Origin of the sequence: Pseudomonas sp. LTJR-52 (assembly GCF_003691465.1) — a bacterium.
GTDB classification, from domain to species: Bacteria; Pseudomonadota; Gammaproteobacteria; order Pseudomonadales; family Pseudomonadaceae; genus Chryseomonas; species Chryseomonas luteola.
In genome coordinates this window covers 1,088,144-1,145,814 of record NZ_CP033105.1, presented here as the reverse complement: position 1 = coordinate 1,145,814, position 57,671 = coordinate 1,088,144, and the positions used below count along the sequence as shown (strand labels likewise).

Sequence of the window (57,671 nt, the reverse complement as noted above, 5' to 3'; positions counted from 1 at the left end):
TAACGAATGTCGTGGCTGCTGGCAAAGAAGCCAACGGCCTGATGGTAGGTCAACTCATCCGGGTGTTTTGGCACGCCATAGCGGGCAAAATAGCCTGGGCTTGCACAGACCACCTCGGGCATGAGCGCTAGCCTTTTTGCAACCAGGGTTGAGTCCCTAGGGTGCCCTGCTCGTACCACACAATCGATTCCTTCACGCACCAGATCCACCAACCGATCACCGCTGCTGATGGACAACTCAATGTCTGGATAACGCTGCCGGAATTCGGCGATTCGAGGAAGGATGATTCGTGTGGCATGACTGCCGTGCAGATCGACGCGAAGCATGCCGCGCGGATTGGCCGCAATGGCACTCAGGGAAGATTCAGCCTCTTCCAGATCCGCCAGAATACGAGAGCATCGCTCGTAATAGGCCTGACCATCGAGCGTTGTGCGGACCTGTCGGGTTGTACGTTCCAGCAGGCGCGTTCCCAACCGCTTCTCCAACTCCTTAACCGCATGGGTTGCCGTAGCCCGAGGGATACCTAGGGCATTGGCCGCCTGCGTGAAGCTGCCCAGCTCGACGATACGGGTAAACAGCCGCAGCGACTCGAATTTATCCATGGCTTCAGCCCATTGTTGGTGCCTGTTGAACGGTCTTACCAAGTTCTGTGCATTTATCCAATGCTAATAAATTGCAAAAAATGACAGCCATGAAAGGGCTGGCGTTCCGGCCCTGCCTTTAGGAGTCGGACATGCCGCATTCATCCCGTACAGCCATTATTACCGGCGCTTCCCGTGGTATCGGACACGCCATTGCCAAACGTCTCGCCCAGGCAGGCTTTTCCGTTGCCATTCAATACGCCCACAGCCGAGGCCCTGCGGAGGCTTTGGTGGCTGAAATAGAGTCACTGGGAGGTAATGCCCTTGCGGTCAGAGGCGACGTTGCCACTCTGGAAGATGTGCAGACCCTGTTCAAGGCGGCCAAGGAAGCCTACGGACGGATCGATATAGTCGTGAACAGCGCCGGTATCATGGCCAATACTCCTGTTTCGGCAGGTGATCTGGAGGCGTTTGACCGAATGATGGCCGTCAACCTGCGCGGCACGTTTCTGGTGTTGAGCCAGGCGGCGCAACAGGTAGAGCGTGGCGGCCGGATCATTGCGCTATCCAGCAGCGTGATCGCCAAATCGCTGCCCACATACGGCCCTTATATCGCCACAAAGGCTGGCGTTGAAGGTTTGGTCAGAGTATTGGCTAATGAATTGCGCGGTCAGAACATCACCGTCAATGCCATTGCGCCCGGCCCGGTGGCAACCGAACTCTTTCTCAATGACAAAAGTGAGGAACAGATCCGGCAGATCGAACAGGCTACACCGCTTGAACGCCTCGGTACGCCTGAAGACATCGCCGAGGTGGTAGCGTTTCTGGCAAGCCCTGCAGGCAGCTGGATCAACGCGCAAGTCATCCGCGCCAATGGCGGGTTCGCCTGACCCTGTTCTGTCCCAGAAAGTACATCCTGCGTCTTTCATGGGGGTATACGAAAATCCGATCTATAAAGACGTATGTAAAGCAGGCCTGCTGTTATTTCCAGGCGGGCCTGCTTGCCGAGGCGTCAGACATCGGCGTCCGGGAGCACCTTCCCTGGGTTGAGAATTCCCTGGGGGTCCAGCGCCATTTTAAGGGTGCGCATGGTGTTCACTGCGGCGCCATGCTCAAGCGCCATGAATTTGATCTTGCCCGACCCTACACCATGCTCGCCCGTGGCGGTCCCGTCCAGGGCGATGGCGCGGCGCACCAGCCGCTCATTGAGCGCTTCGGCCTCCGCCAACTCGGATTCGCTAGAAGGGTCAACCACCAGCCCCAGGTGGAAATTACCGTCCCCCACATGCCCGACCATGGCAATGAAGAACGAGGCGGCCTGCACGTCTTTTTCGGTTTCGGTGATACAAGGGGTCAACTGCGAGATAGGGACGCATACGTCGGTACTCCATACCCGCCCGTTCGGACGCATGGCCTGCATGGCGTAGTGCACGTTGTGACGGGCCTTCCAAAGCGTATTACGTGCGTCGGCATCGGCCGCAGCGACAAAGCTCAGCGCCCCGTTACCCTCGGTGATCGATTGGGTCAGCTCTACTTGTTCAGCAACGCCTGCCGGTGAGCCGTGAAATTCGAAGAACAAGGTGGGCCGCTCATCCAGCGTCATCTTTGAATAGCGGTTCACAGCCATGATAGTCCGCGCATCCAGCAGCTCGACCCGGGCGACAGGAATACCGTACTGGATGATCGTCACTACCGAGGTTACAGCGCTCTCTACATCGGGAAAGGTACACACCGCAGCGGACGTGGTTTCCGGAATGCCGTAGAGCCTCAAGGTCACTTCGGTGATGATCCCCAGCGTACCTTCCGAGCCTACAAACAGCCGCGTCAGGTCATAACCCGCCGAGGACTTGCGGGCACGGTTGGCCGTCTTGATGATCTGGCCATCGGCCAACACCACGGTCAGCGACAGGACATTTTCCCGCATGGTCCCGTAGCGTACGGCATTGGTCCCGGAGGCACGTGTTGCCGCCATGCCGCCCAGGGTGCTTTCTCCGCCCGGATCGATGGGAAAGAACAGTCCCGTGGCCCGCAGTTCGGTATTGAGCTGCTGGCGCGTCACTCCGGCTTCAACCGTGGCATCCAGATCGCCCGGGCGAACCGCCAGGATGCGCTGCATGCGACTAAGGTCTATACAGATGCCACCCTTGAGCGCACAGACATGCCCTTCCAGCGAGGTGCCGCCCCCAAAGGGAACGATGGGAACGCCGTAGTGGGCGCAGATCTTAACGATGCGGGAGACTTCTTCGGTGCTATGTGCATAGCAGACGGCATCAGGCATCCGGGTCGCATGGTAGGACTCGCCATGACCATGCTGTTCACGCTCCGCGAGACTGGTTACGATCCGCTCACCGAGAAACGCCTGAATCTCCTCAATGACAGCAGATAATGGAGAGAGAAAGGGTTGTTGCGCATTCATGGGCCTTTCACCTTGTTCTTGTTGTATATAGCGAGTGCTCTAAGCTTAGCCCTTTCCTGCTGGCTTATTATTCAATCCATTGAACGTTTTCCGATGATATATAGATAGCCTAGAAACAATGTCTTGAACGGAGTCGTCATGCCTGACCTTTCACACCTGCTCGCCTTTGCGGCCATCACCCTGGGCATGGCGCTGACGCCCGGACCAAACATGGTCTATCTGATTTCCCGCTCCATCTGCCAGGGCCGAACGGCTGGCATGATTTCCCTTGGCGGCGTGGCCCTGGGCTTTGCGTTCTACATGGTTTGTGCAGCCCTTGGAATCACTGCTTTGCTGATGGCGGTGCCCTTCGCCTACGATGCGCTGCGGATAGGCGGTGCGCTGTATCTGCTATATCTGGCCTGGCAGGCCGTGAAACCCGGCGGACGGTCTCCGTTTCAGGTCAGGGACCTACCCAAGGACAGTCCGCGCAAACTCTTCGCTATGGGCTTTGTGACCAACCTGCTCAATCCTAAAATTGCCGTGATCTACCTGTCCCTGTTGCCGCAGTTCATTTCGCCTGAGCAGGGCAGCGTGTTGACCCAGTCCCTGCTCCTGGGCGCGACGCAGATTCTGATCAGCGTAACCGTGAACGGATTGATCGCCTTTACGGCAGGCTCTATTGCAGCGTTTCTGGCAGGCCGCCCCTTATGGCTGACTGTTCAGCGGTGGCTGATGGGAACCGTACTGGCAGGGTTGGCCGTGCGAATGGTTAGTGAAAGCCGGCCAGCATAAATCCAAAACTGATCGAGGCGTGTTCTAACGGCAGGCTTCGGTCAGGCTAGGCACGCTCCATGGTTCTCCGCGGAAAGGTCGCGATAAAGGTTGTGCCTTCCCCAGCCGATGAGCGAACACGAATATCACCTTCATGGGCTCTTATAATTTCACGCACGATGAACAAGCCGAGCCCTACGCTGCGTGCCTTACTGTTACCACTGCCACCGCGGGTCATGGGCTCAAACAATCTAGGCAATACATCGTCTGGAATAGGTACGCCATGGTTATGAACCGAGACCCAGAAGGTATCGCTTTCAATACCGGATACTACAGTCACCGTACGGTCTGGAGCGCCATAGGCCATGGCATTGGAGACCAAGTTCCCAATGACCTGAGCAATGCGATCAGCATCCCCCATGCACATGCCTTCTCCAAATGCTCCATGTTCCAGAGCTCGTCCGGGAAATGCGAGGGTCAGCTCGGTAACGTTAGCCGATACCAGTTTATGCAGTTGGATAGGTTCGAGGGACAATGTGATTCCCTCTCCCACCCGCGCCACAGTAAAGTCTAGCAGGTCGGCAATCAGCCGCTGCGCACGGTCCGTGGAATGCGTGAGATGCCCCAGCACCTGAGTTTGGGCAGGCGTGACTTCGCCTCGCTCTAACAGATGAATTCCCATCCTGATAGCTGATAGCGGGTTACGCAGGTCATGACTGACGATGCCTACCATCTGCTCGGCAAACAACGCGCGATCTTCCGCCTCTGCCCGCTGCTGGCTCAGCTCGGTAATGTCCTGAAGAATGCCTACAAACTGATGCAGGGAGCCATCCTCCTTGAATAACCCTCGCCCCGAAGAGCTCACTGTCCGCTGGACCCCATCCACACCATTAAGCCGATACACACAGCGATAGGCTTCACCATAGACGTTTAGCGCCTGTGAGAAGGCCAGCTGCTCCCGCTCACGGTCTTCAGGCTCGATGAATGAGGCATACTGCTCTTCGGTGATGGTCTGGGGCGTCTCGAACCCTAGCAGGCTGGCAACTCCCTCTTCATAACGGCGTTCAGTGGTTTCGGGATTAACATCCCAGACCAACAATTGACCGGACTCGAGCGCCAGCCGAAGTTTTGCCTGAGCCACTTCAAGAGCCTGCTGCGCCTCAAGCTGCTTGATCAATAATTCTTCGGCCCGCTGCCGCGCCAGGATATGCTCGCGCTCGTATTTATGCCGATCTTCAGCCACGAAAATGGCCAGCTCATGAAAAACACCAGTGCCATACTCACGGCGTACGGCATTGAGAATGATCGGGATCGTATGCCCTGCCTGATGAACCAGATCAAGCTTGACCTCAGCCACGGAGCCTTGAATCTGTAACAGCGGCGCCCAATGGGTCTGGTGAAAAATACGTCCGCCCATCGTCAGCAGATCCTGTATCCGCCGCAAACCGACCAGTTCGGACGCACAGTAGCCCATCCACCGGCAAAAGGTTTTGTTGACGCGGCGAATGATCCCGTCCCGACTGGTAACCAAAAGCCCACAGGCAGCTTCTTCAAAAAGCACCTCGGCATCCGGCAAGCCGATATCGTCAGACGCCACTGGCGTCACGGCAACGCGTGCCGAGGAAAGCATTCATAGCGTCGATACTCGCATCCGGCTCACTCAGGTGAGGGCAATGCCCTACGTTATCAATGATCTTCAGTACGCTGTTCGGTAGCGTTCGGTGCATATATTCACCTACCTGAATCGGTGCGATCAGATCATCGCTACACTGAAGGATCAGCGTGTCGGTCTTGAGTTTTACAAGGTCAGCCCGGTTATCCGAGGTAAACGTAACACGGGCAAACTGTTTGGCAATCTCTGGATCGGTACGGCAGAAACTATTAGTTAATTCGTCGCTCAGTTCCGGCTGGCCTGGGGCACCCATGATGACGGGGGCCATGGTGCTTGACCATCCCAGGTAGTTGCTTTCCAGGGTTTCCAACAATGACTCAATGTCACTGCGGGTAAATCCGCCGAAATAATCACCATCATTGATGTAACAGGGTGATGGGCCAATCATGATATGGGCAGCAAAACGGCCTGGCGCAGCAATATCGGCCAGCATACCAATCATTGAGCTGACTGAATGGCCAACAAAAATCACAGGCCCTTCGGCAAATTGGTCGATGAGTTCGATTACGTCTTCGGCATAGCCCTTCAAAGAGTTGTACTTTACCCGGTCATAGGCGGAGAGGTCTGATGAGCCACTTCCAACAAGGTCGTACAACACCGTCCGATATTGCTTGGCAAACACCGGAGCAAGAAAGCGCCACATGTTTTGATCACAGCCAAAACCATGGGAAAACACCATGGTAGCTGGTCCATTACCGGTGACGTGAACGTTGTTACGCATTTGAACATTCATGTCTACAGTTCCCAAAAGGTAGCGGCGGCGCGGGATTGTTTCACAAGCGCAACCCTACGTCAGCTAACCTTCCAGGAAGAACTTGCATGCAAGGGCGTGCTTATACAGCACTGAGGCTTTGCATTTAAGGCAGAAGATACCAGCGTCAGTATCTTTAGACAGACGGGAGAGTAGGAACGGTACATCCTGCTGCATCGAGGCAAGATGTACCGCAGGGCATCTAGGACAGGCTCATATCGATCACGATACGTCCTTCGATCTTGCCTTCGTGCATCCGGGAAAAGATGTCGTTGATGTTTTCGAGGGGTTCGGCTGCAACCGTCGCCTTGACCTTGCCCTCACCGGCAAACTCCAGGGCTTCCTGCAGATCCAGCCGCGTCCCGACGATGGAGCCGCGAACGGTCGTGCCGTTGAGGACCATGTCGAAGATCGATAATGGGAATTCTCCCGGCGGAAGCCCGTTCAGGGCAATGGTGCCACCACGACGGGTCATGCCGATAGCCTGCTCGAACGCCTTGGGCGAGACAGCCGTGACCAGGGCACCGTGGGCGCCGCCGATCTCCTTTTTCAGATAGCCCGCCGGGTCCAGCTCACGGCAGTTGACCGTAACCTCGGCCCCCAGCCGGCGCGCCAGTTCCAATTTCTTATCGTCCACATCGACTGCAGCCACGTTCATGCCCATGGCCTTGGCATACTGAACAGCCATGTGCCCAAGGCCACCAATTCCGGAGATCACTATCCACTGCCCGGGCTTGGTTTCGGTCATCTTGAGTCCCTTGTAAACGGTCACCCCGGCACACAACACCGGCGCAATCTCTACAAAGCCCACGTTATCTGGCAGCCGTCCCACGTAGCCTGCATCAGCCAGGGCATATTCGGCAAAGCCGCCATTGACCGAGTAGCCCGTGTTCTTCTGATCCTCGCACAGTGTTTCCCAGCCCCCGAGGCAGTGTTCGCAATGACCACAGGCGGAGTACAACCATGGAATACCGACCCGATCCCCCTCCTTCACATGGGTGACGCCAGCGCCCACCCCGACCACATACCCAACCCCTTCATGCCCCGGGATAAAGGGCGGATTGGGTTTGACCGGCCAATCGCCTTCGGCGGCATGCAGGTCGGTATGGCACACCCCGGAGGCTTCGATCTTCACCAGGACCTGTCCTGCGCCTGGGGTAGGGACATCCACCTCCTCGATTTCCAGCGGTTTACCAAACTCTCGAACGACGGCAGCTTTCATTGTTTTAGGCATGACGTGATCCCTCATGGATACATGACGTATGGAGTAGTGCTGGCAAATACAGGTCAATCGTTCCGGCGCTCCATACTGCAAGCCTGGAGCAAACAAGGCATAGAAATGATGACCTGGCTCAAGGAAGGCTCAGGTTGAGCCTTCACAGGAGTAGATACGCCGCAGTCCCAGAGGCCGATGAGGATTCACCGGCCCCCATGACGGGCCTAGAAGAAGCCCAGCGGATTCGTGTCGTAGCTGATCAGCAGGTTCTTGGTCTGCTGATAGTGATCCAGCATCATCTTGTGGGTCTCGCGACCGATGCCGGACTTCTTGTAGCCACCGAATGCCGCATGGGCAGGATAGAGGTGATAGCAGTTGGTCCACACACGCCCGGCCTTGATGCCGCGACCCATGCGATACGCGCGATTGATATCCCGCGTCCAGACCCCCGCGCCCAGGCCAAACTCGGTATCGTTGGCAATGGCAAGCGCTTCGGCCTCGTCCTTGAACGTGGTCACACCGATGACCGGCCCGAAGATCTCTTCCTGGAATACCCGCATCTTGTTGTGGCCCTTGAGCAGGGTCGGCTGGATGTAATACCCATTGGCCAAGTCGCCCTGCAGGGTTTCTACAGCGCCGCCAGTCAAAAATTCGGCCCCTTCGCCACGCGCGATTTCCAGGTACGAAACTATCTTTTCGAATTGCTGCTGAGAGGCCTGGGCGCCGACCATGGTGTCGGTGTCCAACGGATCACCGCGCTTGATCTGCGCAACCTTTTTCATGACTTCCGCCATGAACGGCTCATAGATAGATTCCTGCACCAGGGCGCGGGATGGGCAGGTACATACCTCTCCCTGGTTGAAGAAGCCAAGCACCAGCCCTTCGGCCGCCTTTTCAATAAAGCTTTGCTCCGCACCCATGATGTCGTCGAAATAGATGTTGGGTGACTTGCCCCCCAGCTCGACCGTACTTGGAATGATATTGGCCGCTGCGCACTTGAGGATGTGCGAGCCCACCGGCGTCGAGCCGGTAAAAGCAATCTTGGCGATGCGTGTGCTGGTCGCCAGGGCTTCCCCCGCCTCCTTGCCGTAGCCCTGCACGATATTGATCACACCGGGTGGCAGCAGGTCGCCAATCATCTCAACAAAGAGCGTAATGGAGAGCGGCGTCTGCTCGGCCGGTTTGAGCACCACACAGTTACCTGCAGCCAGCGCAGGTGCCAGCTTCCAGGCAGCCATCAGAAGCGGGAAGTTCCAGGGAATGATCTGCCCTACCACGCCGAGCGGCTCATGGAAGTGATACGCCGCCGTATGCTGGTCGATTTCGGCCGCCGTCCCCTCCTGAGCCCGGATACAACCTGCAAAGTAGCGGAAATGATCAGCCGCCAGCGGCACGTCGGCATTAAGGGTTTCACGCACGGCCTTGCCGTTGTCCCAGGTTTCGGCAATGGCCAGTTTTTCCAGATTCTGCTCGATGCGGTCGGCAATCTTGAGTAGGGTCAACGAGCGCGCCTGTACTGACGTCTTGCCCCAGGCATCTGCCGCCGCATGGGCAGCATCTAACGCTTTTTCGATATCTTCAGCAGAGGAACGGGGAAACTCGCCAATGACAGAGCCATTGACCGGCGAGGTATTGGTGAAATATTGGCCTTTGACCGGCGGTACGAATTCGCCGCCGATGTAATTGCCGTAACGGGATTGCAGGGTGATCAGAGCACCTTGGCTGCCAGGGGCTGCGTAACGCATGGTGGTTCTCCCGATGTTGTGTTTGTTATGAGGACCGGTAATACCTGAGAAATAGCAAGGCCTGGGCCAACTGTGGCAAATGTGCGCCGCAGGCGGCTTCGGCTGTCCGGCACGAACCGGCAGGTGTCACATCGTGTGTCAGCGCCAGGACAGCAGGCGTGACAGGCTGTACCACTTCTGACACAGTCGATGATCTGCATTGCATTTAACCTGCGCCTGATCAAGCATAGGCGCTATTACGCACTTCGCTGAATCGGAGGGTTCCTGTGAATCAAGGACCCGGAATTCACCTCGCGGAGCACAATAAGAATGACTGCCACACCCATGAGTCGTCACACGCGTCAGGTGCTTGCCGTTGGTCATGGTCTGGGCCAGGCCGACACCGATCCAGCCATTGCCCGTTCGTGGCGTCGCTGTCTCGAACAGCACCGCCTGGACCCTTCCACTGCCACCTCGCCCAGCGTACTCGAGCACCCTCGTATCCTTGAGCAGCGCGAGCGCTCGCAACGGGTGCTGGAAATCGCCCATGGCGAGATGAATCGCCTGCATCAGCAGCTCGCGGGTGCCGGTCATGCCGTCCTGCTTACCGATGCCAGTGGCCTTATTCTTGATTGCATTACCCACGAGGCCGAACGAGACACCTTTCAGCGAGCAGGCCTGTGGTTGGGAGCAGACTGGAGCGAATCCTGCGAGGGCACCAATGGCATCGGCACCTGCGCGGTCGAACGGCATGCACTGACGATTCATCAGGATGAGCACTTCCGCAATCGCCACACCATCCTGACATGCTCCGCCAGCCCGGTATTCGACCCTGCCGGAGACCTTTTGGCCGTACTGGATGTGTCCTCGGCGCGGCGCACCGTTTCCCGGCAGAGCCAGTTTCACACCATGGCGCTGGTCAACCTGTCGGCCAAGCTCATCGAAAGCTGCTATTTCCTGCGTCAATGCGAGGACAGCTATCTGCTGCGCTTCCATACCCAGCCGGACTACGTCGGGCTGCTGAGTGAAGGCTTGCTGGCGTTTGATGAGTCTGGCCGAATCAGCGCCATCAACGAAAGCGCGCTGAACCTGCTAGGCACGACGCGACCGGCCCTTCTGGGGCAACCCGTGGAGGCGCTCGTCGAGCTTCCCCTTGCTTCTTTACTTGATCGTGCACAACCGCATCCTACACATTGCTGGCCGCTGTACAGCACTGAGGGAACACGCTTCTATGGACAGCTGCGAGCGCCGCACAAGCTTGTTCATTCCCTGCCTGTCCGTACCCCGCCGCGTCCAGCACTGTGCCTCGAAGATCCTGCCCTTGCGCGGGAGTTCGAGCGCGCCCGCAAGGTCATGGAGCGCGATGTTCCGGTGCTGCTTACCGGTGAGACAGGAACTGGCAAGGAGGCCTTCGCCAAAGCCCTGCATCTGGCCGGTTCGCGCGCCAACAAGCCTTTTATTGCTCTTAACTGCGCGGCAATCCCGGAATCACTTATCGAAAGCGAACTGTTCGGCTACGCCGGTGGCACGTTTACCGGTGCGCGCAAGGAAGGCATGCGTGGCAAGCTACTCGAAGCCCACAGCGGCACCCTGTTTCTCGATGAAATCGGCGATATGCCCCTGATGTTGCAGACCCGCCTGCTGCGCGTACTGGAGGAACGGCAGGTCGTTCCGCTGGGCGGACAACCGCAGGCGATCGACGTCCGCATCATTAGCGCCACTCACCGCGATCTCAGGATACGGGTAGGCGATGGCAGCTTTCGGGAGGATTTGTACTACCGGCTCAATGGTCTAGTGGTGAGCCTGCCGCCGGTACGTGAGCGGCTCGACAAGGCCGCGCTGCTCAATCACTTGCTGCTTGAAGAGGCGCAGGGCCAGAGCCTGCACCTGGACGCCGAGGCTCGCCAGGCCCTGCTTGGGTACCAATGGCCAGGCAATGTTCGTCAGTTGCGCAATGTCCTGCGAACCCTGGTGGCCTTGTGCGAGGACGGGGTGATTCGCAGGGGTGATCTGCCGCAGGAGATTTCCAGCCCAGCGAGCCTGCCCGCCCTGACGCTGGATGCGCCTCTGGAAGATGCCGAAAAGACCGCCCTACTCCAGATACTGGAGCAGGAACATTGGCAGATGACACGCGCGGCCGAACGCCTTGGCATAAGCCGAAACACGCTTTACCGGAAACTGCACAAGCACGGCATTACACCCAGACGCTAGCGGTCCTGCCGGCGGGAGCTGCTCAAGGCCGGTTGTTTGGCGGAATGACCATTGGTCGTGTCGCGCCTTCGAGATTGAAAGATGCCTACGCTGATGCGAAACCCATCGCCAACTACTGGCACCTTTACGGTACTATCCGCGCTTTCTCGCCTCATCGGGCCAGCAGGCCTGACGATGGCCTGCCCAGGCATTGAACACGTCAAGTTGCCAAGACCATGAATGGATTTTCAAACCGCTACCGTTTTCATGCGGTGTTATTTTTTTTGTTCCTGCTTACTCTGGCCGTCGCGTCCAGGCTGGTCTATCTCCGAGTTCATGACAGTGAGTTCCTGATCGATCAGGGCGAACGGCGCAGTGTTCGTCATATCCCCATCCCCGTTACCCGCGGCCTGATTACCGACCGCAATGGCTCTCCCCTGGCCGTCTCAACCGAAGTGTCGACAATCTGGTGCAACCCTTCGGAAATGAAGGAGAGCATGGACCGGGTGCCTGCGCTGGCAGCGGCACTGCATCGTCCCGCAGACGAGCTCATGTCCTATATCAAGGCCCGCTCGGAAAAGCATTTTCTTTACCTGGCCCGCGGCCTGTCCCCCATCGAAGGCGAGGACATCATGGCGCTCGATATCAAGGGCGTGCACCAGCTCAAGGAGTACAAGCGCTATTACCCCACCTCCGACCTGACAGCCCAATTGATTGGTCTGGTGAACCTGGATGGTGAAGGTCAGGAAGGCGTGGAGCTGGGCTACAACGAGTGGCTCAGCGGGAAAGCAGGCGTTCGCGAGGTGCTGATCAACCCGCGCGGCTCCATCGTCAAGAACATCAAGGTCGACAAACAGCCCAAGCCCAGCCAGGACATTGCCCTGTCCATCGACTTGCGTCTGCAGTTCGAGGCCTATCGCGCCCTGCAGGAGGCAGTAACCAAGTTTGGTGCCCTGTCCGGCTCGGCCGTACTGGTCAACCCCAAGAATGGTCAGATCCTGGCCATGGCGAACTTTCCGTCTTATAACCCGAACAACCGGGCATCCATCAACCCGACTTTCATGCGTAACCGCGCGTTAACCGATGTGTTCGAACCCGGCTCGGTTATCAAGCCGTTCAGCATGTCAGCAGCGCTGGCCACGGGAAAATTCAACGAAAATACCCAAGTGAGTGTGGCGCCGGGCTGGTTTGTCATCGACGGCCACACGATTCGCGACGTAGCACGTCGGGACATCCTGACCATGACCGGCGTGCTGATCAACTCGTCGAACATCGGCATGAGCAAGGTTGCCTTGGAAGTCGGTCCCAAACCTATCCTTGAACAGCTGGCCCGGGTCGGCTTTGGCTCGCCCCTGTCTCTGGGTTTCCCGGGTGAAAACGCAGGTTATCTGCCCAACCATGTGAAATGGTCCAGAATCGCCACAGCCAGCATGTCCTATGGCTATAGTCTGGCCGTCAATACCGCCGAGCTGGCCCAGGCCTATACGGTCTTCGCCAATGACGGAAAGCTTGCCCCACTCTCGCTGCTGCGCGATAACCCACAACAACTGGTGCCTGCGATGGACCCACTGGTGGCGCATCGGATTCGCATGATGCTCAAGGAGGTAGTGGAAGATCCCAGCGGCGTCGTGCGCGCCCGGGTGCCGGGCTATCAGGTGGCAGGGAAAAGTGGTACTGCCCGTCGCTCCGGGGGCGGCGGCTACAAGGAACATGCCTATCGTTCGATGTTCGTAGGCATGGCGCCCGCCAGCGATCCCAAGCTAGTACTGGCCGTGATGATGGACTCCCCGACCAAGATCGGCTACTACGGCGGTCTGGTTTCGGCACCGGTGTTCAGCCAGATCATGTCAGGTGCGCTACGCGCGCTGGCCATTCCGCCCGACAACCTGCCGCCTACCAATACCGCCCAGAGCGAAACACCAGCCCCTCACTCCCATACGTGAGTGAGGGCTTGCCGGAGAGGATTTCGAGGAGATCCTTTTTCCGGCCCAACGAAAAAACCCGCCTAGGCGGGGGTTTTGTTGACCGCTCGATATCCTTATCGAGTGCCATCCTGGCGGGTCTTTCATCCTTGAGGCTCATGAGCGCGTCCTGCGCTGCATTCCATGGGTGAGAAGATTACGCCACCGCCGCCTTCTTCCCTAGCGTCAATCCAGTCACTTCTTGTAAGCCTTTGCCTACATAGATAGCTTTCTGAGCAGATATGCCATTACCGTAATCTCATGAAACAAAGCGTCCGCTATCCTGCAGAACACCCACAGTCTGGTTCTTTCTAAACCTTCGCCTGTCCCCATAAGGGCACCCCTACATACCAACGTCACATACCTGTGCTTAGCTCGGCCGACGCGACGTAATGACGCCTGTTGTCATCCGGACTTTGACTGTTGAGGTTATCATTTGAACACCAGGACACTTCCCCCAGGTGCACTGATACCGGCCGATATCGAAGCGGCCCTGTCCGAACTGATCGCGCTGCGTGAAGAGATGATCACGGCGGCCTGTGACGCACCCATCCTGGCGGAGCATGTGCACCAGAGCTATACCGAGAGCGCACATAACCTGCTTAACTATCTGGCGCTACGCCGTCATGACATCCGGCCGCTACAGGCACGCCTGGCACGGCTGGGACTGTCGTCGCTGGGGCGCTCGGAAGCCTACATCCTGGCTGCAATCACTACCCTTATCGAAATCCTGCAAAAGCTCTCCGGCAGCAAGAACGCGCCTCCTCCCTATGAGCCGCTGGGCATGGACCGGGGCGAGCAGCTGCTGCATGAGCACACCGAGGCTCTGTTTGGCGCAACGCCTGTCGGGCGTGGAGTCCGAATCATGGTGACCATGCCCAGCGAGGCCGCACAGGACTACTCGCTTGTGCATGATCTGCTGGCGGCCGGCATGGACAGCATGCGCATCAACTGTGCTCATGACGACGCCAAGACCTGGCAACAGATGATTGACCATGCACGTCGAGCGGAAAAGGCCCTTGGCAAGCCTTGCCGCGTCATGATGGACCTTGCGGGTCCCAAGCTGCGCACCGGGCAAATCAACGCCGGCCCGGCCGTGATACGCGTCAAGCCGACCCGCGATGATTTCGGTCGAGCAGTCAAGCCGGCTCGTCTTTGGCTGACTGCCAGAGAAAACCCTCAAGCGCCACCGACCCCGGCAGATGCCAGCCTGCCGGTGGCAGCGGACTGGTTATCGAATCTCCAGCCACATACACAGGTAATCCTTCACGATGCCCGCGGCTCGAAGCGGCAGATCGAGATCGTTGATATCACGCGCGAAGGGTGCTGGGGCGAACTCTACAAGACCGCCTACCTGACGCCGAACACAGCCCTCTCGATCAAGGACAGGAAAGGCCGGAAACGCGAGACACGCATTGCGCCCTTCCCGGCTCAAGAGCAGGCCATCAAGCTGGTGGAGGGCGATGTGCTGATTCTGACCAAGGATCAACATACCGGGCATCCGGCAACCTACGACAGTTTCGGAGAAGTCCTGACCCCAGCTTCCATCGGCTGCACGCTGCCGGAAATCTTCGAGGATGTACGGGCTGGCGAGCCAGTCTGGTTCGACGATGGCAAGATTGGTGGAATTATTGATTCGGTGCAGAGCGAGACGCTGCGTATCCGTATCACCCACGCGCCTGGGGGTGCCAAGCTCAAGAGCGACAAAGGCATCAACTTTCCGGACAGCCATCTGCGTCTCGATGCGCTTACGCCCCATGACATCGAAGCCCTGGCATTCGCAGCCGAGCATGCCGACGTGGTCGAGTTCTCTTTCGTTAACACGGCAGATGACGTCAGGACCCTGCTCCATCACATTGATCGACTGAACGCCCATGAGCTGGGCGTAGTGCTCAAGATCGAGACACGTCGAGGCTTCGAGAACCTGCCGGCGTTGCTCTTTGCAGGCATGAATCTTCCGCGTTTCGGCGTCATGATCGCGCGGGGCGATCTGGCGGTAGAAAGCGGCTTCGAACGACTGGCTGAGCTTCAGGAAGAAATACTTTGCCTGTGCGAAGCGGCCCATGTGCCCGTGATCTGGGCGACCCAGGTACTGGAAACCCTGGCCAAGAAAGGCGCGCCGTCGCGGGCCGAGATTACGGATGCCGCCATGGGCGTACGGGCCGAATGCGTGATGCTGAACAAGGGTCCGCACATTCTGAAGGCCGTCCATACTCTGCATGATCTGCTGGCACGCATGCAGGCGCATCACTCCAAGAAGCGGGATCTCCTGCGAAAACTTCAGGTAGCGCAGCAACCTACTCTGGCCGCCAGCTGCCCGGAGTGACACCTTACCGTGCCGATAGCGGGCACCATTTTGCAGCCAGGCGCTCTACAAGGGATGTTCCATAGCCCAAAACAGTGCCAGAGCCGCGTGCCTCTGGTACGTTCACCGCAGACATAACGGGTGTGATACGCCCTCGGCAGTGCCTGGCCCCGCCCTTGCAAAGCCGTTGGCCTCGCCATAAGCGAGCCCGTTATAGTCACGTGCGTGACCGCTAATCCCAATGGAGATCCCATGAGACATATCTTTGCCGGCGCCGTTTGTGTACTGGCGTTGAGCGCCTGCGGTAAATCGGAATTTGTCCAGCCCCAGACCCCTGCCAACACGCTGCAGTCCGGCATCAAGAAGGAGAACTTCGATCCCGGCGTCCGGCCTCAGGATGATTTTTTCAACGCCATCAACGGTCAATGGTTGAAAAACACACCTATCCCGGCCGACAAGACCAGCTATGGCGCCTTCCATGCTATTGCCGATACCACCGAGAAACAGCTGCACGCCATCATCGAGGCGCTGGCCGCCAAGCCCGACAAGGCTACTGGCAGCGACGAGCAGAAAATCGGCGACCTGTATGCCTCCTTCATGAATGAAGCCGCCATTGAGGCGCAGGAGCTCAAACCCTTGCAGGGTGCGTTCGATGCTATCGACTCCATTCATGATCGTCGCTCGCTGCTCATCACAATGGCCCGCCTCCAGCAGCTGGGTATCGATGTTCCGCTCGAACCCTATGTCACCCAAGATGCTAAGGACTCCAAGCGATACGTAGCCGAGATTGCCCAGTCCGGTCTCAGCCTGCCCGACCGGGATTACTACCTGATCGATGACACGTCATTCGCCGAGATCCGCTCCGGCTTCGTTTCGCACGTGCAGCGCATGTTGGACCTGGCTAACCTCCCTGACCCTGCCGGTAGTGCCCGCAAAGTGGCTGCACTGGAAAAGCAGATCGCCCTGGCCCAGTGGGACAAAGTCGACAACCGCGACCCCATTAAAACCTACAATGCCTATGAGCCCACCCAACTGCGTACGCTGACCCGTGCCATCGACTGGCCGTCGTACCTGAAGGAGACCGGCTTTGTCGATCAACACCCGATCATTGTTGAACAGCCCAGCTACATCACGGGGCTTGGCAAGCTGTTGACGTCTACACCGCTCTCCACCTGGAAAACCTATCTCAAGTGGCACGTCCTGCATGCCTATGCCCAGGCACTACCGCACGCCTATGCCCAGGAGGATTTCGCATTCTTCCAGCAGACCCTGAACGGCGCCAAGGAGCAGCGTCCCCGGTGGAAGCGTGGCGTAAGTGCGGTTGAAGGCAGCCTGGGTGAAGCCCTGGGCAAGGAATATGTCGCGCGTCATTTTCCGCCGGAAAACAAGGCCCGCATGGAGGCGCTGGTTCGCAACCTCATCGCCGCCTATGGGCAGGCTATGGATAAGCTGGACTGGATGAGCGAAGACACCCGCCAGGCAGCCAAGGCCAAGCTGGCGAAGTTCACCTACAAGATCGGATACCCTAACCAGTGGCGTGACTACTCATCCTTGCACATTGCCCCGGATGACCTGATCGGCAACCTGCAGCGGGCCCAGACATTTGAGTATCAGCGCAACCTTGCCAAACTCGGCAAGCCGGTCGATCCAGATGAGTGGGCCATGACGCCACAAACAGTCAACGCCTATTACAACCCGCTGCGTAACGAGATCGTCTTCCCGGCCGCCATCCTGCAACCGCCCTTCTTCAACATGCAGGCGGAAGATGCTGTCAATTACGGTGGTATCGGTGCAGTCATCGGCCACGAAATCAGTCATGGTTTCGATGATCAGGGCTCGCAGTTCGATGGCGACGGCAATCTGCGGGAATGGTGGACCAAGACGGACCGCGAGCGCTTCGCAAAGCGTGCGACAGCGCTGGCTGAACAGTACTCGGCCTATGAGCCGGTACCGGGCTATCACATCAATGGCCGCTTTACCCTGGGTGAAAATATTGCCGACCTGGGTGGCGTAACGATCTCCTACTCGGCGTATCACCTGTCATTGAACGGCAAACCTGCCCCTGTCATTGACGGCATGACGGCCGAACAGCGCTTCTTTACCGGATGGGCGCAGGTCTGGTGCACCAAGTACACACAACAGAACCTGCTCAATCGTCTGAAAACCGACCCGCACTCACCGGCGCAATACCGCACCAATGGGGTGCTGAGTAACGTGCCTGGCTTCTACGAGGCCTATGACGTCAAGCCAGACGACCAGATGTACCTGCCCCCGAACAAGCGCATCAAGATCTGGTAAGCCCCTTCCCTACCGGTGAGCCTGAGTCCTTTCAGGTTCACCCTTGGAGCCATTCAGGACATGCTGATGCTCAATACACTGATATTCGATCTCGACGGAACCCTGACTGATACCGATCCGGTTCATTACAAGGCCTGGAAGCAACTTCTAGCCCGCGAGGGACGCGACTTGAATGAAGAGGACTTTAGGCGTCACATTTCGGGTCGCGCCAACGACGCAGTTTGCAAAGACCTCTATCCAGACAAGACGCCCGATGAGCACACGGTGATTGCAAACGAAAAGGAAGCCTTGCTGCGTGAGTTAGCCAACACACTCAAGCCCACCGCTGGCCTTGAAACGTTGTTGAGCTACGCGGACCAACAGGGATGGAAACGCGCGATCGTGACCAATGCCCCGCGTGCCAATGTCCACCACATGCTCAAGGCGCTTGGACTGGAAAACCGCTTTCCCCTGGTCGTGCTGGGCGAAGAGCTGGAACGTTCGAAGCCGGATCCCCTTCCCTATACCAATGCGTTAAATATGCTGGAGATCCAGCCCCGGCAGGCGCTGGTTTTCGAGGACTCTATTCCCGGCCTGACGGCAGCCAAGGCAGCAGGAATCGTTACGGTCGGTATTACCTCAACACTGACAGCCGATGAACTGCTGGCAGCCGGTGCCGATCTGGCAATAGCAGACTTCAACGACCCAAGGCTCTGGGAAATGCTGAAACGAACCGCATGATCAGGCGACGGTATGCAACTCGGCCAAGGTGCTCATTTGCACTTGTGCCTCCTGACGCGTCGTGAACGGACCACTGATGCGCTCGCCATTGCGTACCAGATACCAGCAGACCATAAACCCGGCCTCCCGAAGCGCAGCAGGTACGGCACTGCCTACTACTGACATGATTTGAACAATGGGCATAAGGACCTCTATCTACTCTTAAGCCAGGCTTCACAGTACGCTGTGATTGATACCTTGAGAAATCGACAGGATTGATAGTGGTCATTAACGGTTCAAAGGTCCGACGAAATGATAGCCCTCTTTTGATTGAAGCCATTACCGCCCTTGACGATGCCCAGCGCCAGGCGCTGCTCAGCCTTGAATTACACCCTGAGCAGATAGCCTTTTCAGGCACGCCTGAGGCTGCACTGGTGAGTTTTGAAGGGCAGTCACCTCGGCATGTACAAGGGTTCGCCCTATTGGAAGCAGGCCTGCCGGCAGGTCTGCTTCTACTCAAGCGGCCTCCCCTGTCTCCCCAGTGGGTCAGCGCCGATGCCTGCTCGCTCCATGCCTTGCAAATCGCGGCTCGCGCACAGGGCCGAGGGCTGGGCAAAGCCTGCCTGCGGGCGCTTCCCGAGCTGGTCTGCAGGCAGTGGCCCGATATCCGGCATATTCAACTGGCAGTAGACGCCCACAATGAATCAGCGCTGGGGCTCTATTTAAAAGAAGGATGGATCGATGAGGGCAGGACGTATAAAGGACCCGTCGGTCTGGAACGTCGACTGACCCGGAGAATAGACTGCTAAACAGCGGTGAAACGGAAAAACCCCGCCGTAGCGGGGTTTCGTTGACCATGCCCGACATCCTGTCAAGCTGCCATCCTGGCGGTCATATCGGATCCTTGATCTACCATGAGCGCTTCCGTGCGCTGCTCCGATGTAAATAGATTACGCCTCTCTCTTCGTTTCCCCTAGAGCCAACCGCTGAGAGTCCTTGTAAGCTTTTTCCTACAAATACTGGCCAAACGCCTTTCGTCCGTTTGGCTTGCTACCCCAGCCGTGAATACGAACCGCCGCCTCAGTCGCCGGGTCTTTTCCTGTATCCCTCATAACTACAGGAAACCTAATCAGCATGACTCCCAACCGAGGCCTTACCTGGCTGGCCCGTGGTGGCTACGCTGCCCGAGGCGTGGTGTACCTCATTATCGGTGGCTTCGCTTTACTGGCAGCCATAGGCTCAGGACAACCCGTCGACAGTCATCAGAGCCTGCAAACCGTATTGGCGCAACCGTCCGGCAGTACCCTGCTCTGGATTGTGGTGATCGGGCTTGCAGCCTTTGCAGCCTGGCGTGCCGTACAGGCTCTACGAGATTCGGATCATCACGGCACGGATCTCAAAGGATTAACGATCCGTACAGGACTCCTCGCCAGTGGCGTGACATATGTCCTCCTGGCGCTCTTCGCCCTAGGCCTTCTGATCAGCGGTTTCAAAGCTCCTGGTGAGGGCGGAGGCTCTGGAGGTGGTGGTCAGGCACAGGACTTTCTTTCACACCTGCTCAGCTGGGACCACTCCAATATAGTGATACGGCTGATAGCCTTGATTCCGCTGGGTGTAGGCATTGCCCATATCATCAAGGGGTGGAAGGCCTCCTTCGAACGGTATTTCGAGGCGGATGAAGGTGTCATGCGCATGGTACGCCCCGTCTCCCGATTCGGACTGATTGCACGGGGGGTGGCCTTTATCGAGATTGCCGTACTGCTGGCTGTCAGCGGCTCACGCTACGATGCAATGCACCCACCGGGGATCAAGGAGGCTCTCAATGGGCTTCAGAACTTGCCTTTCGGCCATATCATTCTGCTGGTGGTTGCGCTGGGTTTAATCGCCTTTGCGGTCTACAGCTTTGCCGAAGCGGTATGGCGTCGTATCAATATGAACGTCCCGGTATGACGTAGCGCCCTGCAAGGCAGGATCGCAGGGCGCTTTTACCTAGCGGAACAAGGTATCGACGTAATCTGCGCCGATACCGACGCGCTCGAAATGCTCCCGGCAGAGCTTGATATAGTCGTGTACATCGAAATAGCCCGCGGCGTTGCCGTCCTGATCCAGCCAGATCAGAGGGCCCTTGACGATAAAGAAGACCCGCATCGGCTCATCATAATCATAAGCCACCAGCGTATGCCCCTCGCCAGGCGTTTCGTAAACGAAGTCGCCGGCTCTGGCCGTCCAGCCATGCTCCAGGTAGCCCCACTTTCCAGAGATGGTATAGGCAAAAACCTCATGGGGATGGTAATGACGGTTCACCAGGCCCGCCTGTTTGGCCATGAGGACATCGCACCACTTGTTCTCGGAGGGCGAGATCCATAACGGGCGACTCGAGACGGTATCGGTAAACGGCACGTAATAGCGCTCGTCTTCTGTCGGCGCGTCCTCGATGTAGACCTCAGGCCTGGCATCAGGCTTCAAGCTGTTCGGAATCGGCTGGAGTTCTTTCCAGAATTCACGACGGGCGAGTTCAGGCATGGCAGTGCTCCTCTTATTATTGTTCTAGTGACTATAGCCAGCTTACGGGGCTTTGCAGGCCAGAAACCAGAGAGTGCCCAGGTTTGAGACCTAGGCAGCTTTTTGAACCATGTATTGTTCGTAGAAATCGATCACGGCGAGGTTTTTGTGCTTGGCTTCGAACATGATGTCGAACTCGTCCAGAAATGACTTGGCGTATTCGTTACACCAGCGGTTCCACATCCGGTCACTGTGACCATACAGGTCACGCTTGTTGACCTTGGTCAGCAGCTGTTCCATTTCAATCTTCTCGTCAGCCGAGATACCCAGCTCCATCAACATTTCCTGGGACTGTGAGTAGTGCATGGCCGGACGTACGCCCCGCCAGCTTTCAACGATGCGCTGTACCCGTGGGTCATGACGGTCGATGTAGCGACCTTCGTGAATCCAGCAGTGGTGGATATCCAGAACGACCGGAGCGTGGTCGGCTAGCTCAAGGCAGGCGTCGACACCGTATTTCTTTTCCTCGTTCTCAAAGGTTATGCAGTTGCGGGCCACGTCTGACAGGCGCGGCCAGATATGCAGGATGCCTTCGACGCCCAGCTTGCCCGCAATGTGGATATTGCATTTGAAATCCTGAAACTGCCGTCCATAGCCCATCATGCGAATCATATCGGCGTGGTATTCAAATTCGCGGATGCTGTTTTCCACCGTATCCGGGTTATCCGAGGCCAGCACGCAATACTGCCCCGGGTGCATGGAGAGGCGAATGTCATGGGTACGCGCATAGTCACCGATACCTTGAAACTGTTCGGAGATGAAATCTCGGATAGCCGTGGAGTCGTAGAAATAGGCATAACTGGGATGGCTGTAGAACGGCAGGATATCGCTGCTCATGCGCATCATGTGCAGGTGAGCCGGCAAGGAATTGACATACTGCAACAGACGCATCTGGGCCTGAAGATTGTGCTCGATCACATAGAGCAGCTTCTCTTCGGCTGCCTCGGTTGTCTGGCTGGACAGCCAACGTAGCGTGGTGGTCTTGCCATTGTAGAGCCGCTCGATGGCTTCGATCTCTTTTGCAGGCAGGCTTCTGTCGGGATGGCGGTAATTGCAGGCAAAGCCGATCCGGTACATGGCAAACTCCTTCGAGGCACGGACAGGCGTTGCTCATAGGCATCGCCTGTTCTAGAAAACATTTTATTAGGAGGCTGTATTCGGGCCGAAGTGCCTGAACAGCGATCGCTACCGGTCGACAGACACTACAAGCGCTCGCGCAAATGCTCTGCAATAAAGTCCAGAAACAGCGTGATCCGCAGTGAGAGTTGGGTATTGCGGTAGTAGACCGCATTGATGATCTGAAAGGAGTCCTGCACCTGATCCCTCATGATCGGAACAAGCAGACCCTGCTCGCGAGCCGACCGTGTCATGTAGTCCGCCAGGCACGCAATCCCTTGTCCGGCCAGTGCCAATGCCTGAATCGTCATCCCGCTTGAGGCGGATATATCGGGCGAAACCGCCAGCGTAGCGCCTCGCTCGTTTGGTAGCGGCCACTGATTGAGGTGATCAAGCTGGCTGAAACCGATCAAGGTATGCTTGTGCAAATCAGCGACAGCAAGCGGTGTCCCATGCCTATTCAGGTAGTCTGGGCTGGCTAGCAGGCTGAGCCGGCTCTGCCCCAATGGTCGCGCGTGCAGAGTAGAGTCACGCAATTCGCCGATCCGGATGGCAACATCCGTGCGCTGCTCCAGCAGATCGATGAAGCGGTCATTCGTGTCCAGCTCCAGCGTAATGCCGGGATACTGTTCACGGAACAGGCCCACCAACGGGACGACAACGTGATACATGAAGGACGGTGCCGCATTTACCCGCAAACGGCCTGCCGGCCGTTGCCGCCGGATCGCCAGTTGCTCCTCGGCCTCATCGACCGAGGCCAGGATGGCACGGACCTGGGTCAGGAAATGCCGTCCCTCATCGGTAAGCTCCAGACGCCGGGTCGTGCGACGTAACAGTGTGGTGTCAAGCTTTTGCTCAAGGCGGCTAAGAGCGCGACTCACGCCCGAAACGGTTTGTCCCAACTGGTCGGCCGCTGCGGTTATGGAGCCCGTTTCGACAACGGTCTTGAATACCAGGTGTTCTTCCAGCGTGGTTTTCATGCCTGCCCTCGCCCGTCATTCTTGATTTCAAATCAATTATCTTTTCCAGTTTATCTACTTTAACGACAAGCATGTGCGGAGGACACTGTACCGCTTTCTGGCGCACCCCTTTTGCGCCCTACCCGTTTAAGTGGGAGCTTTCATGAATATCTTGTTGATCAATGGCGGCAAATCGTTCGCCCATTCCGCAGGGCGTTATAACGAAACCCTGCACACTCTGGCTGTGGGCCATCTGAGCGAGCTGGGTCACACCATCAAGGAAACCGTGATCGAGTCGGGTTACGATGTTGAGGCTGAAGTCCAGAAGTACCTGTGGGCTGATGCCATCATTTATCAGATGCCGGGGTGGTGGATGGGCGCCCCCTGGACCGTCAAGAAGTATCTAGACGAGGTCCTGACCGCCGGCCACGGCTCGCTATATGCCAACGACGGTCGTACCCGTAGCGATCCCACCAAGCAGTACGGCACCGGTGGCCTGCTGCAGGGCCGCCGCTACATGTTGTCCCTGACCTGGAACGCACCGCGTGAAGCGTTCGACGAGCCGGGCAACTTCTTCGAGGGCAAAGGTGTGGACGGTGTGTACTTCCCCTTCCACAAGTCGCAGCAGTTTGTAGGCCTTGAGGCCCTGCCGACCTATCTGGCGAATGATGTCATCAAGGCGCCGGATATCGAGCGTCATCAGGCCGAATACAAAGCGCACCTGACGCGCGTATTCGGTCAGCAGTAATCAGTCTGCGTCAGCATGAAGCCCGGTCTAGACCGGGCTTTTTCATGGCCGCTTAAAAGTCGTCGCACAATCCGGTTGTCATATCCCCACCACAGTACTGAACAACTGGCTACGTAAACTTCTCGGCTTTCCTGAGCACAAGGCAGCGTTTGAAGGTGGCAATACATTCACCCTGGAAGGCGCACCGATTGCTCGCAACGCAGCCGTTATCGAGGGTGCAGTGGATATGGCCCTGAATGAAACGGTCAGCGTAGGGATCAGCTATCGTGGTCAGCTCAGCAGCGATACCACTGATCAGAATGTCAAAGCCAACCTGAGCTTGCGCTTCTAAGCATCTGGATGGCCTCTCTGGAGGCCATCCCCCACTTGGCAACGAAATGGTTTGAGACCATAAAACTGTGACGATCGTCAGATCTGTATTGCCAGTCTCCCCTCCTGCCAGTAGATTCCGCGCCTAATGCCCATCGGCTGTAGATGAAGTTGTTGGTAAGCCTGATGAGTAGCTGCGCGCCTTGATCGCCCATGCGCGCCCTTCGGCCTGCTTTTAACAGAGCGAAGCCCACGTCAAGCAGCCCAACATCCTCCTCGTATACCCAAGGCCCCGCTAGCCGGCGGCCTTGTTTCTGCCTGCCCCGTTGTCGAGCCGTTTACATGTTGGATGTCAAACTCAATTCAATCATGCCGCAAGATGCGCTCACTGCTCCAGACGTGGATCGTTTTGAGATTCTCAACCGGATTGGCGCCCGCCTGGCTGCCGAACTGGACCTGGACAAGCTGGTGCAGGAAGCGACCGATGCAGCCGTCGCGTTGATTCAAGCGCAGTTCGGTGCGTTCTTTTACAACGTGCTGAACGAGCAGGGTGAAAGTTACATGCTCTATACGCTGTCAGGCGTGCCCCGCGAAGCCTTTGCAAACTTTCCCATGCCGCGGAAAACGACCGTCTTTGGACCAACCTTTAAAGGTGAGGGTATCGTTCGCTCAGACGACATTACCCAAGACGCCCGTTATGGAAAAAACATGCCCTACACCGGCATGCCACCTGGACATCTACCGGTACGCAGTTATTTGGCGGTCCCGGTAGTTTCACGCTCCAGCGAAGTACTGGGGGCTATGTTTTTTGGTCATGCCGAGCCCGGCATGTTTACCGAAGAGCACGAATACCTGCTGGATGGCATTGCCGGTCAGGCGGCCATTGCCATCGACAATGCCCGTCTCTTCCGCAAGGCCCAGAACGAGTTAGCCGAACGCAAGCGGGCTGAGCAATTGGCACATGAGCGCAGCAACCGCCTAGAGCTGCTGTCCGAGGCTATCGAGAAAGCACCTTCCGCCCACACGCTGGAGGAGCTGATCGAGATCGTGAGTCATGCAGCACGTCGGCTTTCCAATGCCGATGGGGTCGCGATCGTGCTGCGAGAAGGCGATCAATGCTTGTACGCTGCCGAGATCACGCCTGAACCGCTGTGGAAGGGTCAACGGTTCGCCATCACCGACTGCATCTCCGGCTGGGCCATGACTCACCTGGAAACAGCAGTGATTCCCGATGTGCAGGATGATCCGAGGCTGATCAAACGCTTTTACACGCCTACCTTCATCAAGAGCCTTGTGATGGTGCCCCTGGTCAGCGATGGACGCGCTACCGCTGCCATCGGCGCGTACTGGGCCAGACTCCATACGCCTGAACCGGCCGAGATTGCTACGCTTGAAGCGCTGGCGCGCGCGGCCGGGGCCGTACTCAAGCGCCTGGAGGCGGAGCAGGCACTGCGCAAGCTGAACGAGACGTTGGAAGCACAGGTAGCCGAACGCACCGCCGACCGGGACCGGATGTGGCGACTGTCAACAGACGTCATGCTGGTGGCCCGCTTCGATGGCACCATTACGGCGGCCAACCCGGCCTGGAAAACACTGTTTGGCTGGAACGAAAAGGAGCTGATTGGCCGCTCCTACTTCGACTTTACCCATCCTGATGACAGGCAGCGCACCCTGGCCGAGACAGAAAGTCTCGCCAAGGGGATCACCACCATGCGCTTCGAAAACCGATACCTGCGCAAGGATGGCAGCTACGGCTGGCTGTCCTGGATTGCCGTTCCGGATGGCACGCTCATCCATGCTGTAGGTCGAGAAATCACCGCGGAAAAGGAGCAGGCCGAAGCGCTGCGAATGGCTGAAGAAGCCTTGCGTCAGTCGCAGAAGATGGAAGCGCTGGGACAGCTGACGGGTGGCATTGCCCATGATTTCAACAACCTGCTGACCGGCATCATCGGCTCGCTCGATATCATGCAGACCCGCATGGCCCAGGGCCGTGTCGAGGCTATCGAGCGTTACGCCAAGGCCGCGATGACCTCTGCCAACCGGGCAGCCGCGCTGACTCACCGCCTGCTGGCCTTTGCCCGCCGACAGCCGCTGGACCCCAAGCCCGTCAATGTGAACAAGCTGGTCGTCTCGATGGAAGACCTCCTGCATCGCACCTTGGGCGAGAGCATTCAGATGGAGATGGTCACTGCGGGCGGGTTGTGGATCACCCTATGCGATGCCAACCAGCTGGAAAGCGCCATCCTCAATCTGGCGATCAATGCGCGCGATGCCATGCCCAACGGCGGCCGTCTCGTGATCGAAACCTGCAATGCCCATCTGGATCAGGCCTATACGTCACGCCAGCGCAACATAAAGCCTGGACAGTATGTGTGCATCTCCGTAACCGATACCGGCGTCGGCATGCCCAGGGAAGTCATCGAGCGGGCATTTGATCCCTTCTTCACGACCAAGCCCATCGGGCAAGGTACGGGGCTTGGCCTGTCGATGATCTATGGCTTCATTCGCCAGTCCGAGGGCCATGCCACTATCTATTCTGAAGTAGGCATCGGTACAACGGTAAAACTGTATCTGCCGCGCTTTCAGGGCTCGCACGAAGAGGATCGCGAAGAAACAGGCCTGACCGACGCCTACCGCACCGAGCACGGTGAGACGGTGCTGATTGTCGAGGACGAGCCCATTGTTCGCGAGCTGATCGTCGAGGTCCTCAAGGACTTGGGTTATAAGGCCTTGCAAGCCCATGACGGACCGTCCGGGCTCAAGATCATTCAGTCATCCCAGCCTATCGATCTGCTCATCACTGACATTGGCTTGCCCGGCCTCAACGGTCGCCAGCTGGCTGATGCCGCCCGCGAGCTACGCAGCGACCTGAAGGTTCTGTTTATCACCGGCTATGCTGAAAACGCGACGCTGGCGAGCGGCTTTCTGGAGCCCGGCATGGAAATGGTCACTAAACCCTTTGCCGTAGAAAAGCTGGCCATTCGTATCCGCGAGATGATCGAGCACTAACAGGTTCGCCAGCCCTTGTAAGGCTGGCGTGCTAATTGCTCGGAAGAGGTTTTCCTGGTGGCGGTGCCTGTTTTCCGCCGCTCGTTCAACCAGTTCTGGGTCCGACATGAATACTCGATTCGCCTGTAACGGCTGCGGCAAGTGCTGCAACGATCATCACGTCCCTTTGACGCTTCAGGAAGCCAAGGCCTGGGCAACCGATGGCGGCCAGTTGATCATTCTGGTCGAAGGCTTTCTGGACAATGGCTACGGAGTGCCTGTCAACCAGCGTGAGCATGTACAGCGCCGTTCACTACCGGTTCGTTGCGGCAATACACAGGCCTACGTCTCTATCACCTTCGCCGCGTATAACGTTGGCCCGTGCCGCAACCTGGACGACAGTAATCGCTGTTCGATCTATGAGCGTCGCCCATTGGTCTGTCGGATTTATCCAATAGAGATCAATCCGCATATTCCGCTGCGCCCGGAGTTAAAGGACTGCGCACCTGAAACCTGGCAGTCCGGTCCGGAGCTGATTCATGGGGGGCGCCTCATGGATACAGAACTGGCAGCCCTGATCGAACGCTCCCGGCAGGCGGACCGCGAAGAAGTAGGCGCAAAGGCGGAAATCTGCCGTTTGCTGGGCATTCGTACCATGGCGCTCAAGGGGGATGGCTATACCGTCTTCCTGCCAGACCTGGGTGCCTTCCTGAATGCAGTGGATCAGGTAGAAGCCAGCCCTGAACAACCCTGGCCGCCGCTTGAAGAGGAAGAGTGGTCAATGCGAGTTTCGAGCGATGACCTTGCCAGCCAACTCGAAGAAACCGGTGCCATGATCGCTTCGGCCCTGGAAAACATCGGGTTCATTTCGCTCAGCAAGGTGTCCTGACGAACAAGAAACGGGCTAGTTGCTAACCCGCACCTAAAAAGAAGCCGCTTTTCAGCGGCTTCTTTTCGATCACGATTGTGCGGTATCCGACTTGGTCATGTTGCCGTATGCCTGCGTCTTATCATGACGCCAATGCGGCAGGGAGTTCCAGTAACGCTCGCCTTTTTCAGCGTCGTACAAACCTTCCCAACGGGCAATGACCAGAACCGCCAGGGCATTACCGATTACGTTCAGGGCCGTACGCGCCATGTCCATGATGCGGTCCACGCCGGCAATGAATGCCAGACCTTCCAATGGAATACCCACGCTGCCCAGGGTAGCCAGCAGCACCACGAAGGACACACCCGGTACACCGGCGATGCCCTTGGAGGTCACCATCAGGGTCAGGACCAGCAGAAGCTGCTGACCAAGGCTCAGATCGATGCCATAGAGCTGGGCGATGAAAATGGCGGCAATGCTCTGATACAGCGTCGAGCCGTCCAGATTGAAGGAATACCCTGTTGGAACCACAAAGCTGCTGATCGACTTGGGCGCACCGTAGGCTTCCATTTTTTCGATGATACGCGGCAGTACGGTTTCGGAACTGGCCGTGGAATACGCCAGAATCAGCTCGTCCTTGAAGATGCGGATCAGCTTCATCACCGAGAAGCCGAACAGCCTGGCCACCAGTCCTAGCACCACCAGAGCAAAGAACAGGATGGCGACATAAACCAGGATCACCAGCTTGGCCAGCGGCAGCAGCGAGGAGAAACCAAAGTTGGCCACGGTTACCGAAATCAGCGCGAACACACCGATGGGCGCGTAGCGCATGATCATGTGGGTAACCTTGAACATGGCTTCGGAAATGCCCTGGAACACACGAACCACGGGCTCACGCGTACTGTCAGGCAGCGCGCCCAGGCCCAGTCCGAACATCACCGAGAAAAAGATGATGGGCAGCATCTCGCCACGGGCCACCGCAGCAAAGATATTGGAAGGGATCAGGTTGAGGATGGTCGCCACGAGCGCATGGTCGTGCTGAACCTCCTGCGTGGTCTTCTGGTACTGGGAGATATCCACCGTACCCAGGGTAGACATGTCGATCCCTGAGCCAGGCTGGAAGAAGTTGGCCAGCATCAGTCCCACCACAATGGCAATCGTGGTGACAATCTCAAAATACACGATGGTCTTGAGGCCGATGCGCCCCAACTTTTTCGAGTCCCCTACCCCGGCGATGCCTACGATGAGGGTGGAGATCACGATGGGTATGACAATCATCTTGATCAGGCGAATGAAGATATCGCCGCCTGGCTTGAGAACATTGTCGATCCACCAGGCTTTTTCGCCGCTGAAGTGGTTGAGAAGCGCTCCGACTGCAATTCCCAGGGCAAGACCGATGAGAATCTGCCAGGCAAGACTAAGCTTGGGCTTGGACATGAATGTATATCCCCGTTGTTCTAGTTTTGGCGTTGTAATGGAAGGCGCCAGAAAAAGAGAATTGGCGCAAAAAGGCGGCCATCATTGGCTGACGAGACACTACCGTCTAATGCCGCTCCTATCTGCCCTATACCGATTCGGCATGGGCATGCCTCTTGATTTCCTTTAAAAACAAAGAGTTGGCTAGTCTACCACAGGCCAAAATAAACACAGCCGTCTAGAATATTTCTGAGGAATAGATCAGCTAAACGGTATTTCAAGGCCGTAGCCGCCAGGATCCGTACTCGGGCAATCACTTTTGCCGATGCTCAAGCTCAAGAGTAAAACGGCACCCTAGTTCCTGGCAGGCGTACGGCTGGCCTTGGAGGAACGTTCGTCCTGCCAGATAGGCTCCATGCGCTGGCGATCCAGACTGAACGCAGGACAGCGCCTATCACCACCGGCGATGCCACCGCTGGGATAACACCATAACGTACCGTCAGCCCGGTAGAGTTCACTGGGTATGTCACAGCAGGCTGGAGAAACGTAATAAGCGGTCTCTCCCTCATACGTCGTCCTGAAAATACGTCTGGGCGGATTGGCCTCAGGCAGCGCCTGTAGCGACTTGATCCTGGCTTTTAACCAGTCCGGGGTATCTGCGGACTCCGTTGGGGTAGACACTTTCGAGCATCCTGCCACTGTCACCAACAGTAGTATCCATGCGATTCTCATGCAGCATTCCCTCTATTCGTCGTTACGTCATTAAAGCAGATGGACGAAAGTGCCGGAGGATCGCTCAGGAACTCGCCTTCGGGTGCAGGCTCGAAATAACGCACCCATCCGAGGACAACATCATGCACAAGACTCTTGCCTCTGCCGTCTTGCTGGCCAGTGCACTTGGCTTGGCCGCCTGTGAAAAGACTTCCGAAGACAACAAGACTGGCAGTCAGCCTACCAACGAGCAGGCGCAAGGCGCCGTGTCCAGCCCTGCCAGCGAGCAGGGCGTCAAGCAGGAACTGGCACCCGCTGCCAGAGCCTCTGACGAGAAGAAGCCCTAACGGTCGACTTACAGGCGTCTTACTCACGCAATAGCAAAAGGCTTACATCGCATGCCTGTAGTCAGCGCTATTGCCCGCGCCTTCTCCTGCGTAATCTACACACATCGGACTGCAGCGCAGGAAGCGCTCAGGGAGATCAAGGATGAATGACCACGCCAGGATGGCAGCTTGCCAAGGATGTCGAGTATGGTCAGCAAAACCCGCTTCGGCGGGTTTTTTATTGCCTGCAAAAAGGTGCGCTTCCAACCGCTTTCGAACAGGTGGCCTCAAGCACGTTCAGCGCTGGCGCCGTCACGTTCATTGACAGCGCGTTGAAAATCATTATCGTTATATAGATAACTATATAACGATAATGCATGATGAACCTCACTCTGTAAGCTCTTATTCCGTCACGCCTGCTAGCCGTTACGCTGGTATCGCGCCTGTTCTTGACCTCCTCTGCCTATAGCACTGTGGTGCGTGATGTGGGCGGGCCGCAGAGGAGCCGCGAGCCACTAGCACAGCGTTCTGCCTGTTGTCCTGAGCGCAATGGTCCGCGCCTTTTAACGGGCAAAAAAAAGCCCCAACAGGTGGGGCAGAAAAAGAAGTCAGGCAGCGAAGGAGGGTGGAAAGCTGCCTGCCTGATCACTGTATCGACACGGTTTGCCAGAGCTTGAGCCGCATTGAGTCAATTACCTAGAAAAAACTCAAACCGCTCCGTGTCCTGGATAGGGCAAGGGCTCATTGCTCCATAAACTGCGCAAGTCGAATGGCAGGCGTCCAGCAAACTCGGCCACGACTTCAGCCGGTATTTTCTTGCACATCACTTCAAGGGACGCCTTGACGCCGCGCTCGACAGAAATGTCGAGATTGCGAAACACGGTTTCCTCAATGCGGCCCAAAAACTCGCTACGGCTTGTAGCCGGACTAGGTGCTGCTGGGCGCCAGTTCTCGAACATGGCCCCCTTCAATGGAATGGGTAGACACTTGGCCAGACGCGCAACCTGATCAGGATCGAGCTGCCGACGGACCGCTTGCAGCGTGCATTGCAAAGAGGTCATGGCAAGACGCCGGTTTCGAGTTCCCATGCGCTCATCGACGTCCGCGATCCACTGCAAGGCCTGCTTTACGGACTGGTCCAGCTCTTCAACGTTGATGTGCATCTTACGCTTCCCCTTCTCGAGTGCCGGGCACACCGGTGTCTTCCGGCCAAAGGCTACGCAGCGGCATGGGGAACAGGCTGGCGACCTTGGCGACTTCGTTGGGGTCTATACGCTCATACAGGACACGTAGCACCGACTTGGCCGCCTTGTGCGGATCCAGATCGATCGAGGGTGATACAAGGCTGCTGATCTTTTTCAGGAAGGCGTCCTGGGTTTCTTCCTGGGTGGGTGTGCCCGCCGGATGGAAGTTCTCATAAAAAATACCGCGAATCATGAGGGGCAACTGGGCAGCCAGGTGAGCCGCGTTATCGATTCCGATACGGTCTCGTACCGAAAGCAGTACAGCGCGCAAGGCATGATAAGCCGTCTGTCGATCAGGAGCGCCCAGGTGCGTGGCGATATCGTCAAGCCACAGGTTCGTTTGCTGAATAGTTCGGTCCAACACCTCGACATTGGATGACATAGAGGTCCTCCTCGTGATTGCAGGATGAATTCGGTTGACCGTGCGTCTGTAACAATGTCGCAACGAAGCGGAGCCCCTGCCGATGACTGGTTTGGACGCCAGTGCGTTGGTCGCATGGCTGGAACATCCCCCTGCCTAGCCCTGTCTCTGATATAGGCATGACCGCACCCTACCGCCCATGGATAAAGGGCCTCACTGCATTCGCGAGGTAACAACCATGAGCGCACCGGCCAGAGAACGACTGCAACGCTTCCTGCGTCGATCATCCACCTCGGATCAACACACGATCGACATGCTCAGGCGCTATGCAGAACCGCTTCCAGACCTGGAAAGCCCTGATTTTGGCCCTCTCTTCGATCGCTACGCCGATGCACGGGTGGTGTTGATCGGCGAAGCCAGTCACGGCACATCCGATTTTTATCGGACCCGCGCCGCCATCACCCGCCACCTGATCGAGCACCATGGTTTTTCGATCGTGGCCGTCGAAGCGGACTGGCCGGACGCCGGCTACATAGATCGCTACGTGCGCGGGCGAACAAACGATGACTGGAAGGCAACGGGCTTCAAGCGCTTCCCCACTTGGATGTGGCGTAATACGGACGTAGAAGTCTTTACACAGTGGCTACGCGGCTATAACGAGCAACGAGCCCCTGAGGACCGGGTAGAGTTTCGTGGCCTGGATGTCTACAGCCTGCGCAACTCCATCGCCGAGGTGCTGGATTACCTGGGCAAAACCGACCCGGAACTAGCGAAGCAGGCCCGGGAGCGCTATAGCTGTCTTTCCCGTTGGCAGGACGAGCCGGCTATCTATGGTCATCTGGTAGAGCGCGCCGGAAAGGACTCCTGCGAAGACGCAGTCGTTAACCAGCTGCACAGCCTGCTCTCCACCCGGCTTGAAGAGCTTGCGCAGGATGAAGAAGATCTGTTCAACGCCAAGCAGAACGCTCGAGTGGTCCGGGCGGCAGAGCAATACTACCGGGCGATGTACCGCGGATCGGTCGCCTCTTGGAACCTACGTGATCGACATATGTTCGATACCCTGCAAACCCTTCTGGAGCACCGTGGCACGGAGGCAAAAGCCATTGTCTGGGCACACAACTCCCATGTGGGCAATGCCGATGCGACTGCTATGGGCTGGCGCGGTGAATTCAATATTGGTCAGCTGTGCCGCAGCGCCTACGAGCGGGAAGCCGTCCTGATTGGTATGGGCACTGACCGGGGAACCGTCGCGGCAGCAGACGACTGGGATGGCGAGATGTATATCAAGCAGGTTCGCCCTTCCCGTCACGACAGCTGGGAACACCGCTTCCTGAAGACGGGTGTACCGGCGTCTCTTACTGATTGGCGGGACTTCCGGCGAGAGGATCTGCGTGAGGCCTTGGGTGAGCTAAATCTCAACCGCGCCATTGGCGTCATCTACCGGCCTGAAACCGAGCGCATGAGCCACTACTTCGAAACGGTACTGGCCGATCAGTTCGATGCCTTCGTCTGGATTGAGGAAACCCAGGCCGTTACGCCGTTGGGCGACTCGGAAGCGGCAGGTTCGGCAGACGAGACCTACCCGTTCGGCCTGTAACATTCTTTGGCCAGGCGCGACGGCATTCTGCGCTTGGCCAACCTCATGCCGCTCAGCTGCGACGGGCAGCTGTTGCATTCACATAGGTAGCATAGAGTGACTGCCCACCCGTAATGAACAGGCGGTTGCCCTTAGGCCCACCAAATTCCACATTGGACACTGTTTCCGGCAGATGCAGGGTAGCCAGTGGCTGACCTTCAGGCGAAAAGACGCGAACACTGTTGTTAGCCGTATCTCCAGCCCAGCTGCACCAGAGATTGCCATCACTATCGCAGCGGAACCCATCGATTACACCGTTCTTTGCATCGATCAAGACACGTCCCCCATCAAGCTTGCCGCCCTCGCCCACGTTAAACGCCCGCAGATGGCAGGGCTTGCCCGGATCACCGCCGCCGGCCGTATCACTGACATACAGGCGCTTGCCATCGGGTGAGAACGCGATACCGTTCGGACGCTGGAAATCTCCCACGGCCACCTGGGCCTCGCCACTTTGTGAATCGATGCGATAGACATTGGTCGGCAGCTCAAAGTCTGCCTTATGGCCTTCGTATGCCCCCAGGATTCCATAGCCCGGATCGGTAAACCAGACGGCGCCATCAGCCGCAACGACCACATCGTTCGGCGCGTTGAGCTTTTTGCCCTGGAACGCGTCCAGCAGTACCGTGATTGTGCCGTCATGCTCCAGGCGAGTGACCCGACGACTGTCGTGCTCACAGCTGATCAGCCGTCCATCCCGGTCACGCGTATGGCCATTGGCATTATTGGACTGGGCGCTATACACCGTGACGCGACCGTCATCCTCATTCCAGCGCAGGATTCGCCCGGTAGGAATGTCACTGAAGAGAAGACAGCGCCAATCCGCCATCCATACGGGGCCTTCCGTCCAGCGACCGCCGCTCCAGAGGCGCTCTACCATCGCATTGCCCAGCCGCCCGGTAAATGCCTTGTCATGAATCTCCCAGGCAGGATCAGGCATGACGGTAGCCGGTGTCCCGTTCCAGTCACGGGTGAGGCCAAACGGATCGCCGGAGGGGGTATTGGTAGCTGCCAGCGCACTGCCAGCCGCCAGCGCTGCGGCCGAGGTGAGTGAAACAGTAAGAAATTCGCGACGCGCGAAGGCCATTCTGCATTCCTTATTGTGATTGTTAGAGGAAGTCGTCAAACGCCCACCCTAGAGAGGACGAAGCAAATAGTCTGACTAAAGAACTGTAGAACAGCGCGATATAAATGCCATCCTTTCAACAGCATTTCGCCAACCATCCCTCATTACACTCAAGTTTCTCTCCTTCCAGTCGATGTATGACGAAGGGTGAGCAATGGGCGTAATTCAGCTAAACGATGCCCTACGCCCACTAAATATTTTGATTACTCATGCTAGAGCGATGGTGTTCAGACCTCGCTCACCTTTATTTCAGGGACACACCATGGCCTGGTTTGCCAATGCAAGACTTGCAACAAAGTTGCTAATTGCCTTTCTTTTATGCGCACTGATCACCTTGGCGGTCGGCCTGTTGGGCAAACAGAGCATCGACTCGCTATCCGATGATCTGGACAACGCCATCCACAACGATCTGGCCTCGGTACTGGCGGTCAATACGCTCTTCCGAAACGTCATCGCCCATAACCGCGATCTCTACAAAGTGCTGGCACTCAAGGCCACGAATGCGGAGCCCGCCGAAGTTCAAATAGCCCTGGACTCGCTGAAAGAAAACGGCGGGACGGTTGATAAAGCATTCGTGGATTATCGAGCGACCCCTTTGGATGGCGAGGAAAAGGCCGAAGGCGACAAATTTGCCAACGATTGGCCCGCCTATACTGCCAGCGTGGAAAAAGTCATCTCGGCACTGAGTCGGGGGGAGCTTGAGACCGCTGTGAAGATAACCAACAGCGAGACCTATCCGGCTTATCGCAAGGCTGTTGGCGAGCTGAAGAACATTCTGGCCATCAACATCAAGCAGAGCGAAGAAAGTGCCGCCGATGCGATGCATACGCAGAAAAGCGCCAACCTGACGCTGCTCACGGGCATTATCATCGCCTTCTTCCTGGCCATTGGTCTGGGTCTTCTGATCACTCGCATGATTACTCGTCCGCTGCACTCGGCGGTGGATAGCGCCAAGCGCATTGCTCAGGGGGATCTGACCCAGCATATTCAGGCTCATACCCAGGATGAGACCGGTCAGCTACTGGTGGCACTGTCCAACATGCAGGGCAGCCTCAAGGACACCCTCCAGGAAATTGCCCATGCTTCCCATCAGCTGGCATCGGCAGCCGAAGAGCTCAGTGCGGTAACCGAGGAAAGTACCCAGGGACTGACTCGCCAGAATGACGAAATCCAGCAGGCCGCCACGGCAGTCAACGAGATGACCGCCGCGGTGGAAGAAGTAGCACGTAACGCTGTTTCGACGTCCGAAGTTTCCCAGGCGACCAGCCAGGACGCCATGACCGGCCGCCATCAGGTGCAGGAAGCCGTAACGGCCATCAATGTCATGACATCGGAAATCACCGCCTCCACTGATAAGGTTGGCACATTGGCCGGTCAGGTGCGCGATATCGCCAAGGTGCTGGACGTAATCCGCGCCATCGCCGAGCAGACCAACCTATTGGCGCTGAACGCCGCGATCGAGGCGGCCCGTGCCGGTGAGCAGGGTCGTGGTTTCGCCGTGGTAGCCGATGAAGTGCGTGCGCTGGCTCATCGCACACAGGCCTCCACCGGAGAGATTGAAAGCATGATCAGTACGGTACGCGCCGGGGCGGATCAGGCGGTAGAAGCCATGGTGAAAAGCCAGTCGCTGGCCACTAACACTCAAAGCCTTGCGATTGCTGCCGGCGATGCGCTGACCCGGATCACCGAAGGTGTATCGCAGATCAACGAGCGCAACCTGGTAATTGCCAGTGCGTCCGAAGAGCAGGCCCAGGTCGCCCGGGAGGTCGACCGTAATCTGGTCAACATTCAGGACCTGTCGGCCCAGACTGCCGCAGGGGCTAACCAGACCAGTGCCTCAAGCCAGGAACTGTCCCGTCTGGCGACCTCATTCAACACCATGGTGGCACGCTTCAAGCTGTAACGCGGTAATACTGGAAAGCCCGCTCCGGCGGGCTTTTTCATGCGCGGTACTTTTTAGCAGGCAAACAAAAACCCCGTCTAAGCGGGGTTTTCTGACCGGACTCAATGTCCTTATCGAGTTTGCCATCCTGGCTCGGTCATAATCCTTGACCTTCGTATGAGCGCGTCCTGCGCTGCTGTCCGATGTGTGTAGATTACGCACAGGCTCGGCAGCGTCATAGCGCCAACTGTGGTAATGCTGTGTAAGCCTTTTGCTATATCGCTGTAGGACATGGCAACGGCTTTCGAGATACTCCCTAGTCATCGGTGGTCTGCTGTAAAGTATCCCTTGACGCTTCAGGAGTCCCTTTATGGCCATGAACACTACCTATGCTGCGCAGGAGCCCAGCCGCAATGAGGTCGATGCGCTCGAAGGTGCCACACTCATCGAGTTCGGCGCGCCCTGGTGCGGCTTCTGTCGGGCCGCACAACCTTTGATTGAGCAAGCCTTCCAGGATCACCCAGCTATTCGTCATCTCAAGATCGAGGATGGCAGCGGCCGGCGACTAGGCCGCTCCTTCAAGGTCAAGCTCTGGCCTACGCTGATCTTCTTTCGAAACGGCCAGGAGGTCTCTCGTCTGGTGCGTCCTGCCAGCACCGACGATATCCGGCAGGGCTTGGCGGACATTGATCAATGACTGGCAGGCAAGGCGAAAGGACCCTTCGCCTTGCCTGCCCGGCTAATGAGCCTCTGGTACCACCGAGTCGATAAACTGCTGCCGGAAGGATGCCTTGGGATCGAGCCGAAGCTCATTCGCATTGATGACGCCTGCCAGCCGCAACGTGACCCCGTCGTCCGGATCCTGTGGGTCATCCTGATCAGTCAGTTTGGCCGCCACACTGGCGATGCCTTCCTTTAGAGTGCCCAAGACGCCCTTTTCCTTTACGTCCTTTTCCAGCGAAACCATTTTGAGGTTTTCGTACCGGGGCTTCGTATAGGCCGTGAAGTTACCCTGTTGCGCCGAGATGTGTGTTCGCGAAGACAGCGTGCCCTGCTCGACATCGATATTGGCATAAGCCCGGAAAAAATCATTCAGCCGGCTGAGCGGCAAATCATCGATTGCACTGTCCATCTCAAACGTCGGGTTGGGCGACAGGCCATCCAGACGCAGGCGGGTCGTCATGCTGCCGGCCCCCATGGGATTACCCGTCATTTCTGATTCTGCCCAGAGCGGATCATCGACATTGTCTGCATTGGCCAGATTACGAGTAACCGACTCTATATTACTGATGTAAAGCGTCACGGGGCGTTCTGGACGCTTGTCGATCAATTGAATTATTCCATCATGGATTTCCGACTGGTTAGGCGGTAGCGGCGATAAGGCATCGACCTGTTGCAACCAGCTCGAATCGATTCCAGTCTGACTATGACTTTCGCTGTCTGCCAGTACAAAGGTCAGCACCGGGCGATACATGTGCATCAGTCCCACAGGTTTTGCATCGACAAACTTTCCCCATTGGGTCCAGCTATCGATGCGCTCAGCTTCGAAGAACGGCTCCGGCACTGCACCGTTGGACTTTTCGATCCGAACGTTCTTGAGCGTGTAGCCCCCTTTCAACAGGCTGACGTCCACGTCTTCGATAGTGGCTCGATACCCCGGTATTTCGTTGAGCGTCTGCTCTACGTAGCGGTGGATACCATAAGGTGCTGCCAGTCGCGCCAGGACAAGCACGGCGACTACAATAAGCAGCACAGGAAGCGTTTTATCAGACGTACGTTTCATGAAACCTCTAGCAGACAGTCATCATGCGGTAAGCACTAGACCCGCAGGAGTCGCCTGAAATTTGTCTGGCCAGACGACCGGCATGGCTTGAAAACGGGAAAACGCCTTGATTCAACGTGTTTTATGACAAGCGAGACGCTAACTACTTCGCACCTGAAGCAGGTCAATGCAACTCTTGCATTGAAAAGAACCTAACAACATCACCTATACAGACGGCCACGGCGGCCGCTCTCCCTACTTCATGGAGAATTCGATGAAAGCTGTTCAGATTCACTCCTATGGCGATGCCAGTGTCCTTACCTATACCGACGTGGAAAAGCCGACCCTGAACCCCGACGATGTATTGATTCGTGTGGTGGCTTCCTCGGTCAATCCCGTCGACTGGAAAATCCGCCAGGGTTATCTGAAGGACATGCTGCCCTACGACCTGCCTGTGACCCTGGGCTGGGACGTTTCCGGCATCGTTGAAGAAGTCGGTGCGAGCGTTACTCGCTTCAAGAAAGGCGATGCGGTCTATTCCCGCCCGGACATCAAGCGCAATGGCACCTACGCCGAATACATTGCGGTGCGCGAAAGCGAAGTGGCCTGCAAACCCAAGACGCTGTCCCATGCCGATTCCGCCTCCCTGCCCCTGGCCGGTATCACGGCATGGGAAGCTATCGTGCATGTGGGCCAGACCCAGCCGGGTCAGAAGGTGCTGATTCATGCAGCCTCAGGCGGCGTCGGCACACTGGCTGTACAGCTGGCCAAATGGCGCGGCGCCCAGGTGATTGCCACCTGCTCCGAAAAGAACCGCAAGCTTGTCGAATCGCTGGGTGCTGATCAGGTCATTGACTACAAGAGCCAGAATTTCCAGGAGATCGTAAAAGACGCCGATCTGGTTTTCGATACCCTGGGCGGCGAGGTGCAGGAAGCATCGTTTAGCGTGCTCAAGCCTGGCGGCATTCTGGTTTCCATCATTGCACCGCCGTCGGAAGAAAAGGCCAAGGCCCACAACGTCCGCAGTGCGTTTATCTTCATCGAGCCCAATGCCGAGATCCTGCAGGAGCTGGCACGTCTGGCAGACAGCGGTCATCTGCGCCCGGTCGTGTCGGCCGAGTTCGCGCTGAAGGACATCGCCAAGGCCCATGAGGCAAGCGAGTCCGGCCGTACAGTAGGCAAGATCGTCATCCACGTCGGACAGCCCTGATCCAGCTACTGGACGCAGGCCACGCTGCGTCCAGCCCTTTCATGGTAGTTTCATACTTTCCCTTCCCAACCCGTCTATTCTTTCCCCTCGGCAATGCTAAAACACCTAGAGCCTGTCTAGACCAAGGCATACAGGCATTTTGCCTTGATTCAACCTGGCACAACTTTTTCATAGAACCCAGCTCTCTTGGATGAGAACAACAAAAGGAGCGGATCAGGCACCAACACGGTTCCTTTTCTGTTTTGGCGGACTTGAACGAGTCCAGATAAGTGCACGGTAGAGACTCAAAAGGTCTGTACCCGGGCGCTTCGGATATGAGGAATACCCTCGCTATGTTCGATGTGACTGCGTCTTTGCAACAACGCTTCGCCTTACTTCACAGTCGCGCTGACACCTGGTCCCTGCGTTATGTCAGCGAAACTACCCATGCCTTGAGCGTCACCCGAAATGTCATCGATCCGCCCTTCCTCCAGAAGGACGAAGGCGCAATGGTCTATGTTCGCCTGAATGGGATCGAGACCTATACAGCAACCTCGGACCTCACCGTAGCCGGCCTTCAGAAAGCCCTCGAGCAGGCCGAGCAGTATGCCCAGGCACTGGCCCGGCATAGCCTGATCGACTTTACCGACATACCGGTGGCCACGGCCAGGGCGGATTACCTTTCGCCCAACCTGGACAAGGCCTTTCCCGATACCCGCGAATGGCTCGACATCCTGGCGGCGGAGTCTGCTTCCGTTCCGGGCAACGAGCGCTTCGTGGATTGGTCCGCCCAGCTCAACATTATCGAGACCGAGCAGATCTACCTGAACAACCACGGCGCCTGCGTACGGCAGGCCCAACGGTTTCTCTTCCCCGACATGCACGTCACCGCCTATGACGGCACCGATACACAGACCCGTACCCTCGGCTTTGGCCGCTTGGGTCAGCAAGGCGGTCGGGAAGCGGTGGAGCGCATCGGGTTGATCGGCTGCGCACCGCGCCTGGCCGATGAGGCGCTGCAATTGCTGCTCGCGCCGAACACGCCCAATGAGACGCTTGATCTGTTGCTGATGCCCGATCAGATGATCCTCCAGATTCATGAGTCCATCGGTCATCCGCTGGAGCTGGATCGCATCCTGGGCGATGAACGTAACTATGCGGGAACGAGCTTTGTCACACCCGACATGTTCGGAAATTACCGGTACGGCTCCGAGCTGCTCAACGTAAGCTTCGATCCCGACATTCCCGAAGAGATTGCCAGCTACAGCCATGACGATGACGGCAGCCCGGCGCGTAAGGAGTTGTTGATTGAAGGCGGTATTCTCAAGCGACCCTTGGGGGGTGCACTTTCACAGCGACGCAGTGGCATGACAGGCGTCGCAAACAGCCGGGCCTGCAGCTGGAACCGCCCTCCCATCGACCGGATGGCCAACCTGAACGTTGAGAATGGCGACCAGTCCCTTGCGCAGCTGATCGCCAGGATCGAGCGGGGCGTGCTCATGGCCAGCAACCGCTCCTGGTCCATTGACGACGCACGTAACAAATTCCAGTTTGGCTGCGAATGGGGGCAGATGATCGAGAATGGGCAGCTCACTCATGTTGTGAAGAACCCCAACTACCGCGGCGTTTCCGCTCAGTTCTGGCGTAGCCTGTCGGCAGTGGGCGATGCCTCGACGCGCGAAGTCATGGGTACCGCTCATTGTGGCAAGGGTGAGCCCAACCAGGCTATTCGGGTCGGCCATGCGAGTCCCGCCTGTGTGTTCAGCCACGTCGATGTATTCGGAGGAGAAGCCTGATGACTATAACCCCACTCGCCTCCACCGAAAAACCGGCCGATGTCTTCGCAGCCCTAGTGGACTGGTTGCGTACCGCCGTATCAGCTGAAGAACACTTCACGCTCTGGTACAGCGCTGAAGCATCCGATTTTGTCCGCTTCAATCATGCCAAGGTCCGACAGGCCGGCCATGTTCAACAGGCGGAGGCAACACTCAAGCTGATCCAGAGTGAGCGCCATGCCAGCTTCAAAGTAACGCTATCAGGTAACCCTGCGGCCGACCGCAGCGCCCTGCAGGATGCGCTGGCTTCATTGCGCAAACTCGTGGCGGCCCTGCCGGCAGATCCCTATTTGCTGATGGACACCAGCCCCTGGCGCAGTGAAAACATCCAGTCGGGTGATCTTGCCTCAGCAGGGGAAATCGCCGAGCAGGTCAGCACACTAGCGGGTGCTCAGGACCTTGTAGGCTTCTATGCCGGCGGCCCTGTCTATCGCGGCTTTGCCAGCTCATGGGGCAGCCTGGGTTGGCACGAAGCCAGCAGCTGCACCTTTGACTGGAGCCTTTTCGAGCCGAAGGGCAATGCCGTCAAATCCATGTATGCCGGCACTTCCTGGGATCGCGAACAGGTAGCCGCACAGATGGACAGCGCCCAGCGTCAGCTTGCGCACTTCAACAAGCCAATCCGGCAGCTTTCGCCCGGTGAGTACCGTGCATACCTTGCTCCAGCGGCCTTGAACGAGGTGGTAGGCCTGCTGAATTGGGGCAGTTTTTCTGCTCGGCAACTGGCAACCAAGCGGAGTGCACTGCAAAAACTGCACAGTGAACACATGCTGCTCAGCCCATTGGTAAGCTGGACGGAGCAGGCATCTGGCTCACTGGCTCCTGCGTTCACCCCGGCCGGGTTCCAACGGCAGGACCAGCCGCTCGTCGAGGCTGGCAGGATGGTTGGCCAGCTCGTCAGCCCGCGCAGTGCACGTGAGTACGGTCTGACGCAGAACGGCGCCGGCAATGGCGAAAGCTCACAATCGCTGGTGATGAAAGCTGGGGATCTGGCTGATGACGCCATTTTGAAAACCCTGGATACCGGGCTGTATATCGGCAATCTCTGGTACCTGAATTATTCGGATATCACCGTGGCTCGTCTGACCGGCATGACGCGCTTTGCCTGTTTCTGGGTAGAAAATGGAGAGATCGTCGCGCCAGTCAGTACGATGCGCTTTGATGACAGCGTCTTCAATTTCCTGGGCTCCAGCCTGAAAGCCGTGACCCAACGGCGCGACCTGTGCGTCAGCGACAGCACCTACGGTCAGCGACATACCGACTCAACCCTGTTGCCCGGCGTTTTGACCAGCCGATTCACGCTCACGCTCTAGCTTATCCCCGCCTTGCCCGGTCGCCTCCTCCCATAGCAGGTAACCGGGCCGTTTTCGCTGTGATTGTTGCTGATCTTTCGACGTAGCCAGGACTATCCGATGTCTGACGATCCCGCTGAACCCCTGACGATTCCACCCGGCACGCCGCGGGCGTTTATCTGGCATTACAACCGGCTGTATCCAGGCTGGAATATAGCCATCGTTCTGCTGCAACTCTGTGCAGCGGCCTGTACCACACTGATTCCCTATGCCATCGGTGAAATCACCGGCGCTGTCAGCCAGGGACTCTGGAGCAGCACCGATGTACTGGAGGCCTGCCTGCCCTACCTTCTGCTGCTGGCCGGATTGGCATTAGGTGAAATGCTGTTCTCACGCACCATGAGTATCTGCATGATCATTGTGCGGCCGATGCAGAAACGCCGGGTCACCGGCGATCTTTTCGCCTATCTGCAACAGCACTCCCACCGCTATTTCAGCGAACGGTTTGCTGGCAGTCTGTCCCAGCGCATCAGTGAAGCCAGCGTGGGACTGCTCGAAATCAACTATATGGCCGTGGTGGAGCTTATGCCGATTGCGGTGACACTCATCGGCTCGCTGTTGTTGCTGGCTACGGCGTCCGTCTGGTTGAGCCTGAGCCTTTTGGCCTGGATGCTCATCTATGTGACGGCGTCCTATCAGATGGCCAGACGTGCTCAGGTGTTTGCCCATGCCCATGCGGAAGCACGCAGCACCACCTCCGGCAAAGTAGTCGATGCTGTCACCAACCTGAGCAGCGTTCGGCTTTTTGCCAGAAACCAGTATGAGCGGCAGTACCTGGACCGTTATCTGTCCCGGGAAAAGCAGGCGGCCCGTCGCTCGTTCTTCTTCATGGAACGGGTACGCTGGTTTCAGGATGCCATGGCTTTAGTTCTGCGGCTGGGCCTGATCATTCTGGCCTTGTATCTTTGGCACATAAAGCGAATCGATGCGCTCAGTTCGTCATGGTCGCCAGCCTTGGCTTATTGATCGTGGCCAACGCCAAATACCTGAGTTATCAGTTCCTGCACTTTTTTGAGTCGAGCGGCAATATTCAGAACAGTGTTGATACCTTAATAAAACCCCATGAATACCCGGACCGAGAAACGGCACAGGACATAAAAATCGAGCGCGGCGATATTGAGCTTGAAAATGTGACGTTTGGATATTCGGCCACCCACCCCATACTCCAAAACTTCTCACTCAAAATACCGGCCGGACAACGCGTGGGAATAGTAGGGTATTCCGGCTCAGGAAAGTCCACATTATTAAACTTGTTACTTCGCCTATATGAACCGCAAGAGGGCAATATCCGAATTGACGGCATTGAAATACGCGACATGACATATGAGTCGCTTTACCGACAAGTAGGTCTCATTCCCCAGGAGCCTGGTTTATTTCATCGCACGTTGAGTGAAAACATCGGATATGGAAAAGAAAAAGCCAAACAGGATGATATTGAAATAGCGGCACGCCGTGCACATGCCCATGATTTCATTAAACACATGGAGCAGGGTTATGAAGCATTGGTAGGTGAGCGTGGCGTTAAACTCTCCGGCGGGCAACGGCAACGTATCGCCATTGCCCGGGTACTGATAAAAAACGCTCCGATTCTCATTATGGATGAAGCGACATCCAGTCTTGATTCGGAGACGGAGCGCCTTATTCAAAACAGCCTTGATGGAATCATGGGTAATAAGACCGTTCTGGTCGTTGCACATCGTCTATCCACCATTGCCCACTTGGATCGAATCCTGGTGATGGATAAGGGGCGAATTATCGAAGACGGCAGCCACCATGAGCTCCTGGCCAGGAAAGGTGCCTACGCCAGGCTTTGGGCCCATCAGGCAAATGGTAGCTTTGGTGTGGAAATCACAGCGACCGAGGATGAAGTCGCCTCGGTAAAGTAATACGTCCTGCAAGCTTTCCTTCCGCTTAACCGTGCCTTAGCCAAGGCGCGGTTCGTTTATAACCTCATCACTACTTATTTTAATTAGTTATCAAACGATACGGCATACTCGCAATTTGACAAATAAAATTTAATGACCAACCAGTCACATCAAGGACACTTATCATCAACTTATAACATATTTAATGAGTTATTAGATGGCTTCAGTTTAGTCTCACCCTGCCTGCTCTAAAAAAGAGATGACCGCACACAAACAGTGCAGTTACACAACAAAAAATGTATCTGAGTTGACACCAAAAAGTCGCTTGACCGTATAAATGTTCCAATTTTGCGACCATTCAGTAGCCATTCAGAAATTTGATACATTTTCGTTACATTGGCACATGCATTGCTCAGTAAAAGACGTTGATGATTCTCACCAACCCGCTGGGAATTAAGATGAAAACAACAACGCCGTACTTATCGGATTGCCTCAATGTGCTGAACGCACTTTTGGTAACTAAGGGCCAAAAGCCCTGTTCGACTGATGCAGCCAATACTACAACGTAAGCAACGTCCTAACTAATTACGACGCGCTGTTACTTGGAGCGGGCCTTTATTGGCTCGATGGCTTCGTGTTGTCGATTTAATGCAGAGGACGTTTGATGGGTAATGCTGTTACTAAAGTTGAAGCCGGAGGGCTTCATACCAATAAGGCGAGCCAAACTCAGGTATTAGATATACCGTTCAAACCGAACCGTTCTTCGTTACGTAGTGTATCGCGTCGAGACTTATCGCTATTGGCAGGGTTATCTCTTCTGCTTCATGGCGGTATCTGGTGGTACATCAATAACGCGCCGGCTGAACAACTGGAAACACCACCCAAGATCCCCGAAATGGTTGTGGAATTTTCTAGCCCTACGCCGCCTGCGCCGGAGCCGCCCCCGCCCCCTCCTCCGCCACCACCTCCACCGCCGCCGGAACCCGAGCCGCCCAAGGTCGAGGAGCCTGCGCCGCCACCGGTGGACGAGAATGCCGTCAAGCCACCGCCCAAGCCCGAGAAGCCAAAGCCCAAGCCGGTTGAAAAACCCAAGCCCAAGCCTAAGCCCGTGCAAAAGCCTACACCGCCTGCGCCACCCGCGCCGCAGCTAACCCCTGCGCCACCGGCTCCCAAAGCGCCGCCTGCACCGCCCGCCCCACCGGCGCCGGTCAAGGAAACCGCTGCGGTGTCAGGCCTCGCCAGTCTGGGTAATCCGCCGCCTGAATACCCCTCACTGGCATTGCGCCGGGGCTGGGAAGGCAGCGTCACCCTGCGCATCCGCGTCCTGCCCAATGGGCGTGCTGGTAGCGTGGATGTGACCAGGTCTAGCGGCAAGAAGCAGCTGGATGATGCAGCGGTAGAAGCGGTACGCGGCTGGAAATTCATACCGGCCAAGCGTGGCGACACGCCTATCGAAGGCTTCGCCACACAGACCATTGATTTCAAGCTGCCTCAATAACCAGCGGCCGCTTGTACCGACAAGACGATTTACGAGGGTAACGATATGAACAGCTCACTGACTTCCTTGATTGTTCCCGGCGTACTTTGGGCGCTGATTCTGTTTTCCGTAGTGACCTGGGCGATCCTGCTCATCAAGGGTATCCAGTTCACCAAGCAGAAAGGCGAGAACAAGCGCTTTCAAAAAGCCTTTTGGGCAGCGCCGGATCTGCTCACTGCCGCCGAGCACTCCTCGCAATACCCCGGCGCGCTGGCTCGTATCGCCAACAGCGGGTTTGCCGCACTGGTCACCACCGAGTCCCCCAAGAATACCCAGCAGCTGGCCCAGACCATCAACCGATCGGATCGCCTGGAACGTAACCTGCGCCAGCAGATCCAGAAGGAGCGGCGTGCGCTGGAAAGTGGCCTGGCGATTCTGGCCAGTATCGGCAGTACCTCGCCCTTCATCGGCTTGTTCGGCACCGTATGGGGCATCATGGAAGCCCTGCAAAGCATCGGCGCTTCCGGCTCCGCCAGCCTTGAAACCGTGGCAGGCCCTATCGGTCATGCCCTGATCGCGACCGGCGTCGGTATTGCCGTCGCGGTTCCTGCGGTACTGGTCTACAACTTCTTCCTGCGCCGCCTGAAGCTGGCCGCCGCCCTGATGGAAGACTTCGCCCACGACTTCGACAGCCTGGCCCAGCGCAGCGCCTTTGTGGTGACCCGCCAGCCGATATCCCACACCGCCGCTGACATGAGGGAGGCTAGCTAATGTCCTTTTCAACCCAAGACAGCGACGAAGTACTGAGCGAGATGAACGTCACGCCCCTGGTGGATGTGATGCTGGTACTGCTCGTGGTGTTCATCGTGACGGCGCCGCTGATGACCAATGCCATCAAGGTCAACCTGCCCAAGACCGATGCCGTGGCCCCGGCCGAGCAGAAGGACCCGGTGATCGTCAGTGTGGACAAGGACGGCAAGTTCTACCTGGACAAGTCCGAGCTGCAACCTGAACTCCTGGAGACCAGCCTCAAGGATGTGAAAGCCAAGGACCCGGAAGTGCGCGTCCGGCTGCAAGCCGATGAAGGCGTGAATTATGGGCAGGTCGCCAAGGCCATGGCGTCCATCGAACGTTCGGGCATCACCCGCATCGCGGTCATGACCTCCCGCTAGATCCCCTGCTGTACAGCCGTCCCGCTTGCGCTTGCGTAAGCGGGTTGGGGAACGGCTGCTTCAAAAAAGAGAAATCGCCCGGGAAGGCACAACCCACCGGCGCGCAGGCGGCCCATAAAGCCACACAAACAACGCCTCACCTTTGGGGATGAAAGAGTGATGATGAGAGATATAGCCAAACCGTTTGCTCCCACTCCGCTCGCCGCGGCCGTACATCGGTATCGATTCATACCGTTGTGCCTGGCCCTTGGCGTAGCACCTTTGGTCCATGCGCAGCAGGCGACGGAGGAGGAAGCGCCTGATTCGACTGCAGCTGCTGTTGCTGCTCCAGCCGTAACACCTACCGCTGCGGCGGGAACAACGCAACTTGAGCGAGTGGAAGTCACCGGTACAGCGGTACGTCGCGTAGATGCAGAAACTGCTGTCCCGGTGACAATCCTACGCTCGGAGCAATTGCGGAAAGAAGGTGTTAACACGACTGAAGAGCTGCTAACACGCATCGTTGCCAGTCAGTCTACCCAAAGCTCTAGCCAATCGGTAGGCTCTGGCACAGGGGGAGCCTCGTTTGCCGACTTGCGTGGCATTGGCTCTAACAAGACGCTGATTCTGCTTAACGGAAGACGTCTGGCCAACAACGCCATCGATGCGTCAGCCGTTGACCTGAATACAATTCCCTTTGCTGCTATTGATCGCGTGGAAATTCTGCGTGACGGCGCCTCTGCATTGTACGGTACCGATGCCATCGGTGGCGTAATCAACTTTATTACCAAGAAAAGTATTACCGAAGGACAGGTTAGCGCCAGCTTTGATAGCCCTACTCACTCTGGCGGAGGTGAAAGCCGGTCCTTTGACGGTAGTTGGGGTTTTGGTGACCTGGACAATGATAACTTTAATGTCTTTGGTGTCTTCAACTATGACAAGCAGAATAATCTTTCAGCCGCGGATCGCTCTTTTACCAAGGACTACGAGCCTGGACGTGGATTAAACAGCACCTCTGGTACGACCTATCCGGCTAACTATGGTCAGAATGGCAACTACACTAACCCCTTAGCTACTGCCGGTTGCAATGGGCCAAACCAGATCAACCCCGGTACTGGAACTTGTCGATTCAGCACACGAAACTACATCGATGCTGTTCCAGAGACTGAAAAAACATCTTTCTTCGGTAAGGCTTCTACTAAGTGGGCGGAAGATCAAACTGCCAGCGTGGATTACTTCTGGGCTCGCAATGACAATACCACCACTATTGCGCCTGCACCGCTCACTGATATCTCAGTGAATCCGGGTACAGCCTTTTATCCTGGCAATGGCATCACGCCGCTGACTCCTGGCTTTGCTCTCGACCCGACTCAGCCTGTTGATGTGAACTGGCGAGAGTCGGCAGCCGGTGCGCGTATCCAAAAGGATCAGAACACCAGCCAACGTCTGCAGCTGACATTTGACGGTAACGTCGGAGGCTGGGATTACAACATTGGTACCTCCTACAATGAAAATAAGGTTATCAGCAGCCTACGTGGCGGCTATCTAAATGATGATTTGGTTACCGAAGGCATAGCTAATGGCATCCTTAACCCTTTTGGAGAGCAAACTCAGGAGGGGATTAACTTCATTAATAACGCTGGCGTACATGGCGACTACCAGACGGCCGTAGGTCGCGTAAAAGCGATTGATGGACGCATCAGTCGTGAAATCGGTGATTGGTTCGGAGCAGGCCCTGTAGGTCTAGCACTTGGAGGTGAATTCCGTAAAGAAGAATTCCATAGCGACGTCGAGCCATTTGCAGGTTTGGTTGACAGCCTGGGGGTTGACCCTGACTCCAGCGTTTCAGGTGATCGTAACGTCAAGGCTCAGTATGCCGAGATTAACGTTCCCGTTCTGGAATCACTAGAACTAGGCGCAGCTATTCGTCACGATAAATACAGCGATGTAGGTAGCACAACCAATCCGAAATACAGCTTCCGCTTCCAACCGATTCGTGAACTGGTTGTTCGTGGTGCTTATAGCGAAGGCTTCCGTGCACCTTCACTATACGAGCTGTATAACCCTAACTACACGACCTTCACATCTGGCTTTTATGATGATCCACGCCTCTGTCCGGGTGGTACGCCTGTTGCCGGTGCCAACCCTGGTCGCGATTGTAGCCAGCAGTTCCGCAACCGTACTGGCGGCAACGAAGATCTCTCGCCAGAGAAAGCGCGTAACGTGACGTTGGGCTTTGTTTACCAGCCAGTCCGTAATTTATCAGTAGGCTTGGACTTTTATTGGATCAAGATTTCCGATCAGATCGCCGAATTTCCAGAGTCCTCTGTATTTGACAACCCAGATAGCTATGCTGATCGCTACATTCGCAATCCAGATGGCTCGCTTCAGTATATCCAAACTGGTTTGGCTAACTTGGGTAAGGTCAAGACTAGCGGCGTAGACGTAACACTGGATTACCGATTCCCTGCAACCGCCTACGGCAACTTTGGCTTATCCATGCAGGGTACTTACGTTGATCGATATGACTATCAGGAAACCATCAACGGTGCTTACTTTGACAACGTAGGTGACTTCCAGGGTATCGGTGTTATTTCTCGCTGGAAACACTCTCTGACCGGCAGTTGGAGCAAGGGTCCGTACCGTGCCTCTTTAACCAACCGCTTCCAGACGGGCTACCGCGATTACGATCCGGAAACCCATAACCGAGTGTCGTCCTACTCTGTATGGGATCTCTCAGCCGGTTACACCTGGAGCAAATCTCTGGACATCGATGTAGGCGTGAAGAATCTGTTCGATCGCGACCCGCCCTTCTCGAACCAGGCGTACACCTTCCAGAGCGGCTACGACCCCCGCTACACCGACCCACTTGGCCGCACGCTGTTCACCCGTGCGACCTATCACTTCTAACCTCTTTGTCTGTCTCCAGCCGCCTTGGCTGGAGACAGGTATGCTTCAGGACAGGACGGTATAACCACTCGTGCAGGCCCTTGCCAGTATCCCCTATCAATTAAGGTTGATTGCCTGAACCGAGCGTCAACGCGTGTCGTTCATAAGGAGTGAAGCGGTGTTTTCAACAGGGTCGATCCACACGTACAGCCGCTTGATGGTACTGCTTGTTTCCTGCCTCGTTTCATCGGCGTTATTGGCTACGCCACACAGCTACATGACGGTCTATGGCGATCCGCCCAAGTATCCCGAAGGCTTTGAGCATTTCGACTATGTGAATCCCGACGCGCCTAAAGGAGGTTCGCTCAGGCGCTCGGCCAAATCGATCGACCGTTTCAACTTCCTGCTGCCCTATCTTGATAAGGGCACAGGAGTCGAGCAAGTCGATACCTGGGTTTACGAACCATTGGCTTATCGCTCGCTGGACGAGCCCTATACGGTATATGGCCTGATTGCCGAAAAAATGGAGCGCGACCCGGACAACCGTTGGGTACGCTTTTTTCTCAACCCCAAGGCACGCTTTCATGACGGCACGCCCGTTTTGGCCGAGGATGTTCGCTTCACCTTTGAGACCTTGATGACCAAGGCAAGCCTGAGCTTTCGGCAACTGTACGGTGATGTAAAAGATGTCACCGTTGAAAGCGATCGGCAGATCCTATTTACCTTCAAGACGAACGAAAACCGCAGTCTGGCGCTGGATCTGGCGTCCATGCACATCCTGCCAGCGCACTGGTGGAAAGACCGGGACTTTGCCAACGGTAACGGCTTTGAGCCGCCGCTGGGGAGCGGACCTTACAAGGTCTCGCACGTCGATCCGGGCCGTACCGTCGCATTCGAGCGCGTCAAGGACTGGTGGGCAAAGGATCAGCCGGTGACGCGAGGGCTGTACAATTTCGACACGCTCACCGTCGACTTCTTTGCCGACACCGATGTCGCCCGCGAACTCCTGCTGGCCGGCGCGTACGACTACAACCGCGAGTACTCCGCCACAGGCTATACCATCCGCTACGACAGCCCTGCCCTGCGCGATGGGCGCTTGCAGAAAGACATCCTGGCGACGGGCAAACCTGTCCGCGCCCAGGGCTTTGTTTTCAACCTGGATAACCCCTTTTTTCAGGATCGCCGGGTCCGCCAGGCCATTGCCATGCTCTGGGATTTCGAGTGGACCAACAAACAGCTCATGCGCAGCTTTTACAAGCGCCAGCAGAGCTACTTTCCCAAGACCGAAATCGCCGCCACAGAGCTGCCGGACGCACAGGAGCTGAGTATTCTTGAACCTTTCCGGGGCCAGATCCCGGATGAGGTATTCACCCAGGTGTTCCAGGCGCCCAAAACCGATGGCTCGGGCTTTATTCGGGACAAGCAGCTCGAAGCCCTGCGCCTGCTTGAGGAGGCCGGCTGGCATCCGCAAGGCGATCAGCTCGTCAACGCCAACGGCGATCCCCTGATCTTTACCTTTCTGAATGGGCAATCCGGTTTTGAGCGAATGGTGCTGCCCTTCAAGCGGACGCTGGCCCAAATAGGTATTGGGCTGAATATTCGCAATGTGGACACAGCGCAGTACATCAACCGCACCAACAGCCGCGACTACGACATGATCGTGACCGGCTTTCCCCGGGGTGGCGATCCCAGCGCATCGCCAGGGCGAGAACTCTTTGATTATTACGGCTCCGACAGTGCCAACCGGGTTGGTAGCTCCAACGCCATGAACCTGAAGAATCCAGTCGTCGATCGGCTTATCGAAGGCGTGGCCAATGCCAGAAGCCGGGATGAGATGGTGCATTACGCCCGCGCGCTCGATCGGGTTCTGCAATGGGGTTATTACATGATTCCGCATTATTACTCGGACGGCGAGCCCAGCGTGTTCCGCAACCGTTTCGGCCGCCCCCCCATAGCACCCGCTTATGAAGAGGGGCTCGACACCTGGTGGGAAGTCAGTCCAACCCCGCTCACCCACGAGCAGATGGCCGCACGGCTACAGGAGAAACCCTGATGGCAGCCTATATTCTCAGACGCCTGCTGTTCATTGTGCCTACGCTTCTGGTCATCCTGATCGTCAACTTTGTCATTATCCAGGCGGCCCCTGGCGGCCCGGTAGATCAGGCCATTGCTCGCCTGCAAGGCATGGGCAACCAGGGCGGTATTGCAGGAGGTAGCCATGATGGAGCGGCCGGAGCCTCGTCCGGCTCGCGAGGTAGCAGAGGCCTGGACCCTGAGCTGATCAAGGAAATCGAGCGGCAGTACGGCTTCGACAAGCCACCGCTTGAGCGCCTTTGGCTGATGATCAGGAACTACGCGCACCTGGATTTTGGTAACAGCTTTTTCCGTGGTGCCAAGGTAACGGACCTGATTCTGGAAAAGCTGCCGGTATCCCTTTCACTTGGCTTCTGGGCCACACTGATCACTTACCTGATCTCGATTCCCCTCGGGATACGCAAGGCGATCCGCCACGGCAGCGCATTCGATGTCTGGACCAGCACTGCCATCATCGTGGGTTATGCCTTGCCGGCCTTTCTGTTCGCCATGTTCCTGATCGTGGTGTTTGCCGGTGGGAGTTACTTCAGCCTGTTTCCCGCCGTAGGGCTTACCTCGGAAAACTTTGACCAGCTCAGCCTCGCGGGCAAGGTACTGGACTATTTCTGGCATCTGGTACTGCCTGTTTCGGCCTTGGTCATTGGCGGGTTCGCTACCCTGACCATTTTGACCAAGAACAGCTTTCTGAATGAAATCAGCCGCCAATATGTGGTCACGGCGCGGGCCAAAGGGCTCACTGAGCGCAGCGTGCTGTACAAGCATGTCTTTCGCAATGCCATGCTGCTGGTCATTGCCGGTATTCCCCAGGCACTGATCGAGGTGTTCTTTGCCGGCTCCCTGCTGATTGAGGTGATCTTTTCGCTCGACGGACTGGGTCGCATGAGCTACGAGGCGGCGCTCTACCGTGACTATCCGCTGGTGTTCGGCTCGCTGTTCATTTTCACGCTGTTTGGCCTGCTGATCAAACTGGCCGGGGACATCTCCTACACCCTGGTCGATCCACGCATCGACTTTTCGGCGAGGAACGCCTGATGCTGACACTGTCTCCGTTAAGCCAACGCCGCTTTGCCCGCTTCAAGGCCAACCGTCGCGGCTGGTGGTCGCTCTGGATATTCTGCGCATTGCTGGTGACTTGCCTGTGTGGCGAACTCATTGCCAACGACAAACCCTTGGTGGTGGGCTACCACGGCTCGCTATATTTCCCGATATTCAAGCGTTATACCGAAACCGAGTTTGGTGGCCAGTTGCCCTTCCAGCCGGACTATCGCAGTGAGTACGTACAGAAACTGATCAAGGATCAGGGCGGCTGGATGGTCTTTCCACCCATTCCGTTCAGTGACGATACGGTGAACTACGACCTCTCCGTCCCGGCGCCCAGTGCGCCGTCGGAAACAAACTGGCTGGGCACCGACAGTCAGGCCCGTGATGTGCTGGCACGAGTAATTTTCGGCGCACGCATCTCCATCCTGTTTGCCTTGGCACTAACGGCTGTCAGCGCTGTGATCGGGATCACCGCAGGCGCCTTGCAGGGCTATCACGGGGGCTGGGTAGACCTGCTGGGGCAGCGCTTTATCGAAATCTGGTCAGGCCTGCCGGTCCTGTACCTGCTGATCATCCTGTCCGGCTTCGTGGAACCCAACTTCTGGTGGCTGCTGGGCATCATGGCGCTCTTTTCCTGGCTGGCGCTGGTAGACGTGGTTCGGGCCGAATTCCTGCGCGGGCGCAGTCTGGAGTACGTTAAAGCGGCACGGGCGCTGGGGCTGTCTGATCGCAAGGTCATGTGGCGGCATATCCTGCCTAACGCGATGACCTCCACGCTTACGTACGTTCCCTTCATCATTACCGGGGCCATTACAACGCTGACCGCCTTGGACTTCCTGGGCTTTGGCCTGCCGATCGGCACTGCGTCGCTAGGGGAGCTGGCCAACGAAGGCAAGCAGAACCTGCAAGCACCCTGGCTGGCGATGACCGCTTTTTTCGCCCTCGCCCTGATCTTGAGCCTGCTGGTTTTTATTGGCGAAGCCTTCCGTGATGCATTCGACCCGAGGGCCGTGTGATGACCGAGAATCTGATTGAAATCCGTGGCCTGAAAGTGGCTTTTTCCGGCCAGGAAGTCGTACACGGTATCGACCTGGATATTCGCCGTGGCGAATGCCTGGCGTTGGTGGGCGAATCCGGCTCGGGCAAATCCGTTACGGCCCACTCGATCCTGCGCCTGCTGCCTGCCTCCATTACCACAACCTCCGGCGGCATCTGCTACAACGGTGAAAACCTCGTGACCGCAGACGAAAAGCGCCTGCGCACCCTGCGCGGCAACCGTATCGCCATGATCTTTCAGGAGTCCATGACATCCCTCAATCCGCTGCATACTGTGGAGCGGCAGATCAGCGAGGTATTGGCGTTGCACAAGGGCTTGGGCGGCAAGCACGCGCGTGCACGAGTGATCGAGTTATTGGAACTGGTCGGCATACGCGAACCGCTCAAGCGGCTCAAGGCCTACCCGCATCAGCTCTCGGGTGGCCAGCGCCAGCGGGTGATGATCGCTATGGCGCTGGCCAACGAGCCGGAATTGCTGATCGCCGACGAGCCCACCACAGCCCTGGACGTGACCGTGCAGCAGAAGATCCTCGAACTCCTGAAGGACCTCCAGGCGCGCCTTGGCATGTCGTTGCTGCTTATCAGCCATGACCTGAACCTGGTTCGGCGCATTGCCCAGCGTGTCTGTGTGATGCGTAACGGAGTGGTAGTTGAGCAGAACAGCTGTCAGGCCCTTTTTTCCGCACCTCAGCATACCTATACCCGCACGCTGATCAATGCCGAACCCGACGGCGGGCCGGTCCCAACCAGCAGCGATGCCTCGCTGATACAGGCGCAGGATGTACGCGTCTGGTTTCCGCTGCCCAAACCGTTGTTCAGCCGCCAGCGCCACTATGTCAAGGCGGTAGACGGTGTGAGCTTCGAGCTAAAGAAAGGCCGTACCCTGGGCATCGTGGGCGAGTCCGGCTCAGGCAAGTCCACCCTGGGCCAGGCGATTCTGCGACTGGTGCAGGCCCAGGGCGGCATTCGCTTTCAGGGGCAGTCGATCGAAACCTTCAACGCCAGGCAGATGCGTCCGCTTCGTCGCCACATGCAGGTTGTGTTTCAGGACCCGTTCGGCAGCCTGAGCCCACGGATGTCCGTCGAGCAGATCATCCGTGAGGGTTTGGATATCCATGAGATCGGCACACCCAAAGAGCGGGAATCGGCGATCATTCGGGTCTTACAGGAAGTAGGTCTCGATCCTGAAACACGGCACCGCTATCCTCATGAGTTTTCGGGCGGCCAACGCCAGCGTATCGCCATCGCGAGGGCGCTTGTGCTGCAACCCGAGCTGATATTGCTGGACGAGCCCACGTCGGCTCTGGATCGTACCGTTCAAAAGCAGGTTGTCGACCTGTTGCGTAACCTACAGGCGATCCATGGGCTAACGTATCTGTTCATCAGTCACGATCTGGCCGTGGTTCGGGCATTGGCCCATGATCTGATTGTCATCAAGGATGGCAAGGTCGTGGAACACGGCGAGGCCTGCCGGATCTTTCAGGCGCCACAACACCCGTATACTCAGGAATTACTGGCGGCGTCGGTCGCACCATTGGAACGCTCAGGCGAGATCGTTGACCGACAACGGGCCTGAATCAAGGAGGACTCATGACCATTACCCTACGCGCTATCCGCGAGAGCGATGCCGAGGCTTTGGCATCGATTCTGAACCAGCCGGGCACGCGCCGGGGTACGCTGCGCCTACCCTACCGACCCACTCAGAGCATGAGCGACTGGATCAAGCAGTACCCCGCTGAAGACGTTCGGGTACTGGCCGAACAGCAAGGCAACGTGTTGGGCTTTGCAACGCTCAACCGTATGAAAGGCCGGCGGATTCATGTGGCGGAGCTGGTCATTGCGGTTGGGGATGACCACACTGGTAAAGGCGTGGGAACCCAGCTGATGGCGGCGCTGATCGATGCCGCCGACAACTGGATGAACCTCAAGCGTGTTGAGCTGACGGTATACACGGATAACGCGCCGGCTATCGCCCTGTATGAAAAATTCGGCTTTGTTCACGAGGGCACTCAGATCGCCTATGCCTATCGTGACGGTGCCTACGTGGATGTCTATTGCATGGCCCGGGTGAGAGCATGAAGGATGTGGTAAAGGGCGCGCTGCTGGCACTGGCCGTGTTGCTCCAAGGTTGTGAACCCACCGAAAAGGCAGCCGAAACGCAAACGCCAGCCGTCCCGAAAGTGGACATCGCAACGGTTACGCCCTCGACGGAGCCGCTGACCACGCGTCTCACCGGCCGGATGGAGGCCTATCGTACGGCGGAAGTCCGTGCCCGCGTGGAAGGTATCGTGGAGGCTCGCACCTACCAGGAGGGCCAGGAGGTCAAAGCCGGTACGTTGCTGTTTCGTATCGACCCGGCTCCGCTCAAGGCCGAGTTGGCGGCGGCAGAAGCCGAGCTGGCCCAGGCACGGGCGGCTGCCGATGCCGCTGAAGACATTGCCAAACGCTCCAGACAGTTGATGGCCGATGAGTCCATCAGCGCCCAGCAGTACCGCAAGGATTTCTTTACAGAGAAGCAGGCACGGGCAACCGAGAAAGCCGCCGAAGCCAAGGTACAAAGCGCCCGCCTGAAGCTCGCCTATGCCAACGTGACCTCTCCGATTGCCGGCCGTGCACGCCGGGCCGAGGTCACCGAGGGTGCATTGGTCGGTCAGGATGAAGGCACCAAGCTAACTACAGTCGAACAGATCGACCCGATTTATGTGAATTTTGCCCAGCCCATGGCTGATTCCCTGGCGCTCCGGCAGAGCCTTCAGCAGGCCGACAAGCGCGAGAAGCCCATCCTGCGCCTGCGACTGAGCAATGGCTCGACCTACCCCTTGAACGGCACCCTGCTCTTCTCCGATTGGGCCGTGGATGAAAAGACCGATACGGTAGCCATGCGGGCTGTGTTCGATAACCCCGACCATCTGCTGCTGCCCGGAATGTATGTGCAGGTCGAGCTGCAGCAGCCCGGCCAGACGCAGGCCGTTCTTATTCCCCAGCAGGCCCTGACACGCACCCGTGAAGGCGCCTATACCATGGTTGTCGACGAGACCAACCACGCCCACAGCCGCCCGATTTCCGCCGATACGCTCGAAGGCAATCAATGGCGCGTCACCGACGGTCTGAAAGCTGGCGAGCGGGTCATCCTCAGTGGCAGCGC

At 57.1% G+C, this 57,671-nt stretch carries 48 protein-coding genes (2 of these 48 running past the window's edge); 32 read left to right on the top strand and 16 right to left on the bottom strand.

Annotation, left to right across the window (positions count from 1 at the left end):
* Positions 1–602: the 5' portion of a LysR family transcriptional regulator gene (locus EAW52_RS05190; RefSeq protein WP_122041667.1), read on the bottom strand. Its footprint begins 307 nt before the window's first position; 602 of the gene's 909 nt are visible here — the first part of the coding sequence; it begins with the start codon at positions 600–602; the stop codon falls past the left edge of the window.
* Between the two features lie 131 nt (positions 603–733).
* Between EAW52_RS05190 and EAW52_RS05185 the strand changes: the two genes are divergently transcribed.
* On the top strand, positions 734–1,471 hold the full coding sequence (locus tag EAW52_RS05185; protein WP_122041666.1) for an SDR family oxidoreductase: 738 nt from the start codon (positions 734–736) through the stop codon (positions 1,469–1,471).
* 122 nt (positions 1,472–1,593) lie between these two features.
* Here the strand turns inward: EAW52_RS05185 and EAW52_RS05180 are convergent, their stop codons facing one another.
* Positions 1,594–2,997, bottom strand: a complete 1,404-nt coding sequence (locus EAW52_RS05180) for an FAD-binding oxidoreductase (RefSeq protein ID WP_122041665.1) — start codon at positions 2,995–2,997, stop codon at positions 1,594–1,596.
* A gap of 138 nt (positions 2,998–3,135) precedes the next feature.
* Here EAW52_RS05180 and EAW52_RS05175 point away from each other — a divergent pair, with 138 nt between their 5' ends.
* The gene (locus EAW52_RS05175) at positions 3,136–3,771 is read left to right on the top strand and encodes a LysE family translocator (protein WP_122041664.1); all 636 of its coding nucleotides are present in this window, start codon (positions 3,136–3,138) and stop codon (positions 3,769–3,771) included.
* A 46-nt stretch (positions 3,772–3,817) separates the two neighbouring features.
* Here the strand turns inward: EAW52_RS05175 and EAW52_RS05170 are convergent, their stop codons facing one another.
* The 4 genes from EAW52_RS05170 to EAW52_RS05155 all read right to left on the bottom strand — a co-directional run bounded on the left by EAW52_RS05170 (position 3,818) and on the right by EAW52_RS05155 (position 9,134).
* Positions 3,818–5,380: a HAMP domain-containing sensor histidine kinase gene (locus EAW52_RS05170; RefSeq protein WP_122041663.1), complete on the bottom strand. Its 1,563-nt coding sequence runs from the start codon at positions 5,378–5,380 to the stop codon at positions 3,818–3,820.
* Complete coding sequence (locus tag EAW52_RS05165; protein ID WP_122041662.1) at positions 5,337–6,155, bottom strand: alpha/beta fold hydrolase; 819 nt, start codon at positions 6,153–6,155, stop codon at positions 5,337–5,339. Before EAW52_RS05165 ends, EAW52_RS05170 begins: the two co-directional genes overlap by 44 nt.
* A gap of 220 nt (positions 6,156–6,375) precedes the next feature.
* Entirely contained in the window at positions 6,376–7,407 is a 1,032-nt protein-coding gene (gene adhP, locus EAW52_RS05160; RefSeq protein ID WP_122041661.1) for an alcohol dehydrogenase AdhP, read from the bottom strand.
* 206 nt (positions 7,408–7,613) lie between these two features.
* Positions 7,614–9,134, bottom strand: a complete 1,521-nt coding sequence (locus EAW52_RS05155) for an aldehyde dehydrogenase family protein (RefSeq protein WP_019366011.1) — start codon at positions 9,132–9,134, stop codon at positions 7,614–7,616.
* A gap of 309 nt (positions 9,135–9,443) precedes the next feature.
* Between EAW52_RS05155 and EAW52_RS05150 the strand changes: the two genes are divergently transcribed.
* From EAW52_RS05150 to EAW52_RS05130, 5 genes are all read left to right on the top strand, one after another.
* Positions 9,444–11,324, top strand: coding sequence for a sigma-54-dependent Fis family transcriptional regulator (locus EAW52_RS05150; protein WP_122041660.1), 1,881 nt, complete (start codon positions 9,444–9,446; stop codon positions 11,322–11,324).
* A 215-nt stretch (positions 11,325–11,539) separates the two neighbouring features.
* Positions 11,540–13,246 (top strand): penicillin-binding protein 2, encoded by a 1,707-nt coding sequence (locus tag EAW52_RS05145; RefSeq protein WP_122041659.1) that lies wholly within the window; start codon positions 11,540–11,542, stop codon positions 13,244–13,246.
* Positions 13,247–13,700: 454 nt separating this feature from the next.
* Positions 13,701–15,590 (top strand): pyruvate kinase, encoded by a 1,890-nt coding sequence (locus tag EAW52_RS05140; RefSeq protein WP_122041658.1) that lies wholly within the window; start codon positions 13,701–13,703, stop codon positions 15,588–15,590.
* A 231-nt stretch (positions 15,591–15,821) separates the two neighbouring features.
* Entirely contained in the window at positions 15,822–17,867 is a 2,046-nt protein-coding gene (locus EAW52_RS05135; RefSeq protein ID WP_122041657.1) for a M13 family metallopeptidase, read from the top strand.
* Between the two features lie 66 nt (positions 17,868–17,933).
* Complete coding sequence (locus tag EAW52_RS05130; protein WP_162997590.1) at positions 17,934–18,587, top strand: HAD family phosphatase; 654 nt, start codon at positions 17,934–17,936, stop codon at positions 18,585–18,587.
* On the opposite strand, the gene EAW52_RS05125 is transcribed toward EAW52_RS05130, so the two are convergent.
* Positions 18,588–18,770, bottom strand: coding sequence for a hypothetical protein (locus EAW52_RS05125; RefSeq protein ID WP_010795736.1), 183 nt, complete (start codon positions 18,768–18,770; stop codon positions 18,588–18,590).
* A gap of 122 nt (positions 18,771–18,892) precedes the next feature.
* Here EAW52_RS05125 and EAW52_RS05120 point away from each other — a divergent pair, with 122 nt between their 5' ends.
* Complete coding sequence (locus EAW52_RS05120) at positions 18,893–19,375, top strand: N-acetyltransferase (protein WP_122044725.1); 483 nt, start codon at positions 18,893–18,895, stop codon at positions 19,373–19,375.
* Between the two features lie 325 nt (positions 19,376–19,700).
* Positions 19,701–20,516 carry a DUF1206 domain-containing protein gene (locus EAW52_RS05115; RefSeq protein WP_122041655.1) on the top strand — a complete coding sequence of 272 codons (816 nt, stop codon included), beginning with the start codon at positions 19,701–19,703 and terminating at the stop codon, positions 20,514–20,516.
* A gap of 39 nt (positions 20,517–20,555) precedes the next feature.
* On the opposite strand, the gene EAW52_RS05110 is transcribed toward EAW52_RS05115, so the two are convergent.
* The 3 genes from EAW52_RS05110 to EAW52_RS05100 all read right to left on the bottom strand — a co-directional run bounded on the left by EAW52_RS05110 (position 20,556) and on the right by EAW52_RS05100 (position 23,224).
* On the bottom strand, positions 20,556–21,089 hold the full coding sequence (locus EAW52_RS05110; RefSeq protein WP_010795739.1) for a 2,4'-dihydroxyacetophenone dioxygenase family protein: 534 nt from the start codon (positions 21,087–21,089) through the stop codon (positions 20,556–20,558).
* Between the two features lie 90 nt (positions 21,090–21,179).
* Positions 21,180–22,205, bottom strand: a complete 1,026-nt coding sequence (uvsE, locus tag EAW52_RS05105) for a UV DNA damage repair endonuclease UvsE (protein WP_019366021.1) — start codon at positions 22,203–22,205, stop codon at positions 21,180–21,182.
* A 125-nt stretch (positions 22,206–22,330) separates the two neighbouring features.
* Entirely contained in the window at positions 22,331–23,224 is an 894-nt protein-coding gene (locus EAW52_RS05100) for a LysR substrate-binding domain-containing protein (protein WP_122041654.1), read from the bottom strand.
* 142 nt (positions 23,225–23,366) lie between these two features.
* Here EAW52_RS05100 and EAW52_RS05095 point away from each other — a divergent pair, with 142 nt between their 5' ends.
* From EAW52_RS05095 to EAW52_RS05080, 3 genes are all read left to right on the top strand, one after another.
* Positions 23,367–23,951: an NAD(P)H-dependent oxidoreductase gene (locus EAW52_RS05095; protein ID WP_122041653.1), complete on the top strand. Its 585-nt coding sequence runs from the start codon at positions 23,367–23,369 to the stop codon at positions 23,949–23,951.
* Between the two features lie 651 nt (positions 23,952–24,602).
* Positions 24,603–27,269: a GAF domain-containing protein gene (locus EAW52_RS05085; RefSeq protein WP_122041652.1), complete on the top strand. Its 2,667-nt coding sequence runs from the start codon at positions 24,603–24,605 to the stop codon at positions 27,267–27,269.
* 106 nt (positions 27,270–27,375) lie between these two features.
* Positions 27,376–28,137, top strand: a complete 762-nt coding sequence (locus EAW52_RS05080; RefSeq protein WP_122041651.1) for a YkgJ family cysteine cluster protein — start codon at positions 27,376–27,378, stop codon at positions 28,135–28,137.
* Positions 28,138–28,206: 69 nt separating this feature from the next.
* Here the strand turns inward: EAW52_RS05080 and gltP are convergent, their stop codons facing one another.
* Positions 28,207–29,553, bottom strand: coding sequence for a glutamate/aspartate:proton symporter GltP (gene gltP, locus EAW52_RS05075; protein WP_122041650.1), 1,347 nt, complete (start codon positions 29,551–29,553; stop codon positions 28,207–28,209).
* A 333-nt stretch (positions 29,554–29,886) separates the two neighbouring features.
* Positions 29,887–30,264, bottom strand: a complete 378-nt coding sequence (locus tag EAW52_RS05070) for a hypothetical protein (protein WP_162997589.1) — start codon at positions 30,262–30,264, stop codon at positions 29,887–29,889.
* 122 nt (positions 30,265–30,386) lie between these two features.
* On the opposite strand from EAW52_RS05070, the gene EAW52_RS05065 reads away from it, so the two are divergent.
* Positions 30,387–30,590 carry a hypothetical protein gene (locus tag EAW52_RS05065; protein ID WP_010795748.1) on the top strand — a complete coding sequence of 68 codons (204 nt, stop codon included), beginning with the start codon at positions 30,387–30,389 and terminating at the stop codon, positions 30,588–30,590.
* Between the two features lie 146 nt (positions 30,591–30,736).
* The gene (locus EAW52_RS05060) at positions 30,737–30,925 is read left to right on the top strand and encodes a hypothetical protein (RefSeq protein ID WP_122041648.1); all 189 of its coding nucleotides are present in this window, start codon (positions 30,737–30,739) and stop codon (positions 30,923–30,925) included.
* Between the two features lie 351 nt (positions 30,926–31,276).
* Here EAW52_RS05060 and EAW52_RS05055 read toward each other — a convergent pair whose 3' ends face one another.
* Both EAW52_RS05055 and EAW52_RS05050 read right to left on the bottom strand, forming a co-directional pair.
* Entirely contained in the window at positions 31,277–31,732 is a 456-nt protein-coding gene (locus EAW52_RS05055; protein ID WP_122041647.1) for a DUF2267 domain-containing protein, read from the bottom strand.
* Position 31,733: 1 nt separating this feature from the next.
* On the bottom strand, positions 31,734–32,195 hold the full coding sequence (locus EAW52_RS05050) for a DUF2267 domain-containing protein (protein WP_122041646.1): 462 nt from the start codon (positions 32,193–32,195) through the stop codon (positions 31,734–31,736).
* Between the two features lie 217 nt (positions 32,196–32,412).
* Between EAW52_RS05050 and EAW52_RS05045 the strand changes: the two genes are divergently transcribed.
* Positions 32,413–33,771: an erythromycin esterase family protein gene (locus EAW52_RS05045; RefSeq protein ID WP_122041645.1), complete on the top strand. Its 1,359-nt coding sequence runs from the start codon at positions 32,413–32,415 to the stop codon at positions 33,769–33,771.
* A gap of 52 nt (positions 33,772–33,823) precedes the next feature.
* On the opposite strand, the gene EAW52_RS05040 is transcribed toward EAW52_RS05045, so the two are convergent.
* On the bottom strand, positions 33,824–34,894 hold the full coding sequence (locus tag EAW52_RS05040; RefSeq protein ID WP_122041644.1) for an SMP-30/gluconolactonase/LRE family protein: 1,071 nt from the start codon (positions 34,892–34,894) through the stop codon (positions 33,824–33,826).
* Between the two features lie 301 nt (positions 34,895–35,195).
* Between EAW52_RS05040 and EAW52_RS05035 the strand changes: the two genes are divergently transcribed.
* Together EAW52_RS05035 and EAW52_RS05030 are read left to right on the top strand one after the other, a co-directional pair.
* On the top strand, positions 35,196–36,836 hold the full coding sequence (locus EAW52_RS05035; RefSeq protein WP_122041643.1) for a methyl-accepting chemotaxis protein: 1,641 nt from the start codon (positions 35,196–35,198) through the stop codon (positions 36,834–36,836).
* 349 nt (positions 36,837–37,185) lie between these two features.
* Positions 37,186–37,512 carry a thioredoxin family protein gene (locus EAW52_RS05030; RefSeq protein WP_122041642.1) on the top strand — a complete coding sequence of 109 codons (327 nt, stop codon included), beginning with the start codon at positions 37,186–37,188 and terminating at the stop codon, positions 37,510–37,512.
* Between the two features lie 42 nt (positions 37,513–37,554).
* Here the strand turns inward: EAW52_RS05030 and EAW52_RS05025 are convergent, their stop codons facing one another.
* A complete protein-coding gene (locus tag EAW52_RS05025) occupies positions 37,555–38,598 on the bottom strand; it encodes a DUF748 domain-containing protein (RefSeq protein WP_122041641.1) in 1,044 nt (347 codons plus the stop codon).
* A gap of 253 nt (positions 38,599–38,851) precedes the next feature.
* Between EAW52_RS05025 and EAW52_RS05020 the strand changes: the two genes are divergently transcribed.
* From EAW52_RS05020 to EAW52_RS04955, 15 genes are all read left to right on the top strand, one after another.
* A complete protein-coding gene (locus EAW52_RS05020) occupies positions 38,852–39,787 on the top strand; it encodes an NADP-dependent oxidoreductase (protein ID WP_122041640.1) in 936 nt (311 codons plus the stop codon).
* Positions 39,788–40,119: 332 nt separating this feature from the next.
* Positions 40,120–41,562 (top strand): TldD/PmbA family protein, encoded by a 1,443-nt coding sequence (locus EAW52_RS05015; protein WP_122041639.1) that lies wholly within the window; start codon positions 40,120–40,122, stop codon positions 41,560–41,562.
* A complete protein-coding gene (locus tag EAW52_RS05010; RefSeq protein ID WP_122041638.1) occupies positions 41,562–42,914 on the top strand; it encodes a TldD/PmbA family protein in 1,353 nt (450 codons plus the stop codon). The genes EAW52_RS05015 and EAW52_RS05010 overlap by 1 nt, the downstream gene beginning before the upstream one ends.
* Before the next feature lie 99 nt (positions 42,915–43,013).
* Entirely contained in the window at positions 43,014–43,919 is a 906-nt protein-coding gene (locus tag EAW52_RS26640) for an ABC transporter transmembrane domain-containing protein (protein WP_305955125.1), read from the top strand.
* On the top strand, positions 43,895–44,839 hold the full coding sequence (locus tag EAW52_RS26635) for an ABC transporter ATP-binding protein (protein ID WP_305955124.1): 945 nt from the start codon (positions 43,895–43,897) through the stop codon (positions 44,837–44,839). Before EAW52_RS26640 ends, EAW52_RS26635 begins: the two co-directional genes overlap by 25 nt.
* Positions 44,840–45,482: 643 nt before the next feature.
* Positions 45,483–46,316, top strand: a complete 834-nt coding sequence (locus EAW52_RS05000; protein ID WP_122041637.1) for an energy transducer TonB — start codon at positions 45,483–45,485, stop codon at positions 46,314–46,316.
* Between the two features lie 45 nt (positions 46,317–46,361).
* A complete protein-coding gene (locus EAW52_RS04995) occupies positions 46,362–47,066 on the top strand; it encodes a MotA/TolQ/ExbB proton channel family protein (protein WP_074822094.1) in 705 nt (234 codons plus the stop codon).
* A complete protein-coding gene (locus EAW52_RS04990) occupies positions 47,066–47,467 on the top strand; it encodes a biopolymer transporter ExbD (protein WP_010795766.1) in 402 nt (133 codons plus the stop codon). The genes EAW52_RS04995 and EAW52_RS04990 overlap by 1 nt, the downstream gene beginning before the upstream one ends.
* 159 nt (positions 47,468–47,626) lie before the next feature.
* Positions 47,627–50,356: a TonB-dependent receptor gene (locus tag EAW52_RS04985; RefSeq protein WP_122041636.1), complete on the top strand. Its 2,730-nt coding sequence runs from the start codon at positions 47,627–47,629 to the stop codon at positions 50,354–50,356.
* Positions 50,357–50,552: 196 nt separating this feature from the next.
* Entirely contained in the window at positions 50,553–52,388 is a 1,836-nt protein-coding gene (locus EAW52_RS04980) for an extracellular solute-binding protein (protein WP_122044724.1), read from the top strand.
* Positions 52,388–53,461, top strand: a complete 1,074-nt coding sequence (locus EAW52_RS04975; protein ID WP_122041635.1) for a microcin C ABC transporter permease YejB — start codon at positions 52,388–52,390, stop codon at positions 53,459–53,461. The genes EAW52_RS04980 and EAW52_RS04975 overlap by 1 nt, the downstream gene beginning before the upstream one ends.
* Entirely contained in the window at positions 53,461–54,486 is a 1,026-nt protein-coding gene (locus tag EAW52_RS04970) for an ABC transporter permease (RefSeq protein WP_122041634.1), read from the top strand. Before EAW52_RS04975 ends, EAW52_RS04970 begins: the two co-directional genes overlap by 1 nt.
* Positions 54,486–56,102, top strand: a complete 1,617-nt coding sequence (locus tag EAW52_RS04965; protein ID WP_122041633.1) for an ABC transporter ATP-binding protein — start codon at positions 54,486–54,488, stop codon at positions 56,100–56,102. The genes EAW52_RS04970 and EAW52_RS04965 overlap by 1 nt, the downstream gene beginning before the upstream one ends.
* 14 nt (positions 56,103–56,116) lie before the next feature.
* Positions 56,117–56,605 carry a GNAT family N-acetyltransferase gene (locus EAW52_RS04960; protein ID WP_010795772.1) on the top strand — a complete coding sequence of 163 codons (489 nt, stop codon included), beginning with the start codon at positions 56,117–56,119 and terminating at the stop codon, positions 56,603–56,605.
* Positions 56,602–57,671: the 5' portion of an efflux RND transporter periplasmic adaptor subunit gene (locus tag EAW52_RS04955; RefSeq protein ID WP_122041632.1), read on the top strand. 73 nt of this gene lie beyond the right edge of the window; 1,070 of the gene's 1,143 nt are visible here — the first part of the coding sequence; the start codon lies at positions 56,602–56,604; the stop codon falls past the right edge of the window. The genes EAW52_RS04960 and EAW52_RS04955 overlap by 4 nt, the downstream gene beginning before the upstream one ends.

Coding starts and splice junctions, on each gene's coding strand:
- EAW52_RS05055 (WP_122041647.1), bottom strand. CDS start 31,732: ATGCACATCAACGTTGAAGAGCTGGACCAGTCCGTAAAGCAGGCCTTG.
- EAW52_RS04985 (WP_122041636.1), top strand. CDS start 47,627: ATGATGAGAGATATAGCCAAACCGTTTGCTCCCACTCCGCTCGCCGCG.
- EAW52_RS04980 (WP_122044724.1), top strand. CDS start 50,553: ATGGTACTGCTTGTTTCCTGCCTCGTTTCATCGGCGTTATTGGCTACG.
- EAW52_RS04970 (WP_122041634.1), top strand. CDS start 53,461: ATGCTGACACTGTCTCCGTTAAGCCAACGCCGCTTTGCCCGCTTCAAG.
- EAW52_RS05125 (WP_010795736.1), bottom strand. CDS start 18,770: ATGCCCATTGTTCAAATCATGTCAGTAGTAGGCAGTGCCGTACCTGCT.
- EAW52_RS05035 (WP_122041643.1), top strand. CDS start 35,196: ATGGCCTGGTTTGCCAATGCAAGACTTGCAACAAAGTTGCTAATTGCC.
- EAW52_RS04975 (WP_122041635.1), top strand. CDS start 52,388: ATGGCAGCCTATATTCTCAGACGCCTGCTGTTCATTGTGCCTACGCTT.
- EAW52_RS04990 (WP_010795766.1), top strand. CDS start 47,066: ATGTCCTTTTCAACCCAAGACAGCGACGAAGTACTGAGCGAGATGAAC.
- EAW52_RS05060 (WP_122041648.1), top strand. CDS start 30,737: ATGACCACGCCAGGATGGCAGCTTGCCAAGGATGTCGAGTATGGTCAG.
- EAW52_RS05170 (WP_122041663.1), bottom strand. CDS start 5,380: ATGCTTTCCTCGGCACGCGTTGCCGTGACGCCAGTGGCGTCTGACGAT.
- EAW52_RS05100 (WP_122041654.1), bottom strand. CDS start 23,224: ATGAAAACCACGCTGGAAGAACACCTGGTATTCAAGACCGTTGTCGAA.
- EAW52_RS05095 (WP_122041653.1), top strand. CDS start 23,367: ATGAATATCTTGTTGATCAATGGCGGCAAATCGTTCGCCCATTCCGCA.
- EAW52_RS05010 (WP_122041638.1), top strand. CDS start 41,562: ATGACTATAACCCCACTCGCCTCCACCGAAAAACCGGCCGATGTCTTC.
- EAW52_RS05040 (WP_122041644.1), bottom strand. CDS start 34,894: ATGGCCTTCGCGCGTCGCGAATTTCTTACTGTTTCACTCACCTCGGCC.
- gltP (WP_122041650.1), bottom strand. CDS start 29,553: ATGTCCAAGCCCAAGCTTAGTCTTGCCTGGCAGATTCTCATCGGTCTT.
- EAW52_RS05130 (WP_162997590.1), top strand. CDS start 17,934: ATGCTCAATACACTGATATTCGATCTCGACGGAACCCTGACTGATACC.
- EAW52_RS05115 (WP_122041655.1), top strand. CDS start 19,701: ATGACTCCCAACCGAGGCCTTACCTGGCTGGCCCGTGGTGGCTACGCT.
- EAW52_RS05070 (WP_162997589.1), bottom strand. CDS start 30,264: ATGAGAATCGCATGGATACTACTGTTGGTGACAGTGGCAGGATGCTCG.
- EAW52_RS05165 (WP_122041662.1), bottom strand. CDS start 6,155: ATGAATGTTCAAATGCGTAACAACGTTCACGTCACCGGTAATGGACCA.
- EAW52_RS05135 (WP_122041657.1), top strand. CDS start 15,822: ATGAGACATATCTTTGCCGGCGCCGTTTGTGTACTGGCGTTGAGCGCC.
- EAW52_RS05045 (WP_122041645.1), top strand. CDS start 32,413: ATGAGCGCACCGGCCAGAGAACGACTGCAACGCTTCCTGCGTCGATCA.
- EAW52_RS04965 (WP_122041633.1), top strand. CDS start 54,486: ATGACCGAGAATCTGATTGAAATCCGTGGCCTGAAAGTGGCTTTTTCC.
- EAW52_RS05000 (WP_122041637.1), top strand. CDS start 45,483: ATGGGTAATGCTGTTACTAAAGTTGAAGCCGGAGGGCTTCATACCAAT.
- EAW52_RS05150 (WP_122041660.1), top strand. CDS start 9,444: ATGACTGCCACACCCATGAGTCGTCACACGCGTCAGGTGCTTGCCGTT.
- EAW52_RS05025 (WP_122041641.1), bottom strand. CDS start 38,598: ATGAAACGTACGTCTGATAAAACGCTTCCTGTGCTGCTTATTGTAGTC.
- EAW52_RS05080 (WP_122041651.1), top strand. CDS start 27,376: ATGAATACTCGATTCGCCTGTAACGGCTGCGGCAAGTGCTGCAACGAT.
- EAW52_RS05050 (WP_122041646.1), bottom strand. CDS start 32,195: ATGTCATCCAATGTCGAGGTGTTGGACCGAACTATTCAGCAAACGAAC.
- EAW52_RS05030 (WP_122041642.1), top strand. CDS start 37,186: ATGGCCATGAACACTACCTATGCTGCGCAGGAGCCCAGCCGCAATGAG.
- EAW52_RS05145 (WP_122041659.1), top strand. CDS start 11,540: ATGAATGGATTTTCAAACCGCTACCGTTTTCATGCGGTGTTATTTTTT.
- EAW52_RS26635 (WP_305955124.1), top strand. CDS start 43,895: ATGGTCGCCAGCCTTGGCTTATTGATCGTGGCCAACGCCAAATACCTG.
- EAW52_RS05015 (WP_122041639.1), top strand. CDS start 40,120: ATGTTCGATGTGACTGCGTCTTTGCAACAACGCTTCGCCTTACTTCAC.
- uvsE (WP_019366021.1), bottom strand. CDS start 22,205: ATGTACCGGATCGGCTTTGCCTGCAATTACCGCCATCCCGACAGAAGC.
- EAW52_RS05020 (WP_122041640.1), top strand. CDS start 38,852: ATGAAAGCTGTTCAGATTCACTCCTATGGCGATGCCAGTGTCCTTACC.
- EAW52_RS05155 (WP_019366011.1), bottom strand. CDS start 9,134: ATGCGTTACGCAGCCCCTGGCAGCCAAGGTGCTCTGATCACCCTGCAA.
- EAW52_RS05110 (WP_010795739.1), bottom strand. CDS start 21,089: ATGCCTGAACTCGCCCGTCGTGAATTCTGGAAAGAACTCCAGCCGATT.
- EAW52_RS05065 (WP_010795748.1), top strand. CDS start 30,387: ATGCACAAGACTCTTGCCTCTGCCGTCTTGCTGGCCAGTGCACTTGGC.
- EAW52_RS05180 (WP_122041665.1), bottom strand. CDS start 2,997: ATGAATGCGCAACAACCCTTTCTCTCTCCATTATCTGCTGTCATTGAG.
- adhP (WP_122041661.1), bottom strand. CDS start 7,407: ATGCCTAAAACAATGAAAGCTGCCGTCGTTCGAGAGTTTGGTAAACCG.
- EAW52_RS05085 (WP_122041652.1), top strand. CDS start 24,603: ATGTTGGATGTCAAACTCAATTCAATCATGCCGCAAGATGCGCTCACT.
- EAW52_RS05185 (WP_122041666.1), top strand. CDS start 734: ATGCCGCATTCATCCCGTACAGCCATTATTACCGGCGCTTCCCGTGGT.
- EAW52_RS26640 (WP_305955125.1), top strand. CDS start 43,014: ATGTCTGACGATCCCGCTGAACCCCTGACGATTCCACCCGGCACGCCG.
- EAW52_RS04995 (WP_074822094.1), top strand. CDS start 46,362: ATGAACAGCTCACTGACTTCCTTGATTGTTCCCGGCGTACTTTGGGCG.
- EAW52_RS04960 (WP_010795772.1), top strand. CDS start 56,117: ATGACCATTACCCTACGCGCTATCCGCGAGAGCGATGCCGAGGCTTTG.
- EAW52_RS05175 (WP_122041664.1), top strand. CDS start 3,136: ATGCCTGACCTTTCACACCTGCTCGCCTTTGCGGCCATCACCCTGGGC.